This is a genomic window from Streptomyces sp. NPDC060049 (assembly GCF_042736715.1).
Classification (GTDB): Bacteria; Actinomycetota; Actinomycetes; order Streptomycetales; family Streptomycetaceae; genus Streptomyces.
Window position 1 is genome coordinate 180,255 of the sequence record NZ_JBHWVV010000014.1, and the last position, 48,664, is coordinate 228,918.

Genomic DNA, 48,664 nt, shown 5'->3' on the forward strand with positions numbered 1-48,664 from the left:
GTCTCCTGACCCTTTGTAGTAGCGCCGCGGCCCCCGCCTCCCCCACACCGGGCTTGCGACGGACGGGGCCGTGCGGGCCGGGGCGGAGTGTTTCACGTGAAACACTCCGCCCGGCCGGACCCATGTGGAGCCGCCGCTGAGGTGGAGTGCGCCGCCGAGTCTGGAAAGATGGCCACGACGGCAACGTCGCCCCCAGGTCAGGGCCCGCAATAAGCACACTCCCCGCACATCCAAGGAGCGGACAGATGCCCATCGCAACCCCCGAGGTCTACAACGAGATGCTCGACCGGGCGAAGGCAGGCAAGTTCGCCTACCCGGCGATCAACGTGACCTCGACCCAGACCCTGCACGCTGCGCTGCGCGGCTTCGCGGAGGCCGAGAGCGACGGCATCATCCAGATTTCCACGGGTGGCGCGGAGTTCCTGGGCGGCCAGTACAACAAGGACATGGTCACCGGCGCCGCCGCCCTGGCCGAGTTCGCGCACATCGTGGCCGCGAAGTACGACATCACCGTCGCGCTGCACACGGACCACTGCCCCAAGGACAAGCTGGACGGCTACGTCCGCCCGCTGCTGGAGATCTCCGCCGAGCGCGTGGCCCGCGGCCTGAACCCGCTCTTCCAGTCGCACATGTGGGACGGCTCCGCCGAGACCCTGGCCGACAACCTGGCCATCGGCCAGGAGCTGCTGGCCAAGGCCGCGGCCGCGAAGATCATCCTCGAGGTCGAGATCACCCCGACCGGCGGCGAGGAGGACGGCGTCAGCCACGAGATCAACGACGAGCTGTACACCACCGTCGAGGACGCGCTGCGCACCGCCGAGGCCCTGGGCCTGGGCGAGAAGGGCCGCTACCTGCTGGCCGCCTCCTTCGGCAACGTCCACGGCGTCTACAAGCCGGGCAACGTCGTCCTGCGCCCCGAGCTCCTCAAGGACCTCCAGGCCGGCGTCGGCGAGAAGTACGGCAAGTCCTCGCCGTTCGACTTCGTCTTCCACGGCGGGTCGGGCTCCACGGCCGAGGAGATCGCCACCGCGCTGGAGAACGGCGTCGTGAAGATGAACCTCGACACCGACACCCAGTACGCCTTCACCCGCCCGGTCGTGGACCACATGTTCCGCAACTACGACGCGGTCCTGAAGGTCGACGGCGAGGTCGGCACCAAGTCGAAGTACGACCCCCGCACGTGGGGCAAGGCCGCCGAGGCCGGCATGGCCGCGCGCGTCACCGAGGCCTGTGCGAACCTGCGTTCCACCGGCACCAAGCTCAAGTAGTCGCCAGGAGCTCCGAGAAGGGCCCGGTCCCGCCGTCCACGGACGGCGAGGCCGGGCCCTTCGCGCGTCCCGCGATACCCCAGACTGGGGTCATGTCCATTCACCAGAACCTGCTCGGGGGCCCCGCCCCCACCCACCTCCCCGACGAGCCGGGCCGCGAGGCCATCGCGGCCGGCACCCCCGCCGTCGAGGTGGCGGCCGCGCACCCGACGTCCTCCCTGGCCTGGGCCGTCCTCGCCGACGAGGCCTTCGCTGCCGGCCGCACGGTCGAGTCGTACGCGTACGCCCGCACGGGCTACCACCGCGGCCTCGACGCGCTGCGCCGCGCGGGCTGGAAGGGCCACGGCCCGGTGCCGTGGGAGCACGAGCCGAACCGCGGCTTCCTGCGCGCCCTGAACGCCCTGGCCCGCGCGGCCGGCGCGATCGAGGAGAAGGAGGAGCACGAGCGCTGCTCGACCTTCCTGCGCGACTCCTCGGAGACGGCGGCGGACGTCCTCGGCGCCTGACGCCCTCCGCGGCCGGGCGGGGGCCCGCTCACGCCCCGCCCGGCTCCGGCCGGCCCCGGCCGCGCCCACGGCTCAGCCGCCCCCTCCGACCCGCCCGTCCCGCCCGGCCCAGCCGGGGTCGCCGGACGTGACGTACGCCACTCACTATTGAAGCCCTGCGGCACGACGGTCTTATGATGCGGACAGGGGACCGGAGCTCCACTCACCTCACGGAAGGAGCGGACCGCTACCCGGAAGCACGTATCGAGGAGACAGCGATGTCGCACGCCCTTGATGCCTCCGGAGACGGCGGTTCGGACACCCCGAACCTCGACTTCGCCGGCACGACCCCCTACGAGGACTACGTCCAGGCGGACGTCCTCACCCACCTCCAGCACCTGCGCTCGGACGACCCGGGCGAGATGGTCTTCCTGGTCACCACCCAGGTCATGGAGCTGTGGTTCACGGTCATCGTCCACGAGTGGGAGACCGCCGCGCAGGCGCTCCGCGAGGACGACATCCCCGTCGCGATGGACGCGCTGAAACGATCCCTCCGCGAGCTGGAGGCCCTCAACGCCTCCTGGCGCCCCCTCGCCCAGCTGACCCCGGGCCAGTTCAACGCGTACCGCTCCGCCCTCGGCGAGGGCTCCGGCTTCCAGTCGGCGATGTACCGCCGGATGGAGTTCCTGCTCGGCGAGAAGTCCGCCTCCATGCTGGTCCCGCACCGCGGCGCGCCGCGCGTCCACGCGGAGCTGGAGAAGGCCCTCCACGAGCCCAGCCTCTACGACGAGGTCCTGCGCCTCCTCGCCCGTCGCGGCCTGCCGGTCCCGGCGTCCGTCCTCGACCGCGATCCGTCCCGGCGCTACGAGTCCTCGCCGGAGGTGGAGGCCGTCTGGACCTCCCTGTACGCGACCCCGGACGCCCACCTGGACCTCCACCGCCTCGGCGAGGTCCTGACGGACGTCGCGGAGCTCGTCTGGCGCTGGCGCAACGACCACCTGGTCGCCACCCGCCGCGCGATGGGCGCCAAGACGGGCACGGGCGGCTCGGCGGGTGTGACCTGGCTGGAGAAGCGCGCGACGAAGAACGTCTTCCCGGAGCTCTGGACGGCGCGCAGCCATGTCTGAGCCGATCGCGCAGGTGAACCCCGACGCGGGCCCGGTCCCCGTCCCGGAACCGGCCTCGACGCCGGACACGGCCCCGCTCGCGCGGCGTGCGGCTCAGCTCGACGCCGACGACGTCCTCGGCAAGCTCCGGGAGCGCTTCACCCTCCCCGACGGCGTCGTCTACCTCGACGGCAACAGCCTGGGCGCGCTCCCGGCCGGAGTCGCGGCCCGGCTCGCGGAGGTCGTCACGGAGCAGTGGGGCGCCCGCCTCATCCGCTCCTGGACCGAGGGCGAAGCCAACTGGTGGAACGCCCCCGAGCGCATAGGCGACCGGATAGCCCCCCTGGTCGGCGCGGCCTCCGGCCAGGTGGTCGTCGGCGACTCCACCAGCGTCAACCTCTTCAAGGCCCTGGTCGGCGCCGCCCGCCTCGCGGCGCCCGGCCGCGGCGAGATGCTCGTGGACGCCGCCACCTTCCCCACCGACGGCTACATCGCCGAGTCGGCGGCCCGCATGACGGGCCTGCGGGTGGTTCCCGTGGACCCGGCGCGCGCGGCGGAGGCGATGACGGCCGACACCGCCGTCGTGCTCCTCAACCACGCCGACTACCGCACCGGCCGGCTGCACGACCTCCCCGCCCTGACCGCCGCCGCCCACGCGGCGGGCGCGGTCATCGTCTGGGACCTGTGCCACACGGCCGGCGCCCTGCCCGTCGACCTCGACGCGCACGGTGTCGACCTCGCGGTCGGATGCTCGTACAAGTACCTCAACGGCGGCCCCGGCGCCCCCGCGTACCTGTACATCGCCGCCCGCCACCAGGCCGCCTTCGACTCCCCGCTGCCGGGCTGGAACGGCCACGCGGAGCCCTTCGCGATGACCCCGTCCTACGAGGCCGCGCCCGGCGTGGTCCGCGGCCGGGTCGGGACGCCCGACATCCTGTCCATGCTCGCCCTGGAGGCCGCGCTCGACGCCTGGGACGGCGTCGCGGTCGAGGACGTCCGCGCCAAGTCCCTCGCACTGACCGACTTCTTCCTCGAGTGCGTGGCGGCGTACGTCCCCGAAGGCATGGTCGAGGTGGTCACCCCGGCCGGGCACGGGCAGCGCGCCAGCCAGGTCTCGCTGCGGACGCGCGACGCGGCCGGGGTCATGCGCGAGCTCATCTCCCGGGGGGTGATCGGGGACTTCCGGGCCCCCGACATCCTGCGCTTCGGCTTCACGCCGCTGTACGTCGGTTTCGCCGACGCGGAGCGCGCGGCCCGCACACTGGGTCACATTTTCGGGTGACCCGGTAGCACCGGGTAGCGAAACGTCACATCACCGCGCGGGCGGGGCTACGGCCCCGCCCGCGCCTGTGGGGACGCCGCCCGCCACGGAAGGGCCCGTTCCAGCCTGATACGGTCCCGCTCTGCCGGGTACACCGGAACATCAGTCCCCCCTGTCCCATGCGTTACCGGAGGTTGAGCCGATGACGGACCCCGCAGTCGAACGGGACGCCGCCGAGGCCGCCTCGGCCTTCTCTCATCCGCCGGTCGCCCCCGACACGACGGCGGCCTACGGTGAACACCCCGACCAGATCGTCGATTTCTACGCCCCCCGCGGTGGGGGCGCGCGGGATCCCGGGCGCCGCGCCCCGCTGGTGGTCGTCCTGCACGGCGGCGCCTGGCGTGCCCCGTACGACCGCCGGCACATCACCCCCTTCGTCGACTTCCTCGCCCGCCGGGGTTTCGCCGTCGCCAACGTCGAGTACCGGCGCGGTAGTTCCCTGCCCCACCAGGACTCCGAGGGCCCCGTCGCCGGCCGCTGGCCCGAGACCTTCGACGACGTGGCCGCGGCGATGGACGCCCTGCCCGCGCTGGCCGCCGCCTCCCTGCCGCAAGCCGACCCCCGGCGCATCGTCCTGACCGGCCACTCCGCGGGCGGCCACCTCGCGCTGTGGGCAGCGGCCCGGCACGTGCTCCCGTGCGACGCGCCCGCCGGCTGGAGGCTGCCGTCCCCGCCGCTGCTGCGGGGCGTGGTCGCACTGGCCCCGATCGCGGACTTCACGGTGGCGCAGGAGCTCGGGGTGTGCGGGGGCGCTTCGGCGCAACTGCTCGGCGGCGAGGTCCCCTTCGGTGAACGGCGCCCGTACGCCGACCCGGCCGCGCTGCTCCCGACGGGCATCGCGACGGCGGTGGTCCAGGGGCGGAGCGACATCGTGGTCCCCGAGGCGGTGTCCGAGGCGTACGTGGCGGCGGCCGCGCAGGCCGGGGAGATGGTGGGTCTGACCCTGCTGGACGGGGTCGGTCACTTCCCGCTGATCGACCCGGCGGCGGACGCGTGCGCGGTGGTGTCGGAGGAGATCGCGCAGCTCGCCTGGTAGGGCGCGGCGGTGCGGGTGCGGTGCGCGGACGAAGCGGTCCGCCGCCCCGCTGAACCGGCCAGGTTGGGACGTATCCGCGCCAACTCCCCCGCACCCGGGGATACCCGGGTGATCACGCCCCGGCGGGTCTGTACGCTGAGCGGGATTTCATCCTGAGCATGTTCAAAAAATGGGGGGCCGGTGCGCAATCGCCGTCTCGTAATGTCCGCTGCCGCCATCGTCGCGGCCGGAGCAGTACTCATACCGGTGACGGCCCACGCGGCCGACCCGGTCAAGCCGGGCGTCCAGGGGGTGGATACGCCCGGCGTCGAACTCGACGAGGCCTCGGCCGGTTTCCAGACCTTCTCCAGCCCTGCCGACCGTACGGTCCGCAAGGCGCTCTCCGCGGGCAAGGGCGCCGCGGTGGCGTCGCAGGCCGAGGAGGGCAACCCGGAGCTCGGCATCGTGATGGAAGCCAAGGCCGTGTCCGCGCACGGCTTCGAGCTCAAGACCACGGTCAACAGCGCGAACACCCAGCTCAACGTCGTCATCGACTGGGGCGACGGGAACGTCGACCAGGCCGACCCGTACGGCGCCGCCGTGCTCACGCACAGGCATTCCTACGCGAAGCTCGGCGAGTACGACATCAAGATCACGGTGACCGACCCGGCGAACGACGTCTCGGTCTCCAACGTGCTCCCGCTGCAGACCGCGGGTTCGGACTTCACCCCGTACGGGCCCACCCGCCTCCTGGACACCCGTAACGGCACGGGCGCCGCGAAGGCGGCCAAGGTCGCCCCGTACACCACGTCCCGCGTGAAGATCGCCGGGAACGGCAAGATCCCGGACGGGGTCACCGCCGTGGTCCTGAACGTCACCGTCACCAACGCCACCAGCGCGGGCCACGTGACGGCCTTCGCCTCGGGCCGCGAGCGGCCGACGACCTCGAACGTCAACTTCGAGGCGGGCCAGACCGTGCCGAACCTGGTGATCGTGCCGGTCGGCAAGGACGGCTACGTCGAGCTGTACAACGGCGGCTGGGAGTCGGTCGACCTGATCGCGGACGTCACCGGCTACTTCGGCCGCAAGGCGGCCGGCGGCTACACGCCGCGGACGCCGGCCCGCATCGTCGACACCCGCGTCGGCGACGGCGTCAAGCGGGGCCAGGTGCCCGGGCAGGGGTCGTTCAAGATCCAGATGCCCGCCGGGCTGCACACGGCCCTCGCGCTCAACGTGACCGTCACCAACCCGCGGCAGGACGGCCACCTGACCGCCTACCCGAGCGACCAGCCGGTGCCCACGACGTCGAACGTGAACTTCTCCGCCGGGCAGACCGTCGCCAACTCCGTGATCGTGCCGGTCGCGGCCGACGGGTCGGTCACCATCCGCAACGGCAGCTGGCAGCCCACCGACGTCGTCGTCGACCTCGTCGGCTACTACGGCACCGACGGCTCGGGCTCCTTCGTGCCGCTGGAGAAGCCGGTGCGCAGGCTCGACACCCGCGCCTGGACGAAGGGTGCGACGCCTGCCCGCGGCTACACCTACATCACGTTCTCCCCGGACCCGGAGGAGGACGGCGTCACGGGCTACGTGCTGAACACCACGGTCACCAACACCCGCGGCGACGGCTTCCTGTCCGTCGCACCGGACCCGAACACGCTGGAGCAGTACCAGAACAAGACGAACGGCTGGCCCGAGCGTCCGGAGTCCTCCGCGCTGAACTGGACGGCGGGCAAGACCGTCCCGAACCTGGTCCAGGCGAGCTCCGGGTACAACGGGATCGTCGACTTCTGGAACCAGGGCTGGCAGCCCGCCGACCTGATCGTCGACATCTTCGGCTACTACGAGACCAACTAGCAGGGTTCCGGCCCCCTCTGTGTACGCTGAGCATGCTTTCGAACATGTTCAAGTGTTCAGTCGAGCAAGGGGGCCGGTGCGCAATCGCCGACTCGTGTTTTCAGCCGCTCTCATCGCGGCGGGTGTGGTCTTCGTTCCGGGCCCGGCCCAGGCCGATCCCGGCAGGGCCGACGGCGGCCGCTCCGCCGCCGAGGGCGCGGCGGCGGCGCGGGCCGGGGCGTCGGGCAACCCGGACCTGCAGGTCGGCCTCGGCTACACGACCAACAGCGCGCACGAGATCACTCTCGGGACGGACGTCGTCAGCGCAGACGCGCCGCTCACGGTCACCATCGCGTGGGGCGACGGGACCGAGACGGCAACGGAGGGCGGCAGCCGGTCGACCTGATCGCGGACGTCACCGGCCACTTCTCCCGCACCACGTCCAGCGGCTACGGCTCGCTCTCCCCGACCCGCTTCGTCGACACCCGCACCGGCCTCGGCACGCGTGCCGCTGGGCGCCGACGGAAAGATCAGCGTCCGCAACGGCAGCTGGATGGGCGCCGGCTTCCTCTCGGTCGCCCCGGACCCCAACGCGTGGGAGGACTACGACAACGGCACCGCGGTGCAGCCGGAGCGGCCCGTCTCCTCCGCGCTGAACTGGACGGCGGGCAAGACCGTCCGCAACCTGGTCCAGACGAGCGCCGGCAAGAACGGTGTCGTCGACTTCTGGAACCAGAGCTTCAGCGACATCGACCTCCTCGTCGACTACTTCGGGTACTACGAGTCCAAGTAGCCGTACGACGATCGCGCCGGGCCGGAGGCCCATCACCGCTGGCCGGCGCGGGAGTTCGCGAGACATTGGCTTATGTACGCTGACCAGGATCAAGCATGATCGACCGTTGGACGAAAATGTCCGCCTGGTGGCAGCGGGTGTAGGGCTCATACCGGGGATCGCACAGGCGGCGGGACCCGTCGCTCCGGCGGCGCCCGCCGCGCAGGGTGCGACCCTGGCACAGGGGGCGACCGGCGCCGGGCCGGACGCGGTACGGAAGTTCCAGGGCAAGACCTTCAGCAGCCCGGCGGACCGTACGGTCGTGACGCCGCAGTCCGGGGCCGGGACCGGGGGGACCGCAGGGGCGCAGGGCGCCCGGGACAGCGCGCCCACGGTCGACCTGCGGGCCACGGGCAACACCGCGCACTCGATCGATCTGCGGACCATCATCCCCAACATCGACGACGGCGCCGTCGATGTCGTCGTCTCCTGGGGCGACGGGGCCACGGACAAGTTCACCGTCACCTTCGACGGCCTCGGCTCCGACCTGAGGTACACGAAGCACAAGTACGCCGCGGTCGGCTCGTACGACGTCAAGGTCACGGTGAAGAACACCGTGACCGGCGCCGAAGCCGTGAACGGGCTCAAGTTCGCCACCGAGGGCAACGAGTTCACCTCGCACGCGCCCACCCGGCTGCTGGACACCCGCGTGGGCCTCGGCGCCGCGCAGGCCAAGGTCGCAGGGCGGAGCTCGGTGGCGCTGAAGGTCGCGGGCGTCGCCAAGGTCCCCGCCGCGGTCCGCGCGGTGGTCCTCAACGTCACCGTCACCAACACCACGGCGGCGGGCCACATCTCGGTCGGCCAGGACAAGGCCCTGACCGAGGGCGCCGAGACCTCCAACGTGAACTACGTCGCGGGCCAGAGCGTCCCGAACCTGGTGATCGCGCCGGTCGGCGAGGACGGGTACGTGCACCTGTACAACGCGGGCTGGCAGTCGGTCGACCTGCTCGCGGACGTCACCGGCTCCTTCACGCCGGCGCCCGCCGCCGGCTACGGCGCGGTGACCCCGACCCGCGCCGTCGACACCCGCGAGGGCGTCGGTACGACGAAGGGCCAGGTCGCCGGCTACGGCACCTTCGGCGTCGAGATCGCCGGGCGCGGGGGCGTCCCGGCGGGTGCCACCGCCGTGGCGCTCAACCTGACCGCCACCAACCCGGGGGCGGACGGCCACCTGACCGCCTACCCCAGCGGGCAGGCGGCTCCGACCACGTCGAACGTGAACTTCAGCGCCGGTCAGACCGTCGCCAACTCGGTGATCGTGCCGATCGGCCCCGACGGGAAGATCACCGTTCGCAACGGCAGCTGGAAGCCGGCCGACGTGCTGGTCGACGTCGTCGGCTACTACACCCCCGACAGCCGGTCCGCCTTCGTGTCCGCCTGGGCGCCCCTGCGGCTGCTGGACACGCGCGAGGACCTCAGCTGGGGCCTCAGGAAGGCCGGACCGGTGCCGGCCCGTACGGTCGAAGTCATGCCGCTCGAGGGCGATACGACGACCCCCGACGTCGACGGCTGGGCGCTGAACACCACGGTCACCAACACCACCGGGACGGGCTTCCTCTCGGTCGCACCCGACCCGAACTTCCGGTACCAGTACCGGGAGGGCACCGCGGTCACGCCGCAGCGGCCCGTCACCTCGGCCCTGAACTGGACGGCGGGCGCGACCGTCCCGAACCTGGTCCAGACGCCCGGGGGCAAGGGGGGCATCGTCGACTTCTGGAACCAGGGCTGGGCGAACATCGACCTGCTCGTCGACCTGACCGGCTACTACCAGACGAACTGATCCACCGGCGGGTACGCGGAAGGGGCGGTGCGCCGTACGGCGCACCGCCCCTTCGTGTTCGCGTCGTGTTCGCGTCGTGCCCGGTCCTGCCGGTCGTGCCTAGAGGAACGAGTTGATCTCGATGGTCTCGGTGCGGCCGGGGCCGACGCCGATCGCGGAGATCGGGGCGCCCGACATCTCCTCGAGGGCCTTCACGTACGACTGGGCGTTCTTCGGGAGGTCCGCGAAGGTCTTGGCCTTGGTGATGTCCTCGGACCAGCCCGGCAGGGTCTCGTAGATCGGCTTCGCGTGGTGGAAGTCCGACTGCGAGTAGGGGAGTTCCTCGACGCGCTTGCCGTCGATCTCGTACGCCACGCAGACGGGGATCTCCTCCCAGCCGGTGAGCACGTCCAGCTTGGTGAGGAAGAAGTCCGTCAGACCGTTGACGCGGGTCGCGTAGCGCGCGATCGGGGCGTCGAACCAGCCGCAGCGGCGGTCGCGGCCGGTCGTCACGCCGCGCTCGCCGCCGATGCGGCGCAGCGCCTCGCCGTCCGCGTCGAACAGCTCGGTCGGGAACGGGCCGGCGCCTACGCGGGTCGTGTACGCCTTCAGGATGCCGATGACGCGGCTGATCTTCGTCGGTCCGACGCCCGCACCGGTGCAGGCACCGCCGGCCGTCGGGTTGGACGAGGTGACGAAGGGGTACGTGCCGTGGTCGACGTCGAGCAGCGTGCCCTGGCCGCCCTCGAAGAGCACGACCTTGTCCTCGTCGAGCGCATTGTTGATGATGAGGGTGGTGTCGGCGACGTACGGCTTGATCTGCTCCGCGTACTGAAGCATCTCTTCGACGATCTGCGCCGGGTCGATGGCGCGGCGGTTGTACAGCTTCGCGAGGAGCTGGTTCTTGCCCTCCAGCGCCGCTTCGACCTTCTGGGTGAGGATCGACTCGTCGTAGAGGTCCTGGACGCGGATGCCGATGCGGTTGATCTTGTCCGCGTAGGTGGGTCCGATGCCGCGGCCCGTCGTACCGATCTTGCGCTTGCCGAGGAAGCGCTCGCCGACCTTGTCGAGGGTGACGTTGTACGGCGTGATCAGGTGCGCGTTGCCGCTGAGCAGCAACTTGGAGGTGTCGATGCCGCGCTCGTTGAGGCCGCGCAGCTCGGAGAGCAGGACGGCGGGGTCGACCACGACACCGTTGCCGATGACCGGGGTGCATCCGGGGGAGAGGATGCCGGAGGGGAGAAGGTGCAGCGCGTACTTCTGGTCGCCCACGACGACCGTGTGGCCGGCGTTGTTGCCGCCCTGATAACGCACTACATAGTCAACGGATCCACCGAGCAGGTCGGTGGCCTTTCCCTTGCCCTCGTCACCCCACTGAGCTCCGAGCAGCACAAGAGCGGGCACAGGCGTACACCTCTTCCGGATGGGGCATGTCCAAGGTCAGGGGGCGTACGACGATGTACACCGCAGGCTGAGCCGTCGGACCGGTGCCCCGGAATAGACGAAGGCCCTGGCGCAATAGCGCAAGGGCCTCTTGCACAAAGATGCTACCCGAGGAAGGACCGAGGTGTCGGCTCCAGAGCCCACCATGAGCCATGCGGGCGCGCCGGTAGGCGGCCTGCTCGTGCTCGTCGACCCGGTCGCCCGCCGTCTTGACGGCGAGTCGGTGCGAATCGCGAAAGATGTTCTGTCAGCGGGAGCCGCGGCGAAAATCTGCCTCCCGGACTCGCAGGAGGAGTTTGCGCGGGCTCTAGCCCGCCGGGGTCATCGCCGACCGGTGATCGTGGGAGACGACCGCGCGCTCGTACGGGCCGTCGGGCTGCTGTACCGGGAGCGGGCCCTGTCCGACGGGGCCATATCGCTGATTCCCGTGGGGCTCGCGGGGTCACTGGGGCTGGCACGGCGACTGGGCGTGCCGCTGTCGGCCGTGTCGGCCGCCCGGGCGGTCCTGGACGGGGCCGTCGGGACGCGGGACCTGCTGGTCGACGACAGCGACGGAGTGGTGCTGGACGGGGTCGCCATCCCGCCCGTACGGCCCGTGCCGCGGCCGGCCGGGCCGTCGGTGTGGAGCGCGTACCGCTCGCTCGTGCGTACGTTCGTCCGCCCGCCGGTGGCGGCGTCCGGGGCCTCGGGCGGCGGTCACCGGCTCCGTGTGGAGGCCGACGGGGTGGTCCTGGCGGACGTGGACCGGCTGGTGGAGGACGTCTGCGTGTCGGCCCGGGAGGGTGACGGGCTGGCGGACGTGCTGGTGAGGCTGGGCTCGGGCGAGGCTCTGGACGGGGGGTCCGTGGTGCGTGTGCGGGCGTCCGCCGTGACCGTGTCCGGGGCGGACTTCCGCTACCGGGCCGACGCCGCCGTCACCGGGCCGGTCCGCAGGCGCACCTGGACCTTGTGCCCGGCGGCGTGGGGCCTGACACTGCCGCTCCAGAGGTGACGCCGCGGGGGTGACGCCGTAAGGGTGACGCCGCCGGGGTGGCGCCGTAAGGATGACGCACGGGAGGGCTCGATGGGACGACTGAACGAGGTCGTGCCGGACGGGGATGGGCCGGATGGGGGCCTGCCGGGTGGGGGCGTGCCGGGTCGAGATGGGCCGGATGGGGGCCTGCCGGGTGGGGGCGTGCCGGGTCGAGATGGGCCGGATGGGGGCCTGCCGGGTGGGGGCCTGCCGGGTGGGGGCGTGCCGGGTCGGGGCGTGCCGGATCGGGGCGCGCCGGATGGGCGCCTGCCTGGTCGGGATGGGCCGGGTGGGGGCCTGCCGGATGGGGGCGTGCCGGATGGGGTCGCGCCGGATGGGGGCCTGCCTGGTGGGGGCGTGCCGGGTCGGGGCGGGCCGGGTCGGGGTGGGCGCACGTTCGGCGCGGAAGCAGGCCCGCCGGGTTCCGGCCCACCCGGTGAGATGGCCGTCAGGGACGCGCTCAGAGACTGGCGGCAGGACGCCACGCTGGTCTGCGTCCTGCCCCTGCTGTGCTGGCCCGCCCTGATCGGGGCACTGGTCACCCGACCAGCCCCGCTCCGGGCGGTGCTGCTGGGGCTGCTGTGCCTTCCCGTGATCTTCGGGCTCCGAGAGCTCTACGCCGCCCGGCGCGCGCGCCGGATCCTGCGGGAGCCGGGGTCGCGCTGGACCCCGTACGTGGCGCGGTCGCTGCGCCGGAGCGGGCTGCCGCCGCTGCTCGTCCTCGACGGCGGACGCCACGTGCTGACCTTGGGACCGCTGGGCCGCAGGGTGCTGCCACCGCGGGCCTGGCCGCGCGGCGGCCCGGCCCTGCCGCCCCCTCCGGCGCCGGCGGACGCCCCCGACCCGCCGGTGGAGCGCCTCGTATGGCTCGCCGGGGACCCGGGCCCGGGAGCCGTCGTGTGGGACCCGGCCCCGATGGCCCGGCAGCTGGGCCTGACGCGCCGAATGTGGCGCAGGGGCGCGGTCGGTCCGGGGCGGCCGACGCCCTGAGGCGGCGGACGTGCCGGGTGGCGGATGTGCCGGTGCGGCGGACGTGCCCGGGTGCCGACGTAGCCCGACGTGCCGGGGTGGCCGGCGTGCCGGTGTGGCGGACGCGCCGGGGCGGCCCGACGCGCCGGGGTGGCCCGACAGTCTCGCGGGGCGCCGCACGGATGGTCTGACGGGTGGTCAGGTGGGTTTCCGTGCGGGCGGCGTCGAGCGGGGCGACGCGGTGCGCGTGCAGCCGCGGCCTGCCGACCTGAAGCCCCGGAATTCCCCCGTCCGAAAAGTTGTCCACAGCTGTGGACAACTTTTCGGATCCGCTAAGCCGGGGTCACCAGACGGGTCTCGTACGCGAACACCGCTGCCTGCGTGCGGTCCCGCAGGCCCAGCTTCACCAGGACCCGGCTGACGTGCGTCTTGATGGTGGACTCGGCGATGATCAGACGGTCCGCTATCTCCGCGTTGGACAGCCCCTGAGCGATCAACACCAGCACCTCCGTCTCCCGATCCGTCAGCTCCGCGACCGCCGCCGAGCTCGGATGCGGCCGGAACTCCGACAGTTTCGAGAACTCGGTGATCAGCCGCTTGGTCACCGAGGGGGCGAGCAATGCCTCCCCGGCGGCCACCACCCTTACTCCGTCGGCCAGTTGGCGGGCGGAGGCGTCCTTGAGGAGGAAGCCGGAGGCCCCGGCCCGCAGCGCCTGGTACACGTACTCGTCGAGGTCGAAGGTCGTCAGGACCAGCACTTTCGCGTTCGTGTCGGCGGCCACGATCTCCCGCGTCGCCTCCAGGCCGTTCATCTCCGGCATCCGGATGTCCATCAGCACCACGTCCGGCCTCAGCGCCGCCACCTGCGCTATGGCCTCCCGCCCGTTAACCGCCTCCCCGGCCACCTCGATGCCGTCCATCGCGTTCAGCAGGACGGAGAAACCCTCCCGGACCATCATCTGGTCGTCGACGATGAGCACCCTGATCGTCATGCCGGGTCCTTCGCAGGCTCCGGGTGACCGGTCGCCACCGGTATGAACACCGCCACCTCGTACCCTCCGCCGGCCGTCTCGCCGGCTGTCATCTCTCCCTCCAGCATGGCGACCCGCTCACGCATCCCCGTGATCCCCTGCCCGGCTCCCGGCGAGGGCCGGGCGTCCCCGGTCGCGGCCTCATTGACGATCCGTATGCCCAGACCGCCCAGTACGTAGGAGACCTCGACACCCGTCGCCGCGCCCGGCGCGTGCCGCAAGGTGTTGCTCAGGGCCTCCTGGATGATCCGGTAGGCCGACAGCTCCACACCCGGAGGCAGCTCGCGCACGGCGCCCGTCACCGTCTTCTCCACGCTCAGTCCGGCCTCCCGCACATTGGCCAGCAGCCCGTCCAGCGAGGCCAGCGTCGGCTGCGGGGCGTCCGGCGCCTCGTAGTCCGCGGAGCGGACCACGCCCAGCACCCGGCGCAGCTCGGTCAGGGCCGCCACCGCGTTCTCCCGGATGGTGACGAACGCCGCCTCCAGCTCCGGCGGCGGATTCTTCACCCGGTAGGGCGCTGCCTCCGCCTGGATGGCCACCACCGACATGTGGTGGGCGACCACGTCGTGCAGCTCCCGCGCGATCGTGGTCCGCTCCTCCAGCAGCGTCCGCCGGTCCCGCTCGACGGCCGTGACCTCCTGCTGCGCGGTCACCTCCTGCTCCGCCTGCTTGCGGATGTTGCGGACGCTGACCGTCAGCAGGGCGATCGCCGAGATGAAGGTCATCGGGCCGAGGGTGATGGCGTTGCCGTGGCCCAGCACGACGGACATCCCGACGCCGATCGCCACTGTGGTCAACCACATCCAACCGGCGGTCCGGGGCCTGGTCCGCATCGCCACCACGGTCACCGTCACGAGGTACATGACGAACGAGCTCGGTGACCAGGGCCAGTTGGGATCCGAGCTGTTGACGACCGAGAAGACCAAGGTGACCGCCACAGCGGCCCAGAACGCCCCCACCGGCCGCACCAGGGTCATCGCGATCGGGGCGGCCGCTATCAGCCCCATCACCAGGCCGCCGGCCGGAGACAGTCCGCTGGTGACCGAGGTGAAGGTCACCACGAGGAACGCCGTCAGACACACGGCCGCATGCGGCAGGTATACGGCCTCCCGCCGTATCCGCCGGGGGAGGCGCCGGGTCAGCGGCCCGTCCGTGCGCATCAGGGGCAGCGGACGGTAGGCGAAGGCATCGGTGATCAGATCCTGGCGCAGGCTCTGGATGAAGCCCGAAGCCAGCCGCAACTCGGGTGTCCGGGGGGTGGCCCCGGGGGTCGTCTTGCTCATGGTCCCCACGGTAGGTCGGCCGCGACCTCGTCCGCGTCGCCGCTGAAGGGGATTTCCCGGGGTCCCCCTCAAGTACTACCCGGGCCGGCTCAGTAGCCCGCCGGGCGGATCAGACCCGTCTCGTAGGCGAAGACCGCGGCCTGCGTGCGGTCCCGGAGGCCCAACTTCACCAGGATCCGCCCCACGTGCGTCTTGACCGTCTGCTCGGCCAGGACCAGGTGCTCGGCGATCTCCGCATTCGACATGCCCTGGGCGACCAGCGACAGCACCTCGGTCTCCCGCTCGGTCAGCTCGTCGATCCGCGCCCTCGAAGGCGCCCGGGGAGCCCCCAGCCGGGAGAACTCCGTGATCAGGCGCTTGGTGATGTTCGGCGCGAGGAGGGCCTCCCCGGCGGCGATCACCCGGACGGCCTCCGCCAGCTGATCGGCCGAAGCGTCCTTGAGGAGGAAGCCCGAGGCGCCGGCGCGCAGCGCCTCATAGACGTACTCGTCGAGGTCGAAGGTGGTCAGCACCAGCACCTTCACCGTGGAGCCCGGGGCGGCGGTGATGAGGGAGGTGGCCTCGATGCCGCCCATGCCTGGCATGCGGATGTCCATCAGGACCACGTCGGGCACCAGCTCGGCGACCTTCGCCACGGCCTCGGTGCCGTCGACTGCCTGGCCGACCACCTCGATGTCAGGCTGGGCGTCGAGGAGCACGGTGAAGCCCTGCCGGACCATCATCTGGTCGTCGGCGATCATCACCTTGATCGGCGCGGTCATGAGTCCTCCTTCTTCATCCCGGGGGCGGGGGAGAAGCCTCCGCCCGGTGGCCCGGGGTCCACGGGGAGCACGGCGCTCACCTCGTACCCCCCGCTGGGGCGGTGACCGGCGGCCAGCTCGCCCCCCAGCATGCCCGCTCGCTCCCGCATCCCCAGCAGCCCGTGCCCCGCTCCGGGCGACGGCGGGACGGGCCGCGTGGGCGCGGAGTTGGCGACGCACACGTGCAGCTCGCGCGGCCCGTAGGCGAGGCCGACCTCCACACGGGAGCCGGGCGCGTAGCGGAGGCAGTTGCTCAGCGCCTCCTGCACGATCCGGTAGGCGGTCAGCTCCACGCCCGGGGACAGCGGTCGGCGCACGCCCGCGATCTCGGTGGTGACGTCCAGTCCGGCGGCCCGCACGTTGTCCACGAGGCCGCCCAACTCGGCCAGCGTGGGCTGCGGCTGATGGGAATCGGAGGAGTCGTCCGCATGCTCGGAGCGCAGGACGCCCAGCACGCGGCGCAACTCCGTCAGCGCCTCCACCGCGTTCGCCCGGATGCCGGCCAGGTTCTCCTTGAGCTCCTCCGAAGGGTTCTCCACGAGGTACGGGGCCACCTGCGCCTGGATGGAGATGACCGACATGTGGTGGGCCACGACGTCGTGCAGCTCGCGGGCGATCCGGCTGCGCTCCTCCAGCAGGGTGCGCCGGGCACGCTCCTCCTCCGTGAGGGTCTCCTGCTCGACCAGCTTGGTGCGGGCCAGGCGCGTCGAGCGCAGGGCGTAGCCGAGGAGGCCGGTGAACGCGAAGAGCAGGGTTGTTCCGGGGGTGCTGCTCCCGCTGTGCTCGGGTTTGAGGAGGGCCTCGGCCAGTCCGGTGCAGGCGACGGCGACGGCGACCGCGCCCACGGTCACCCGGGGCGGTACCCGCAGGGACACCAGCAACAGCACGGGGGCGAAGGCGAATATCCCGGCGGGCAGCCAGGGCCAGCTCTGGCCCTGACCGACGTGGCCGTGGATCGCCCAGGCGATCAGCGCCGCCGCGGTCAGGCCGAGCCAGTACCCGGCCAGCGGCCGCCGTACCGCGACCGCGATGGACACGCCGACCAGGAGGGACAGCAGCAGCTCGGACGCGCCGGTCACCTTGTAGTGGTCGGCGACCTGGTCCAGCGTGACGGAGACGAAGAACACCGCCAGATAGCCGAGCGCCACATGGGGGAGCCAGGCCAGCCAGCGCGGCCGCGACATCTTCGGAAGCGGATCGGACTTCAGGTCGAGCAGGTCGCGGGCCACGCTCCGCACCACGGCCGCAGTCCTGGCACGCCTGCTGCCGGAACCCGCGCCCGGGCCCACGCCGGACGCCGACGCGGACGCAGACGCGGACGCCGAAGCGGCCACGGACCCGGACACGGCCGGGGCCGTGGCGGTCGGTCGTGCCGGGGCCGAGATCGGGGGCTCGCTCTGCTCGTTCACGCCGCCAAGCCTAGGCACGGAGCGCCTCCTTGTTCGGGGCCTCCGGTCCGCCGACCACGCCGGGCAGGTTGTTCCTCTCGGCCTGGACGGACGAGGCGACGATCCGCGAGGCGGTCGCCGGCGCCCGTGACGCTCCGCGCGGGGCACGGCGCTTGGGGCGCCGGCCGCCTTGCTCGTAGGTGCGGAACGCGGCCCAGCAGACGGTCAGGGCGGCCGCGAACACCGGCAGCCAGAGCAGCCGTACGACTATCCACCCGACGGAGTCGGGCACGGTGTGGAGTCCGGGCAGGTCCGTGGAGACCAGCAGCCCCAGGGCGGTGACGGCCATCATGGCGGTCTGGTGCCACAGGAAGACGGTCATGGCGGAGAGGTTCACCAGGGCCACCTTCGCCCAGGCGCGCGGCCGGCTCATCGCCCGGGCCAGCGGTTCCCGCAGCAGGAGCGCGAGCCCGCACTGCGCCAGGCCGAACGCGACGGCGGCCAGCGTCGGCGGGTTCAAGTTCGATACCGCGGCTCCGGGGACGCCGACCATGGACGCCGGATACCCGCCCCAGAGGATCAGCGCGGCCGTTGCGGTGATCCCGCCACCCAGCAGCAGCAGGGCCGCCCGGCCGCGCCGGGAGAACGCGCCCCGCGACCAGGCCGCGCCCAGGGTGTAGGGGACCAGCCAGCCGGCTGCCACATTGACCCAGCCGATCCATTGCGGCCCGCCGAGGGCGAAACGCGAGACGTCGACGACGGCCACCACGGCCACCGGCCACAGAGGGCTGAGCCGGGACACGAGCGGGGTCACGGCGGTGAGCGCGGCGAAGACGAGGAGGAACCACAGCGGGGAGAGGACGAGCTTCAGCAGCGTGTGGACGGTGGACGTCCCGACCCCGCCGACCAGCATTCCGCCGGCGGTGACGGTCCAGAGGACGAGGACCGCGGCGACCGGCCGGAACAGCCTGCCCAGTCGCTGCCCGACCCACTGGCCGTAGGAGACTCCGCGTCCGCGCGCCGACTGGTACCCCTGCGCGGCGACATGGCCGCCGACGAGGAAGAACACGGCCAGGGTCTGGAACACCCAGGACACCGGGGCCAGTCCGCTCATGTGGGCCAGCGGGCTGGTGGTCCGCAGGTCTCCGTCGACGCTGGTGAGGGCGGTGACCAGCCAGTGGCCCAGCACCACACCGAGGATGGCGAAGGCCCGTAGCGCGTCCACGGACCGGTCCCGGTGGGCGGGGGTGGCGGCGGCGATGCGGTCCGCGAGAACGGACCAGCGGGCGTGCGGCTCAAGCGACGGCACGGGAGGCCTCCGGAGCGGTGACAGCCGACGGGACGACGTGCGCCACGAGGGACGGCGCGAGGGCGGTGACGCCGGCGGGCCGGGCCGCCGGAGAGGTGCCGAGCACGATCCCCGCCAGACTGTTCAGGGACTCGGTGCCCGGCTTGAGGTAGTCGCTGTGCCCGCCGGAGCCGGCCGCGAAGAGGCGGGCTCCGAAGGCCGGGTCCACCGGATCGGTGCCGAAGCCCATCCCGGCGACGCGGACGTGCGGGACGTGGCCGATCCAGTCGCCGGTGCCCCGGCCGGCCCACACCCGGGCACCGGTCGGCAGGTCCGAGGCGGTACCGGCCCCCGTACCCGGGCTGCCGAACAGCGCGACCTCGGTGACCTTGGGGCCCGTAGGGGTGCGGGCGCAGACGACGGATCCGTAGGAGTGACAGAGCAGCGAGAGCCGGGCGTCGGGAACCGTCGCCCGCTCCAAGCGGGTGAGGAACGGCTCCAGTTCGGCGGCGGCCGCGTCCGCCCGGCCGGTGGTCAGCACCGTCGCACTGACCGTGCCGGGGGTGTCGTACCCGAGCCAGGCGACCACGGCGGAGCGCGGATGCTCGGCCTGGAGGCGCTGCTGCAGGGAGACCGCCCCGGCACGGAACCTCTGGTAGGTGTCCAGCGTCGTGTCCGAACCGGGTACCAGCACGCTGACCCGGTCCGCGCTCTCAAGATCGCCGAACACCTCTATCGCACGGCCCCTGCCGCGCCCGTCGAAGACGAGGAACCGGGCGTCCCCGGCCGCCTCCATGGCCCGGAGCTTCGCGGCCCGGCCGGTGCGGCCCGCGTCCTGGGCCATCCCTGCGGCCTCGGTGAGGTTCGCGAGGTTGGCGGCATACCGGGAGGGGAGGTTGGCGCCGTCGGTGAGGACCGCCGGTGCGGGGGCGGGCACTTGGGGGGAGGCGGCGGCGGAGACGGGGACCACGACGGCCGCGGAGACGAGCCCGGCCAGCAGCGTGCGGCGCAGACGGCCGCGGTGGCGGCCGTCGGGACGTGCGGTGGGGCGGCGGCTCATGGGTCGGTTCCTTCGCTCGTGCCAGAGGGGCGGTGCTGCGTTCTTCTCTGATCACGAAGTTAGGAACCGGAGGCCATGGTCGGCGTCCCACTGGAGAGCCGTTGTGCCAAGTAGCTCTCAGGTATGACAGGGGCTACTCAGGGGGGTCGTAAGCCGGTTCAGGGCAAGGCGAGCGGATCGGCGAGCGGATCGGCCAGCGGGTCGGCGAGCGGGTCGAGGAGGGGTTCGACGTAGCCCGAGCGCCAGCGCGGGGCCGGGTCCTGGCCGGGGCTGGTCCAGTATTCCCGCGCTCCCACGACCTCCCCGTCCCGCACGGTCCACAGGGAGACGGCGCGGTAGACGACGTGGTCCTCAGGTATCTCCACCTCGGTGACGACGAGGTCGCCGTCCGCGAGGATCCGCAGGACTTCGACGGATCTCTCGTCCGCGTGGTCGTCGTCGCTGATGACGGAGATGAAGTTGGCGCGCCCGACGATCCTTTCACTGCTGACGGGCCATTCGATCACCGCGTCCTCGGCGATCAGCGGGGCCAGCCCGTCCCAGTCGCGTGCCTCGATCCGCTCCCACACTCGTGCCACTACCTTCAACGGCTCCATGTGCCGCAGTGTGCGGTGGGGCTGTCGGAAGCAACAAGCTCTGCTCGCAGGCTTATTGACATCGAAATAATTACCGTCGACGGTACGTGAGCGGGGCGCTCGCACTGTTTTCGAGCTCCCGGACCAGGCTGCCGTCGGGAAGCAGCCGCAGCGTGCTGCGACCGCCCGGCGAACAGGTCGGCGGGACGCCGGAAGTGACGGCGGAGGGATCGAGCCCCACCGTTCCGGGGGCGGCGGAGCGCAGCGGCGCGCTCCAGGCGCAGGCCAGGCCGGGAGCCTGGACGGTCAGGGACATGACGGGGGCGCCGGCCGCGCCGGGAGTGAGGGTGAGCACCCAGGTCTGGCCGCTGGAAGTGGCGCGCCAAGAGCCGACGTAGGCCTCGGGAAGCGTCGCGGGAGTGACGGGAGTGGTGGAAGCGGCGGCCGTGGCCTCCGTGGTGGGCGGGGCGCTCGCGGTGGACGTCCGCCGGTCTTCGCCGTCGCCGCTCATGACGGTGTACACCGTGCCGCCCGCCGCGACGGCGACGACCGCCGAGACGGCGAGGAGCAAGGCCGTGGAAGCGGACCGGGCGCGGGGGTGCGTGCGGGACCGCGTCGCGGGCTCCGACGCTTCCGCTTCCCCGGCGTGCAGGGTAGGGGCCGAGGCCGCCTGCGGGACGGGAGCGGACGCCGGAGCCGGACCCGGAGCCGGAGCGGGAGCCCGGTCCGCGGGGCGGTCCGGGCCGGCCTGCTCGCGGTCCAGCAGGGCCAGGGCGTGTTGGTCGAGCCGCGCGATGAGCGGCTCGGGCAGCCACGGACCCTGCTCGCTCCCGTCCTTCGCGGCGACCCTCGCGAGCACCTCGTCGGGGGTCGGCCGCGCGGCCGGATCCTTGCTCAGGCAGTCGCGTACGACGTCACGCAGTTCGGGCGGCACGCCCGCCAGGTCGGGTTCCGCTTCGGTGACCCGCATCAGGAGCGCGGCGATGCCTCCGGACTGCTCCGGGTCCCCGAACGGCAGTCGGCCGGTGGCGGCGTAGGCGAGCACCGCGCCGAGACCGAAGACGTCGCAGGCCGGGGTCACGGGCGTGCCGTGGACCTGCTCGGGGGCGAGGAACCCGGGGGAGCCCAGGAGTTCGCCCGTCTGCGTGAGCGCGGGGTCGCCGGTGGCCTCCAGGGTCCGGGCGATGCCGAAGTCGATGACGCGGGGGCCGTCGACGGTGAGCAGGATGTTGCCCGGCTTCAGGTCCCGGTGGACGAGGCCGGCGCGGTGGATGTCCCGGAGGGCGTACGAGAGCCCCTCGGCCAGGACCCGCAGGGACTCGACGGGCAGCGGGCCGAAGTCGCGGCCGACGGCTTGGCGCAGGCTCGGCCCGGCGATGTAGGCGGTGGCCAGCCAGGGGATCTCCGCGTCGGGATCGGCGTCCAGGACGGGCGCGGTCCAGGCTCCGCCGACGAGACGGGCGGCGGCGGCCTCGCGGCGGAAACGGGCGCGGAAGCCGGGGTGGGCGGCGAGGTGGGGGTGGATCAGCTTCACGGCGGCGGTGTGGGCGGCGGTGCCGGTGCCTGTGCCTGTGCCGATGACGGTGTCGCGGTCGGGGTCGGCGGCGGGGCCGAGGTCGGTGCCGCGGTCGGTGGCGGTGCTGTCGTGGTCGGACCGGCCGAGGAAGACCTGGCCCATGCCACCCGTGCCGAGGCGTGCGAGCAGACGGTACGGACCGATGTGCTGCGGGTCCCGCGGATGCAGTTGTTCCATGACAGGTTGGTCCTCCCCCTGGGACTCGCCGGAGCACGACAATAGTGCGGACGTGCGCGGCACCGGGTCTGGGGGTGCGCTTGCCTGCGGCGACGCGACCGGGCCGCGGTCCGTGGGGACGCCCGGGGCGCCGCGCGCGGGGCGCTGGTCGCGGGCGTAGGCGCGCAGGCTGGGCGGAAGAGCGTCCTCGCATGGGGTGCATCCGGGCGGCGTACACGGGGGTTCGGGCAACGCCGCGTGGTGTCGTAGCTGTCGTCGTGCGGCCACCGGGGATGACGGGGCGGCCCCTAAAGGGCTGGGGCAGTGGCAGCGCCGGCCGTGTCGGGCGGCAAGGTGTCCATGACGGCCGAGAGGCGTTCGAGGACACGGACCGTCTCGGCGAAGCCGTCCTCGCCCAGGGCCTCCGCGAGGCGGGTGGCCAGGGAGGCGTGGCCCGGGCCGATCAGCGCGACGGCGTCGCGGCCGGCTTCCGTGGGGCGCAGCAGCTTCGCGCGGCGGTGGGCGGGATTCGGTACGTACTCGGCGAGCTCCTTGGCGGCCAGCAGGTCGGCGATGCGTTGCACGCTCTGCCGGGTGATGCCCATGGCCCGGGCGATACCGGCGACGGAGAGGGGTTCGCGGAGCACGGCCCCCAGCACCTGCCACCAGGCCGCGGTCAGGCCGGCGGGGCGGGCCAGCTCCTCCGATACGGAGAGGAACTGGCCGTTCAGGCGGAACACGCCGAGGGCGGTCCGGCTCAGCAGGTCCTGCAAGGCGCGGACGGACTCCTCCCCGCCCCCGCTCCCGGCTGCGCCGCTTTCCTCGGCTGCGCCGGTTCCTGCGGCTGCGCCGCTTTCCCCGGCTGCGCCGGTTCCTGCGGCTGCGCCGCTTTCCCCGGCTGCGCCGCTTTCCCCGGCTGCGCCGCTTTCCCCGGCTGCGCCGCTTTCCCCGGCTGCGCCGCTTTCCTCGGCTGCGCGGGTTCCTGCGGCTGCGCCGCTTTCCCCGGCTGCGCCCGCTGCTCCGGCCCCGCCCGGCCCTGCGGCCCCGCCCGGCCCTGCGGCCCCGCCCGGCCCTGCGGCCCCGCCCGGCCCTGCGGCCCCGCCCGAGCCCGCGGCCCCGCCCGAGCCACTGTCTCCGCCCGGCCCTGCGGCCCCGCCCGAGCCACTGTCTCCGCCCGACCCCGCGGCCCCACCCGGCCCTGCGGCCCCGCCCGAGCCCGCGGCCCCGCCCGAGCCACCGTCTCCGCCCGGCCCTGCGGCCCCGCCCGAGCCACTGTCTCCGCCCGACCCCGCGGCCCCACCCGACCCCGCGGGCCCGCTCGGCCCTCCGGGCCCGTCCGGCAGGCCCGCCGGAACCGAAGCCTCGCCCGGACCGCCGCACCCGGCCGGGTCGGCAGCTTCGGGGTGCGTCGTGGGGTCAGGCATCGTTCGGCTCCGTCGCCGCCATCAGGACCGGGTAGGCGCTCGCGTCGGAGTCGTGGAAGAGGCGGTACCACGCGTCGAGGACGGGAGGCTCGTACACGCCCAGGCGGGCGAAGACCTCGCGGGCGAACGCCACCGGCTCCGTCGGGCCCGCCGTGATCAGGTCGCCGTCCGTGACCGCGTCGGCCTCGACGTAGTGCGCGCCGCCCGAGTAGCCGGGCTGGCCGCCGAGGTAGAAGGGGGCCGCGCTGGTGTGCGTACGTCCGTCGAGGACACCGGCGCGGGCCAGGCCGGCCGTGGCTCCGCAGATCGCCGCGACCGGGACGCCCGCGGCCAGGAACTCCTCGGCCTTCGCCGCGAAGGGGGTCAGCTCGTCGCCGGTGTCCCACAGTCCGGCGCCGGTCAGGATGAGGAGGGCGGAGTCCTCGGGGCGCAGGTCGGACAGGGCCAGATCGGGCTGGACGCGCAGTCCGCCCATGGTGGTGACGGTCTCCTCGGCGGTGAGGCCGACCGTGCGGACCTCGTAGCCGCGCTGGGTCAGGTGGGCGGTGGTGTGGCCCGTCTCCCAGTCGGCGTAGGTGTCGTAGACCGCGAGGTGGACCCGCCGGCCGCCGCTGCGCCCCCCGGCCTGCTCGCGCGCCTGCTCGGTCTCGCCGGTCTCCGCGGATCGCCGGGTTCCCGACCGTGTGCCCGACTGGGTTGCCGCTGTGGTCTCGCTCATCGTGCTCGCCTCCGGTGCCGTTGCCGTACCTCTTCTGGGCCAAGCTCTATGACAGCAGACTCACATAACGACAGCTTGCTGTCAATCATCCTCGCGACCCGCTCGCCTGGCACTCCCGCGCCGGCTGCGCCCCATACAGACTGCCGAGACCCGCCCCCCACCCCCATACAGTCCGCCGATATCCCTCCCCACCTGCGCACTTCTAGCGTGACCGCATGACCCCTCATGTCACCTCGGGCGCCACCGTCAAGGCCGCCGACCGCGCCCACGTCTTCCACTCCTGGTCCGCCCAGGCCCTGATCGACCCGCTCGCCGTGGCCAGAGCCGAGGGGTCGCACTTCTGGGACTACGACGGCAAGCGCTACCTCGACTTCTCCTCCCAGCTGGTCAACACCAACATCGGCCACCAGCACCCCAAGGTCGTCGCCGCCATCCAGGAGCAGGCGGCCAAGCTCTGCACCCTGGCCCCCGGTTTCGCCGTCGACGTCCGCTCCGAGGCCGCACGCCTCATCTCCCAGCGGACCCCCGGCGACCTCGACAAGATCTTCTTCACCAACGGCGGCGCCGAGGCCGTCGAGAACGCCGTCCGCATGGCCCGGCTGCACACCGGCCGGCAGAAGGTGCTCTCCACCTACCGCTCGTACCACGGCGCCACCGCCGCCGCGATCAACCTGACCGGCGACCCGCGCCGCTGGCCCTCGGACACGGCCGCCGCCGGCGTCGTGCACTTCTGGGGACCCTTCCTCTACCGCTCGGCCTTCCACGCGACGACCGAGGCCGAGGAGTGCGCGCGAGCCCTCCAGCACCTCGCCGACACCATCGCCTTCGAGGGGCCGGCGACGATCGCCGCGATCATCCTCGAGTCCGTCCCCGGCACGGCCGGGATCATGACGCCGCCGCCCGGTTACCTGGCCGGCGTGCGCGAGCTCTGCGACCGCCACGGGATCGTCTTCATCCTGGACGAGGTCATGTCGGGGTTCGGCCGGACCGGCAAGTGGTTCGCCGCCGAGCACTGGGACGTCACGCCCGACCTGATCACCTTCGCCAAGGGCGTCAACAGCGGCTACGTGCCCCTCGGCGGCGTCGCGATCTCCGCCGAGATCGCCGAGACCTTCGCCACTCGCCCCTACCCGGGCGGGCTGACCTACTCCGGCCACCCCCTGGCCTGCGCCGCGGCCGTCGCGACGATCACCGCAATGGACGAGGAGGGCATCGTCGAGCACTCCGCCCACCTCGGCGAGAACCTGATCGGTCCGGCCCTCGCCGAGCTCGCGGAGCGCCACCCCTCGGTCGGCGAGGTGCGGGGCCTGGGGACGTTCTGGGCGCTGGAACTCGTACGGGACAAGGAGACGCGCGAGCCGCTCGTTCCCTACAACGCCGCCGGCGCGGACAACGCGCCGATGGCCGAATTCGCCGCCGCCTGCAAGGCGTCCGGACTGTGGCCGTTCGTCAACATGAACCGGACCCACGTGGTTCCGCCGTGCAACATCACGGAGGCGGACGCCAAGGAGGGCCTGGCCCTGCTGGACGACGCCCTGACCGTCGCCGACCGGCACGCCCGCGCCTGACCGGCCCGCCCTCCGCAGCGGCCCCGCTCGTGTGACCCCGAAAGGGGCACGTGCGGGGCCGCTCGCGTACGTACGGGCTCGTAAACGGTCCGTACAACGCGCGCCGAATCCGCAAAGCGGCTACAGAACGATCAGTTTCAGCCGCGTCGACTGGCCTAAGGTGTCCGAAGCCCACAGATGGAGACGGACCCCTATGCCAGGCAGCGGCGCTGTCACTCGCAACACACTTCGCCGGCAGATCGCGGACGCGCTGCGGGACGAGGTGCTCGCGGGACGCCTGCCGCCCGGCACGGAGTTCACCGTCAAGCAGATCGCCGAGCAGTACGAGGTCTCCGCGACCCCCGTCCGCGAGGCCCTGGTGGACCTCGCGGGACAGGGCCTGCTCGACTCCGTCCAGCACCGCGGCTTCCGCGTCCGCGTCTTCACCGTGGATGATTTCCGGGGCATGATCGAGGCTCGAACGCTGATCGTGGAAGGAATCTTCCGCCGATTCGTGGAACACGGCACCGCTCCCGGCACGGGTGAGCGGCTGGTCTCGGTGCGCCGTCGGGCGGAGGAGGCGCGGCGGGCGTCGCTGACCGGCTCGCTCGACGTGCTGATCGGCTACGACCTGCGCTTCTGGAGGGAGCTGAGCGGGCTGGTCGGCAACACCTACATCTCCGAGTTCCTGCACCGGCTGCGCGTGCAGTGCTGGGTCTTCGCGGTCCCCTACCTGAAAGCGGAACCGCACCTGCGCGGCGGCCTGTGGTCCGGCCACGACGAACTGATCGACGCGGTGACCCGCGCGGACGCCGAGGAGGTACGCCGCCTCGTGCACGCGTACAACCAGCACAATCTGGACTGGGCCGCGGGCCTGGGACCGAAGGCGGCCGGTCGGTGACCGCGGAGAACGGCGTGAGCGCGGACAGCGCGAGCGGCGCGGACAGCGTGAGCGGTGCGGAGAACGTGAGGGGCTTGGACAACGTGAGCGGCGCGGACAGCGCGGACAGCGCGAGCAGCGCGGACAGCGCGGTCCGGGAGGCCCGGGAGGTCCGGGCGGACCCGGCGGCCCGGACGACCCGGGCCGGGACACCCTGGCTCGGCGCCGTCGGGCTCTCCGTCGTCATCCCCGCCCCGGCCGGCGACGACCGCATCCGCGAAACGCTCACCAACGCCCCCGGGCGGCTCGACGCCCTGCTCGGTGCGGGGCCGGGCGACTGGGAGCTCGTCGTCGTCGTCGACGACCCGGCCGGTGCCGTCCTGGCGGCAGCCGCCGTCGAGCCGCGGATCAGGCTGATCCGCCTCGACGAGCAGCCCGACGAGCAGCCCGACGGGAAGACCGGAGGCCACCGCCGGCGCCCCGGCAAGGGGGCCGCGCTGCGTGCCGGAGTGCTCGCGTCCGCCGGCCGGCGGGTCCTGATCACCGACGCCGGCCTCACGACTCCGCTCGACGAGCTCGCCCGCCTGGAGCGCGTCATGGACCAGACCGGGGAACGGGGACGGTCCCTCGACCCCGCCCCCGGCGCGAGCCCCGCCCCCGCCGCGGTGCTCGGCCGGTCCGGAAGCCGTCTGGTCCGCGCCGTCGGCATGCCCGGCATACCGGGATTCCGCGCCGACACCTGCGGCTTCGCCCTCTTCGACGGTGACCACGCCCGCGCCGCCTTCGGTGCCTCCACCCTCGACGGCCCCGCCATCGACGCCGAGGTCCTGCGCTGGATCCGCCGCCAGGGCGGGCACGTGGCCGAGGTCCGGCTGCCCCGTGCCGCCCGCACCGCAGCCACCGCCGACACCGCGGACCCCCGCACCGCAGGCCCCGTACGCCCGGAACGCACCGCGCGCCCCCGCCGCCGCGCCGGTGAGCGCCGCCTCGCGCTCCGCGAGCTGCTGCGCCTGAACGCCGGCGGCCTCGCCGTCGCCGCCGCCTTCCTCGTCCTGTCCCTCTACGTCTTCCAAGGCCTGTGGGCCGACCTCGACGGCAGCTACCTCGCGGACGCGCTCCAGGACCAGAACCAGTGGGAGTGGTTCGTCGGCGTCACCACCGACAACGTCACCCACCTGCGCAATCCGCTCTTCACCTTCGCCCAGGGCATGCCGGACGGCGTGAACCTCATGGCGAACGCCACGATGCTCGGCCTGAACGTCCCGCTCATCCCCGTCACCCTGCTCTTCGGCGAGACCGTCACCTTCGCGCTGGTCCTCACGCTCGGCATGGCCGCGAGCGCCTGGACCTGGTACTGGCTGATCCGCCGCTGGCTCGTGCGCGGCCGCTGGGCCGCCGCCGCCGGAGGGGCGCTCGCCGCCTTCGCGCCGCCGATGGTCTCGCACGCCAACGGCCACCCGAACTTCGTCGTCCTCTTCATGATCCCGCTGATCATCGACCGGGCCATGCGCCTGTGCGGGGGCCGGAACGTGACCCGTGACGGGGTCCTGCTCGGGCTGTTCGCGGCGTACCAGATCTTCATCGGCGAGGAGCCGCTGCTCATCGCCGCGCTCGGCATGCTGGTCTACTGCCTCGCCTGCCTGCTCGTCGACCGCCGCCGTGCCCTCGCGGCCGCGCGGCCGCTGGGCACCGGCCTGGCCATCGCCCTCGCCGTCTGCCTGCCACTGGTGGCCGTCCCGCTGTTCTGGCAGTTCTCCGGCCCGCAGAGCTACCACGCGATCCTGCACGGCGACAACGCCGGGAACAGCCCGCGCGCGCTCATCGAGTACGCCGGGCGCTCGCTCTTCGGCGACCCCGAGACGGCCGCCCGCCTCTCCCTGAACACGACCGAGCAGAACGCCTTCTACGGCTGGCCCCTGCTGGCCTTCGGCGTCGCCGTCTGCGTGTGGCAGTGGCGCAGCAGGACCGTGCGGGCCCTCGCGATCACCGGTTGCGTGGCCCTGCTGCTGTCGTTGGGCCCGTGGGTGCCCGTACCGCGCACGGAGACCGTGCTGCCCGGCCCCTGGCGGCTGATCGTGGAGCTGCCGCTCTTCGAGTCGGTGATCGAGGGGCGCGTCGCCATGGTCTGCGCCCCCGTCCTCGGCATCCTGCTCGCGCTCGCGCTCGACCGGATCGTGCGGATGCGCACCCGCGAGCTGCGCACGATCGGCCTGCTCGGGGCGGCGGCCGCGCTGATCCCTGTGCTGCCGCTGCCGCTGACCGTCCGGGACCGCGCGCCGGTCCCCGCCTTCATCACCTCCGGGTCCTGGAAGGACTACGTCAAGGACGGCGAGGCACTCGTTCCGGTACCGCTGCCGGACCCGGGCCAGGCGGACGCGCTGCACTGGCAGGTGGAGGCGGACTTCGGCTTCCGGCTGGCCGGCGGCTACTTCAACGGTCCGTGGGGACCCGACCGGATCGGCATCTACGGGGCCACCCCCAGGCACCTCTCGAACCTCCTGCGCGACGTCCGCTACGGCGCGCAGCCGCCCGAGGTCACCCCGTCCTGGCAGGCCCAGGCCCGCCAGGACCTGGAGTACTGGAAGGCGGGCGCGGTCGTCCTGCCCGTCCAGGAGCGGGACACCCAACTGCGGGACCTGATCAGCGCTCTGCTGGGCAGGACGCCCGAGAAGGTGCTGGACGCGTGGGTCTGGAGGGTGGGACCGGGGACACCCTGACCCCCGCCGCGGCCGCGCCAGGCCCCGCCGGACGGCACGTGGTAGCCCGCGGGGCGGTACCGGCTCCGGTGCGGGGTTGCGCTCCCCCCTTCGCGGAGCGTGTCCGGCGCACTACGCTGTCCCGATCGGCGAAATCGACTGATCGGAGGCCGAGTGGCCTGTGACCTGTGGCTGGTCCCCCTTGTCGACGTGCTGTGCCACAGCCCCGACAACCCGTTCGCGGAAGAGATCGCCTCGTACGACAAGGCGCTGGGCGAGGCCGGACTGCCGTCCGTGCCGGTGTTCGCGTACATGCCGGGGCTCTCCGGGGACGTCGCCCCGGTGGCCGGTTTCGACTACGACGCCCTGCACTTCCTGCGGCGGGCGTACCTGCTCCAGATCTGCGGACTGCCGGTGACGCCGGTGGACGAGCTGGGCGGGGACTACGAGCAGCTGCTGGAGATGTTCGAGTCGACGGCCCAGCAGTCGCACCTGGTCTGGCACTACGACCACGCGGGAGCCTACGTCCCGGTGGACTTCGCGGTTCCCCTGGCCAACGAGGAGCTCCTGGCCGGTGGAGGCCCGCTGGGGTCGGCCCAGGGCCTGCTGCGGGAGCTGGCCGTGGTGGCTCCCGCGATCGGGATAGACCCCGGGAATCCGCCGGTGGCGCCGGCGCCACCGGGGCGGCCGACGTCGCTGGAGGAGCCCGCGGGGCCGATTCCGTACGACGACAGCCCCTTCGCGCGGGAGCGGCACGTGTGGCTCGGGCTGCACGCGGCGGCGACCCGGAGCCTCGGACAGGGCTCGATGATCATCTTCAGTTGACGCGCCCGGTGTGCCGGGGCGGGTGCGGGGTCGCTGCGCGGAGCCCGCACCCGCCCCTTCGCTCCGCCTCCAGGCCCGCAAGATCCGAAAGGGACGGCCTAGCGCGGCTGTTCCGGCGGTCTCTGCCGGGGCATGTTCGGCCGGGTGCCCGGGGGGAGGGGGAAGCGGGCCGGCGGGACGTACGCGTCCGAGCGGGACCCACCTCCCAGGGACTGCATCACGAGCGGCGCGGGGCCCGAGCTGAACTCCACCATCCACTCCGCGGTCTCGGAGCGCACCAGCTCCGTGACGTCCTCGGAGAACCGCCGCAGCACGGTGAGACATCGTTCCGCCGCCTCGCTCGCGGTGCCCTCCGTAGGGCCCAGGACCTCCCGGACGTTCTCCGAGGCCCAGTCGAACTGCAGGGTCTGGAGGCGCCGCTGCACGGCTTGTGCCGTCGCCACGTCCCGCATCCAGCCCGAGGTCAGGCCGAAGAACCGGTCGCAGGCCAGGCAGGCCGCCGCCAGGAGGAGCGAGAGGTAGCCGTACGAGGCCGCACCGTGGGCCGAGCCGGTCAGTTCCAGCAGCGGCATCGCGGAGCCCACGACCGCCCCCACGGCCGCCCCGACCCGCAGGACGCGGGCGCCCCGGCGCTTCCACGCCCGGTCGGCGAGGTACCACTCGGCGGTGCGCAGCGCGTCGGCCTCGACCCGCCGGTAGAGCTCGTCGAGCCGCTCGGCGGGCTCGCCCCAGTCCCCGAGAGGGAACGGCCGGCCGGTAAGGTCGCCGTCCTCTGCGGGATCCCGGGGTGGCCCCTCGGGCTGCATCTCCGGCTGACTCACCGGCACTCCCTCTGCCTGCGCTGACGTGTGGTGGTGCGCGTGTGCGCAATGGTGCGCATGCTCTTCCTACCTTCGAATGAGACGCGGTGGGCGACGATTCCCGGGATTTCCGCCCGCAAGGAGGGCCCCAGCAGGTACGCGCACGCCTCATCTCTCACTCGAAAGAGTTGGTCCTCACGGCGTAGGGCGCGGCGCCCGGGGAGCACGTAGGCTCGGATTTGACCGAGTGGTCCGACGCCCGGGCCGACACGACGAAGTTACGGAGTGAGTGACCTGTGATTCCCGGTGGTGGTCTGCCCGACATGCAGCAGCTGCTCCAGCAGGCCCAGAAGATGCAGCAGGACCTCGCCGTGGCCCAGGAGGCGCTGGCGCGGACCGAGGTCGAGGGCCAGGCCGGCGGCGGACTGGTCAAGGCGACCGTGACCGGTTCCGGTGAACTGCGCGCACTGGTGATCGACCCCAGGGCCGTGGACCCCGAGGACACGGAAACGCTCGCGGACCTCGTGGTCGCGGCGGTCCAGGCGGCCACCGAGAACGCGCAGGAGCTCCAGCAGCAGAAGCTGGGGCCGCTGGCCCAGGGTCTGGGCGGCGGCAGCGGTATCCCCGGCCTCCCGTTCTAGATCGCGCGGGCCCGCACGTGCGAGCCCCGCACCCGCGAGCCCCGGCACCCCATATCGATATCGAAAGAAGGCAGTCCGTTGTACGAAGGCGTGGTCCAGGACCTGATCGACGAACTGGGCAGGCTGCCCGGCGTCGGGCCCAAGAGCGCGCAGCGGATCGCCTTCCACATCCTGCAGGCCGAGCCCACCGACGTCCGCCGCCTCGCGCACACGCTGCTGGAGGTCAAGGACAAGGTCCGGTTCTGCGCGGTGTGCGGGAACGTGGCGCAGGAGGAGCGGTGCAACATCTGCCGCGACCCGCGCCGCGACCTGTCGGTCATCTGCGTGGTCGAGGAGTCGAAGGACGTCGTCGCGATCGAGCGGACCCGCGAGTTCCGGGGCCGGTACCACGTCCTCGGCGGTGCGATCAGCCCGATCGAGGGCGTCGGCCCGGACGACCTGCGCATCCGTGAGCTGCTCGCGCGGCTGGCCGACGGAGCGGTCACCGAGCTGATCCTCGCGACCGACCCGAACCTGGAGGGCGAGGCGACCGCCACCTACCTCGCCCGCATGATCAAGCCCATGGGCCTGAAGGTCACCCGCCTGGCCAGCGGGCTCCCCGTCGGGGGAGATCTGGAGTACGCGGACGAGGTCACGCTCGGGCGTGCCTTTGAAGGAAGGCGACTTCTCGATGTCTGACGCAACGCTGCACGCCCTGGGGCAGGATCCGGACGACTTCGCCGTCCAGATTTCGGACCAGATCGAGTCCTTCATCGTCGCGGTCACGGAAGTGGCCAAGGGCGAGGACCCGGACAGCGCGGTGCCCTTCCTCCTCCTGGAGGTGTCCCAGCTGTTGCTGGCGGGCGGCAGGCTGGGCGCGTACCAGGACGTCCTGCCCGACGAGCGCTACGAGCCCGATCTGGGCCCCGAGCCGGATGTGGACGACCTGCGCGAGCGGTTCGCGCTGATGCTGGAGCCGGTCGACGTCTATTCCGAGGTCTTCGACCCCTACGAGCCGCGCAAGGCCCCCGTCGCGCACCGGATCTCCGACGACCTGGCCGACGTGGTGGCGGACCTGCGACACGGGCTCATCCACTACCAGGCGGGCCGGGTCACCGAAGCCCTGTGGTGGTGGCAGTTCTCGTACTTCACCAACTGGGGGCCCACCGCCTCGGCCACGCTGCGCGCCCTGCAGTCGCTCGTGGCGCACGTCCGGCTGGACCAGCCGCTGCAGGCCCTGGACGGGCTGGACACGGACGAGGACATCACCGAGGACGACCTCGCCGAGCAGGCCGGTCGGGTCATGGCCGAGGAGCTCGGCGGCATCGGCCGCAATTAGGGGCTGTCCCACCATCCCCGTCGGGGAACGTATGCTTTGATCTTTTCGTCTCATGATGTGGTACGAGGCGGTCGGATCGCGGCCTCTCGTTAGACTGCACCAGCAATGAGACGGACTGAGCGAGGAGCGCACGTGGGCCTTGTCGTGCAGAAGTACGGAGGCTCCTCCGTAGCCGATGCCGAAGGCATCAAGCGTGTTGCCAAGCGGATCGTGGATGCCAAGAAGAACGGCCACCAGGTGGTCGTCGTGGTTTCCGCGATGGGCGACACGACGGACGAGCTGATCGATCTCGCCGAGCAGGTGTCCCCGATGCCTGCCGGGCGAGAATTCGACATGCTGCTGACCGCCGGAGAGCGGATCTCCATGGCCCTGCTGGCCATGGCGATCAAAAACCTGGGCCACGAGGCCCAGTCGTTCACCGGTAGCCAGGCAGGCGTCATCACCGACTCGGTCCACAACAAAGCGCGCATCATCGATGTCACGCCGGGCCGTATCCGTACCGCGCTGGACGAGGGCAACATCGCCATCGTCGCGGGCTTCCAGGGCGTGTCCGCGGACAGCAAGGACATCACCACCCTCGGCCGCGGCGGCTCGGACACGACCGCCGTCGCGCTCGCCGCGGCGCTGGACGCCGAGGTCTGCGAGATCTACACCGACGTCGACGGCGTCTTCACCGCGGACCCCCGCGTCGTGAAGAAGGCCAAGAAGATCGACTGGATCTCCTCCGAGGACATGCTGGAGCTCGCGGCCTCCGGCTCCAAGGTGCTGCTGCACCGCTGCGTCGAGTACGCCCGCCGCTACAACATCCCGATCCACGTCCGCTCGTCCTTCTCCGGACTGCCGGGCACCTGGGTCAGCAACGAGAATCCGCAAGGGGACGCGCAGGTGGAGCACGCCATCATCTCCGGAGTCGCGCACGACGTCTCCGAAGCCAAGATCACGGTCGTCGGCGTCCCGGACAAGCCGGGCGAGGCCGCGGCGATCTTCCGCGCCATCGCGGACGCCGAGATCAACATCGACATGATCGTGCAGAACGTGTCCGCCGCCTCCACGGGCCTGACGGACATCTCCTTCACCCTGCCCAAGGCCGAGGGCCACAAGGCCATCGACGCCCTGGAGAAGGCGAAGGCCACGATCGGCTTCGAGTCCCTGCGCTACGACGACCAGATCGGCAAGATCTCCCTGGTCGGCGCCGGCATGAAGACGAACCCGGGCGTCACCGCCTCGTTCTTCCAGGCGCTGTCCGACGCGGGCGTCAACATCGAGCTGATCTCCACCTCCGAGATCCGCATCTCGGTCGTGACCCGCCAGGACGACGTCAACGAGGCCGTCCGTGCCGTGCACACGGCCTTCGGCCTCGACTCCGACAGCGACGAGGCGGTCGTCTACGGAGGCACCGGACGATGACCGGCGCCCGGTCGTCCCGGCCGACGGCACTGGCCGTGGTCGGGGCGACCGGAGCGGTCGGTTCCGTCCTGCTCCAGATCCTGTCCCAGCGGGCGGACGTCTGGGGCGACGTACGCCTGATCGCCTCGTCGCGCTCGGCAGGCCGCCGGCTGACCGTGCGCGGCGTGGAGACCGAGGTGCTCGCCCTCACCGAAGACGCCTTCGACGGCCTCGGGCCGGGCGACATCGCGCTCTTCCTGACCCCGGCCGAGGTCTCGGCCCGGTGGGCTCCCGTCGTCACCACCCGCGGCGCCGTCGTCGTGGACCAGTCCGCGGCGTTCCGCGAGGACCCCGAGGTGCCGCTCGTGGTGCCCGAGGTGAACGGGCGCGCGGCCCGGATCCGGCCGCGCGGCATCGTCGCCGGCCCCGACTGCGTGACCGCCGCGATGATCGCGGCACTGGGCGCTCTGCACGCCGAGTACGCGCTGGCCGAGCTGGCCGTCTCCTCCTACCAGGCGGCGAGCGCGTCCGGTCGGTCCGGCTCCCAGGCGCTGCGCCGCCAGCTGTCCCAGGTCGCCGGAACGTCCTTGGGGGAGCATCCCGGGGACGTACGCCGCGCCGTGGGCGAGGACACCGGCCCCTTCGCGGCTCCGCTCGCACTCAACGTCGTGCCGTGGTCCGGTGAGCTGCGCGCGGACGGCTGGTCCTCGCACGAGCTGGCCGTGCGGGCGCAGACCCGCCGGATCCTGGACCTGGCCCGGCTGCCGGTCTCGGTGACCTGCGTGCAGGTTCCCGTGCTGACCGGGCACTCACTGACCGTACGGGCCCGCTTCGAGGCCGCGGTCGACGCCGGGCGCGCCCGGGAGATCCTGGACGCGGCACCCGGCGTGGTCCTCGTGGACGACCCGGCGGCGGGGGAGTTCCCGACGCCTTCGGACGCCGCGGGGACGGACCCGGCCTGGGTGGGACGGGTACGGGGCTCGCTCGACGACCCGGCCTCCCTGGAGTTCTTCGTGTGCGCGGACAACCTGCGCCAGGGCGCGGCGCTGAACGCCACGCAGACCGCGGAGCTCATCGCGGGTGAGTTTGGGTATTTCACTTTGTAGGATCATCAGTGATCCCCTGACCAAGGTGATGGCCCGACGGCCGCCGTCGTACGACGGGACCGGCGGGGAGAGCGGCTACGCATGAGGGCAATGGGAACCACGCCGATGAGCCTGCCCCACGCGTACAACCCTGACGGGGGGACGCGTGTCCAACTGGCGTGGCAGAAGCATTGCTGGACTTCCCCGTCATACCGGTGCGCACCGGGACGATCCCCTCGCGCCTGCGCTCCCGCGGCCCCGGTGGCTTCCCGGTGATCGTTCCCGCCCCGTCGGCCACGACGACTCCCGCGGCTCCCGCCCTTCCCGCCGGACTGCCGAAACTGAGCGGCCGCGTGCCCGGGCCCCGCGATAGAGCGGAGGCCACCGGGAGCACGGAGACGGCCGAAGTGGTCGCGGGTAGCCCCGAGGTGGTCGCGGGGACCACCGTCGACCACCTCACCGAGACCTACCAGGCCCACTACCGCTCCCTCCTCGGCCTCGCCGCGCTCCTCCTCGACGACACCGCCTCCTGCGAGGACGTGGTCCAGGAGGCCTTCATCCGCGTCCATTCGGCCCGGAGCCGGGTCCGCGACCGGGACAAGACCCTGGCCTACCTGCGCCAGACCGTCGTCAACCTCTCGCGCTCCGCCCTGCGCCGCCGCATCCTCGGCCTCAAGCTGCTGTCGAAGCCGATGCCGGACATGGCGAGCGCCGAGGAAGGCGCCTACGACCTGCTGGAACGGGACGATCTCATCAAGTCGATGCGTGGTCTGCAGCGCCGCCAGCGCGAGGTACTGGTACTGCGCTACTTCGCGGACATGACGGAAGTCCAGGTCGCCGAGACGCTCGGCATATCGCTCGGTTCGGTCAAGGCGTACGGATCGCGGGGCATTGCCGCGCTGCGTGTGGCGATGGAGGCGGCGCAGTCATGAACGAGGACCGCAAGGTGAGCGAGGAAAAGGCGCTGCGGAGCCTGCGGGGAGGCGGAGCCTTCGGCGAGGACCGCGACCTGCACGGACTGACGCGCGGATCCGCCGGCGAGGGACAGGCGGCGCTCCGGGAGCTGATGCGCGCAGCGGCGGGCGGCAGCCCGGAGCCCGCGGATCCTCAGCCGGCCGACGCGCAGTCCGCGGGCTGCGCGCCCGGTGGCGAGGAGCAGGCGCTGCGTGACCTGCTGCGCGGCGCGGTCGGGCGACTCGAACCCTCCGGCGACGCGCTGGAGCGGCTGCGGCACGCCGTCCCCCGGCGCCGGGCCCGCAAGCGGCAGGCCCTCGTCGCCGCCGCGGCGGCCGCGCTGCTGGTGGGCACCGCGGTGCCGGCCGCGCTGCGGATGACCGGGGCACGGGGCGAGGCCACCGACCACTCCGCCATGGCGGGCCACGGCCGGCAGGAGGGCAACAAGGGCAACGGGGTCTCCGACCCGCACCAGAACGGCACAGGCTCCGCCCCGAAGCCCACCAGGCCCGCCCCCGGTACGGGGCAGGGCGCGGGCGGTGCCACCGGCGCCGCGCCGACCCCGGCCGCCGACAACCTGCCCCCGGTCGCGCCGAACGCGCAGCCGACGGGCGGTACCGGCGTCCTGCCCGGCGGCTCCGCGGCGGCCGGAACGGTCCTGCTGCCGCCGCCGGCGGCTCCGGGCGTGCCCGGCTGCAACGCGGACCAGCTCGGCGTGTCGGGCAGCGCCCGGTCCCCGGAGGCCGACGGCAAGGTCTACGGCAGTTTCAAAGTCACCAACGTCTCGGGGCGCGGCTGCACCGTCCTCGGCCCGGACACGGTGACCGCGGCCCCGGCGAGCGGCCCCGCGCCCGGCCAGGGCGGCGCGGAGGTGGCCGTCGTCGGCCACACCGCGGGCGACCCGGCGACCGGACTGCCCGACCCGTCCGCCGAGGTCCCGCTGATGGTGCTCGCGCCGAACGCCGCGTACGAGGTGCGCTTCGCGTGGGTGCCGCCGGCGCAGAACTGTCCCGCCACGGGCAACTCAGAGGGCTCCGAGGCCCCGCGCGGCTCCACGAACTCGGGCCCGGGCGTCTACACGGGCCCGGGCGCGGCCACGGATCAGCTCACGGTTCCCCCGGCACCGGACGCGACGGGCGTGGCGGTGTCCCACACGCCGAACACGCCTCTGAAGGCCGCCCCGACCACGCAGACGACGATCCCCGACGCCTGCGGCGGGACGGTCTACCGGACGGGTGCCATCCCGCTGGCGGAGAAGCCGAAGCCGTAGGGGGCCGACGGCCGGTTGCTCGGCTCAGGCCGGGCCGGCGGGGACCGCCGGGACCGCGGCGGGCTCCGGCTCGGCCAGGAGACCCGCCTCCTCGTCGCGCAGGGTCTCCACCTCGCGCCGGTAGAGCCGGAACCACATGAACAGCACGAAGGCGGCGAAGACGAACCACTCGCCGGTGTAGCCGAGGTTCTGGAAGGCCTTGAGGTCGAGCCCGGTGTTGACGGGAGCCCGCGCGGGGACGGGAGTCATCCCGTCCGCCGGGGTCTGCACGGTCAGCCAGGCGTCGTACAGGCCGTACGGCACGATGTTGACGAGCGAGGCCGCTCCGATGACGCCGAGCTGCCCGGTCGGCAGTCCGCCCGAGGAGTAGACGCCCTTGCTGCTGGAACTCTCCGAGGCCTGCAGCGCGCCCGTCACCTCGACCCGCCCCGTCGGCGGGACAGGAGCCCGGCCCGCGTCCGCGTCGCCCGGCAGCCAGCCCCGGACCACGGGGACCGCCTTGCCGGTGTCGGTCTTGAGCAGGGTCAGGACGTAGAAGCCCGTCTCGCCGTCGAGGCGCCGCTGCGGGACGAGCAGTTGGTCGGCGTACTCCCCGGAGACGGAGGCGAGCCGTCCGGAGGTGTTCCTGTCCACGGGGAGCAGCGAGTCCAGCGGCGTGGCCGACCGGTCGGCGGGAGCGCTGGTGGCCTCCCTGTGGCTGTCGACCCGGTCCTCGAACCGGCCGAGCTGCCAGGTCCCCATGAACAGGCAGAAGGGAACGCCGAGCGCGACGAAGACGTTGATCCCCCACCAGCGCGGGGTCAGGAGAAACCGGTGCACCCCACCACCGTACGGGGGGTGCACCGCTTCCCGGCCGCCGGGGCGGGCCCGACGGCTCCGGGCCGGGCGTCGCTAGGCGCGCGGCGGCAGGTGCTTCAGCGCGAAGTCCAGCTCCATCCGGACCTGCTTGATCCGCTCCTCCACGACGAGCGAGCCGTGCCCGGCGTCGTACCGGTACACCTCGTGCTCCGCGCCGCGCGCCGCCAGCCGGTCCACGTAGTTCTCGATCTGCCGGATCGGGCAGCGCGGGTCGTTGACGCCCGCCGCGATGTGCACGGGCGCCCGCACCGAGTCGACGTACGTCAGCGGGGAGGAGGCCTCGAAGCGGTCCGGGACCTCCTGCGGGGTACCGCCGAAGAGGGTGCGGTCCAGGGACTTCAGGGCCTCCATCTCGTCGTCGTACGCCGTCACGTAGTCGGCGACCGGCACGGCGGCCAGGCCTACGGCCCAGGCGTCCGGCTGCGTGCCGAGGCCAAGCAGCGTCAGGTAGCCGCCCCAGGAGCCGCCCGACAGGACCAGGCGGGCCGGGTCGGCGAGGCCGCCGGCCACCGCCCACTCGCGCACGGCGTCGATGTCCTCCAGCTCGATCAGGCCGACCCGGTGCTTGAGGGCGTCGGTCCACTCGCGGCCGTAGCCGGTCGAGCCGCGGTAGTTGACCCGTACGACCGCGAAACCGTGGTCGAGCCAGGCCGCCGGGGTCGCCGCGAAGGCGTCGCTGTCGTGCCAGGTGGGCCCGCCGTGGATCTCGAAGACGGTCGGGAAGGGGCCCTCCCCGTGGCCCGTCGGGCGCTGCGCGAGGGCGTGGATCCGCCCGCCGGGGCCCTCGACCCACACGTCTTCGACCGGCACGGAGCCCGGCGGCCTGAAACCGGGAGGGTCGAGGACGACGCCGCCCGCCGTGGACCGGATGGCCGCGGGCTCGGCTGCCGAGGACCACTGGTACTCCACCGACCCGTCGGGCCGTGCCGTCGCGCCCGACACCGTCCCCGGCGGCGTGTCCAGCCGCAGCAGTTCCCGCGCGGCCAGGTCGTAGCGCAGCAGCTCGCTGCGTGCCTCGTGGCTGTGCTCGATCAGCAGCGCGGACCCGTCCGGGTACCACTCGGCGCCGACGTCGCCCGGCAGGTCGATGTCCAGCTCCTCCTCGGTGCCCGCGGCCACGTCCCACACCATCGGCTCCCACCGGCCACGCCGCTGGTGGCCGATCAGAAGCCGGGTGTCGCCCGCGACGGGAGCGAAACCGAGGACCGTGAGGCCGAGCTCCAGCGTCCCGCCCTTGGAGTCGTCCAGCTCGGCGACGCTCTGCCCGTCGAGGGTGATCACGCGCAGCGAGGAGTGCATCGCGTCGCCGTGCTCGGTGTGCTCGACGGCCACGAGGGTCCCGTCGCGGGACAGGTCGCCGACCCCGGCCGACTCGCGGTGGCGGTAGACGACGGACGGCTCCGAGCCGTCGGCCCGTACGACGTGGATCGTGCTCCCGTCCTCGTCGGTGGAGCGCCCGACGACGCTCGTCCCGTCGCGCCCGATGGCCAGCCCGGCGGGGTACGAGGGCTCCAGCCCGGGGGTGGCCGGCTCGTCGGGGCCGCCCGCGAAGGGCTGGCGGACCCAGGTTCCGAACTCGTCGCCGTCGGTGTCGGAGAACCACCAGATCCACTCGCCGTCGGGGGAGAGGGTGCCGTCGGTGGTCCCGTTGGGCCGGTCGGTCGCCTGCCGCTGCGTGCCCGTGGCGCGGTCCCAGGCGTAGAGCTCGTAGGTACCGGTCGCGTTGGAGACGAAGAGCGAGCGGTCCGGCGCGTCCTCGGCCCATTCGGGCAGCCCCACCCGCGGGGCCCGGAAGCGCTTCTCCCAGTCGGGCATGGCGGCGAGGGCGTCGGCGTCGGTGCGGGGTCGGGAGTCGGCGCCGGCATCGGCGGTGGCGTCAGTCATGCCTCCATGAAACCCGATGGCGGGTGGTGCCGGCTGGGCCGAACGGACGCGAGGTCGTGTCCGCGCACCAGGTTCCGTCCCGTTCCCGCGCTGCGGCGTGCGTAGGCTGGCGCCATGCGGATGATCGTCCGGGGTGCCCGGCTGCTCCACAGCGAAGGCCTGCACGACGTCGAGGTCGCGGAGGACGGCCGGATCGCGCGCGTGGTCCCGTACGACGACCAGAAGGAACCACCCGCGACGGGGGTGCTGATCGAGGCCCGCGGCGGCCTCCTCAGCGCGCCCTTCGTCGAACCGCACATCCACCTCGACACCGCCCTGACGGCCGGCGAGCCGCGCCCGAACGCCTCCGGCACCCTCTGGGAGGGCATCGCCTGCTGGAGCGAGCGCAAGCGGACCCTGACCCGCGAGGACGTCGTCGCGCGGGCCACCGAGGTGCTGCGCTGGCAGGCGGCGCAGGGCGTGCTGCACGTCCGCACCCACTGCGACGTCACCGACCCGGCCCTGACCGCACTCGACGCGCTGCTGGAGGTCCGGGACCGGGTCCGGGACGTGATGACCCTGCAGATCGTCGCCTTTCCGCAGGAGGGCATCGTCTCCTTCCCCGACGGCGGGGCGCTGCTGCGCGAGGCGGTGCGGCGCGGGGCCGACGTCGTCGGCGCGATCCCGCACTTCGAGGACACCCGGGAGGACGGGGTGGCCTCGCTGTCGATCGCCTTCGCGCTGGCCGAGGAGCACGGGCTGCGGATCGACGCGCACTGCGACGAGATCGACGACGAGCAGTCGCGCTTCGTGGAGGTGCTGGCCGCGCTCGCGCTGCGTTCGGGGCTGCGCGAGCGCGCGACGGCCTCGCACACGACGGCGATGGGCTCCTACGGCGGCGCGTACAGCTTCAAACTCCAGCGGCTGCTGTCGCGTTCCGGGATCAACCTGGTGTCGAACCCCTTCGCCAACCTCGGCCTCCAGGGCCGCTTCGACGCCTACCCCAAGCGGCGCGGCCTCACCCAGGTCAAGGAGATGCTGGCGGCCGGCGTGAACGTGGCCTTCGGCCACGACGACGTGATGGACCCGTGGAACGCGCTCGGGACCGGCAACCCGCTGCAGACCGCCCTCGTCGGGATCTACGCCGCCCAGCTCACCGGAGCGGACGAGGTCCCGGTGGCCTTCGAGATGGTGACCGAGCGGGCGGCACGCGTCCTCGGCCTGTCCGCGGCGGAGTACGGCATCACCGAGGGTGCGGCGGCCTCCTTCGTCCTGCTGCCGGCCGAGACGCCCGCCGAGGCGGTCCGCCGCCAGGTCCGCCCCCGCTACGTCGTCTCGCGCGGCACCGTCCTCGCGGAAACCCCGGCGGCTCCGGCCCGGCTGCTGGCCTGGCCGGGAGAGACGGGCCCGTCGGAGGTGGACTTCACCCGCCGCCTACGCTGCCCGTCATGACCTCTGTGACACGGACTCCTGACACGCCGTCGGCGCGGGCAGCGCTGGAGATCGCCGCCGAGTACGCGGACGCGGCGCTGCTGAACCACTCCGTCCGCTCGTACGCCTTCGCGGCCGAGTACGCGGACCGGCACGGGCTCTCGTACGACCGTGAACTCCTCTACGTCAGCGCGCTGGTGCACGATCTCGGACTGACCGCGCCCTTCGACAGCCACACCCTGCCCTTCGAGGAGGCGGGCGGGCACGTCGCCCGGGTCCTGACGGCGGGCCTGGGCTGGCCGGCGGAGCGGCGGGCGCGCGCCGAGCGGGTCATCGTGCTGCACATGCGCGACGACGTCACGGCGGCCGAGGACGTGGAGAGCCACCTGCTGCAGGTGGGTACGACCGCGGACGTCTCCGGGGTCGGCGTCGGCGACGCCGACCCGGTCTTCACGGCCGCGCTCCTCGCGGAGCACCCGCGGCTCGGCTTCGGCGAAGCCTTCTTCGCGCTCGTCTCGGACCAGGCCGCCCGCAAGCCGCAGTGCGCGGCGGCGGCCTACGTGGCGGGCGGCGCGCAGGCCCGCATCGCGGCGAACCCGCTGGACCGCCGGGGCTGACGCGGCGGGGGCGGTGCCGCTCGCGCGGGCACCGCCGCCCGGTGCGGGGGACGGGTCAGAACAGCCCCAGCAGGTTGTCCAGGGACCAGACCTGCCACCCCATCGCGAAGAAGGCGACCCCGGAGATCAGGGCCATCATCAGGTTCTGGCCCTGCTCGCCCCAGTCGTGGATCATCAGCACCAGGTAGACGAGGTTGAGCAGCAGCCCGGCGATCAGGGCTATCGGGGTCAGGAAACCGACGACGAGACCGAGCCCGAGGGCCAGTTCCGCGTAGGCGACGAGGTAGGCCATGGCCCGCGGACGGGGCTTGACGACGAGGTCGAAGCCGCGCGTGACGAATCCCCATCGGTGCTCGGCGGCCACCCCGGCCGCCCAGCGGATGCCGCCTCCGCCGAACCAGTCCTTCTTGTCCTTGTGCCGCCAGCTCTCCAGCCACCACAGCCCGAGCCCGATCCGCAGAACGGCGACCCATTCCGGTCCGCCGAGCCAGATGGTCTGCATCCTCGGTTCCTTCCCTCGCAATGATCTGACGATGTGTCAGTTTCGAGGGAAGGGCACCGGCGTGGCAAGGGGTCGGCCGGGAGCGGGAGGGCGGGGAAAAGGCCGGGGCCGGGACGGAACGAGGCTCAGCAGCACTCGACGGGGACCGCCTGGACGAGGTTGTTGCCGAAGCCGCCCCGGTTCCACGGCTGTTCGAGCGGCTGCGTGCGGCCCGACGCATCGGTGGCGCGGACCAGGAGGGTGTGGCTGCCCGGCGACGCCGTCCAATCGGCGTGCCAGCCCTGCCAAGCGTACGGGTGCTCCCCGCGGGGCCGCACCTCGGCGTCGGCCCAGCCGCCGCCCCCGTCGGCGCTGAACTCCACCCGCACGACCGCCCCGTAGCCCGACCACGCCCGCCCGGCCAGCCGCACCGGGCCCGGACGCACGACACGGGTGCGCGACATGAAGTCGGGGAAGCCCGGCGGAATCAGCAGGGCGCGCGGCGCGATACGGGTGACGGGCTCGCCGGACTCCTCCTCGCTCTGCCGGTACCAGTAGGCGACGGCCTGCTGGAACCCGCCGAAGAACGCGTCGACGAGCTCGATGTCCCGCAGCCACTTCACGTGGGCCATCCCGTACCAGCCGGGTACGACCAGCCGCAGCGGATGCCCGTGCTGCGGGGGCAGCGGCCCGCCGTTCATCGTGTGGGCGATCAGCACGTCCGCGTCGACGGGCAGCGGCAGGCTGCGCCGGTAGTCCTGCTCGACGCCCCGCTCCACCCCGTGGTCCGCGCCGGTGAACACCGCCTCGACGGCGTCCGGTGCCGCCCCCGCCTCGGCGAGCACCGTGCGCAGCGGCACGCCCGTCCAGTCGGCGGTCCCCACCGCCTCCAGCAGCCACGGCTGGCTGACCGGCCGGGGGGACAGCCGGGCGCGCCCGTTGCCCGCGCACTCCATGGTGACCCGGCGGGTGACGGCGGGCAGTGCACGCAGGTCCCGCAGGGTCAGCTCCAGGGGGTGTTCCAGCCGCCCCCGGACGGTGAGCCGCCAGCCGTCGGCGTCACCCTCGGGGATGTCGTAGTGGGTCAGCACGTAGTGCAGGCCCGGGGGTGTGACCTCGTAGCGCATGGCCTCGAGGGGCAGTCCGTGGTTGCGCGCGGCGAGCGCCAGCTCGTCCTGGCCGATGCCCTCCCCGGCGCCGGCGACCCGCCCCGGCGCGCTGATCCCGCCGGGGAAGCGCTCCTCCATGCGTCCATGCTCCATCGCCGCCGCCGCTCGGGCTACTCGGCGTGCGGATCACGCGAGCGGGCGGTATGACTTGATGTGTCCCTTATGCGATCGGAGTGCCACGTGGACGACTATCCGTTGCTCAACCTGTTCTGGACGATGCTCCTCATCTTCCTGTGGGTGATGTGGTTCTTCCTGCTGTTCAAGGTGATCACGGACATCTTCCGCGACCACGAACTGAACGGCTGGGCCAAGGCGGGATGGCTGGTCCTGGTGCTCCTGCTGCCCTTCCTCGGAGTCTTCATCTACCTGATCGTGCGCGGCCGCAGCATGGGGGAGAGGGACATGAAGCAGGCCGAGGCGAGCGAGAAGGCCTTCCAGGAATACGTCCGCAAGTCGGCCGGCGGCGCGGGCCCCGGCCACAGCCCGGCCGAGGAGCTCGCGAAGCTTTCCTCCCTCAAAGACAAGGGCGACATCACTCCGGAGGAGTTCGCCAAGGCCAAGGAGAGGCTCCTCGCCTGACCCGCCCGCGCAAAGGGGCCGGACCGCGTGCGGTCCGGCCCCTTTGCGCGCGCTCCGGCCGGTCAGGCGGCCAGCGGGGCCTCGGCATCCGCCAGCAGGTCGATCAGGGACGAGCGCGCGCGGGCCACGCGGGACCGGACCGTGCCGATCGGGCAGCCGAGCATGAGGGCCGCCTCGGCGTACGGGAGCCCGAGGAGCTGGGTGAGGACGAAGACCTCGCGCCGCTCGGCGGGGATCTCCGCCAGGAGTTCCGCGAGGGCGACCCCGTCCTCGAAGCCCGGCAGACCGCGCGGCTGGCTCTGCTCGGCGGCGGCCTGCCAGTCGTCTCTGTCGGCGATCCTGGGGCGGGCCGCCTTGTGGCGGAGGCTGTCCACGACCGTGCGCCGGGCGATGGAGAGCAGCCAGGTACGGGCGGAGGAACGGCCCTCGAAGCGGTGCAGGCTGCCCAGGGCGCGCAGGAAGGTCTCCTGGGTGAGGTCCTCGGCGGCCTGCGGGTCGGCGCTGAGGTAGGCGACGTAACGGCGCACGTCGCGCTGCACGGCGCGTACGAACCGGTCCACGGCGGCGGGGTCGCCGTCGCGCGCGGCCAGCGCGAGCAGGGTGACCGCCTCGTCGGGACCGGCGCCCTGGCGGGCGGGGGACGCGGTGGCGGTCGCGGTGGCGGTGCCGGTCACGGTCGCGGTCGCGGCGGTCGGGCGGGTGAGCAGGGCAGGGGTCATCGCCTGATGTCCTTCTGGGAATCCGGGATCCGGTGCCGCGGGAAGGGCACGGCGGAGCCCGTGAACGGGTACGGCCCGCCGGACGGCAGGGCCGATGCCCGAGGCGCGGGGCGGTGGCCCGTCGCGCGTCGGGGAGCCGGCTGTCAGATGACAGCGGTCCCCTGAGGCGGACCCCGTGAGGTGAGGGCGTCGGCGAGCAGAAGGCTGCGCAGCGGCCGGGCCCGGTGGTTCCGGCGGCAGCGGACGCGGGGCCGGTGGGCGGGCGCGGGGAGGCGGAAGGACAGGCGCAGCGGTACGAGGAGCCACCCGGCGAAGGCGCGCACGACGCGGAAGGCGCCCCGCTCCCCGTACGCGAGCCAGAGGCCGCAGACCAGGGCGGCGAGGAGGTGGCCGGCGAGCATGCCGAGCGGGGACATCGATCCGGCGCCGTGCCCGGCGGCCATCGGCATCGACACCGGCATCGGCATCGACACGGGCATCGACGCCCCGCCGTCGGTCAGCGCGTGCACCGCGTGCATGGCGTGCTGGGCGTGGCCGCCCCCGGCGCTGCCGACCCCCGCCGACGGCGACTGCGGGGGCAGCACGGGCGGGGAGCAGATCAGGTACTGGACCCACCGGTGGGCGAGCGCACCCAGGGACTCCGGGGCCCCTGACGAGCCCGGGGCCCCTAAGGAACGGGAGGCCGACGGCGCACCGCCGGGCGTCGTCGCGGCCGGAAGGCGGTCGGCCACCGCCTGCGCCAGCGAGAACCCGCTGTGCAGCACGGCCTGGACGGCGACGGTCGCGGCGGTGACGGCCGCGAGGCCGCGCTCCCGGCCGGCGAGGAACCAGCCCGCCCCGGCGGTGACGGCGGTCGCCGCCACCATCGCCCGCCACGGGACGGAGGCCCCCGACATCAGGACGTGCCCGAGGGCCGAGAGCAGCACGCAGGTGGCCGCGAACATCGCAGCCCGTACCGCGCGACAACATCGACCCGGAGTCATGGCGGGCTCATCGTTGCACCGACCCGGGGGCGGCGACAGTGGGTATCAGGCTTTCTCATGCAGCGCTCGAGCGTCATGTGTCGCACACCACAACGGGCCCTGGGAACCAGGCCGTTCGCCCGTCCGACCCCTGAGTCGGACCGGAGATCCGGCGGCGGGAACGGAGTGATCGGTGGCGGAGCGGGTGACGTCGGCGAGGCCGGCCGGGGGTCCCGGGGCGGCCGGGACACCGGAGCCGCCCGGGACTCCCGCGGCGGCGGGTGCGCCCGGGCCGCGGGGTGTGGCCGGGGCGGCTGCCGTGCCGGGTGTGCCCGCGGTGCCCGGTGCTCGTGGAGGACCCGGCGGGGCCGGGACCGCTGCGGTGGCCGGCAAGCCCGGCGGGTCACCGGGGCGGGCGGGCGGCATGCTGACGGCGCTGCTCACCAGCGCCATGGCCTTCTCGATGCTGCAGCTGTTCCTCTTCGGCGCGCTCGGTCCGCGACTGGTGGCCGAGCTGGGCGTCTCGCCGGCCGTACTGGGGCTGACGACGACGGTCGGATTCGGCACGGCGGCCGTGCTGTCGCCGTTCGGCGGCCGACTGGTGGACCGGATCGGACCGCGGCGCGCCCTCGTCCTCCTCCTGTCGGTGTCCGCCGCGACACTCGCGCTGATCGCGGCCGCGCCCGGTCCCGGCTTCCTCCTCGCCGCGGTCGCGCTGGGCGGAGTACCCCAGGCCCTGGCCAACCCGGCGACCAACAAGGCGGTCCTCGCCTCCGTCCCGCCCGCCCGGCGCGGACCGGTGACCGGCGTGAAGCAGTCCGGCGTCCAGCTCGGGGCCTTCGCGGCCGGGCTCCCGCTCACGGCGCTGGCCGCCGCGGCCGGCTGGCGCGGGGCGGTGTGGACGGCGGCGGCCGCCGCCGTGGTGGCGGCGCTGTGGGCGCTGCGCGCCCTGCCCGCCGACCCGGCGGCGAGGCCCGTGCCGCGCTCCTCGCTCGTACCCCGTGGGGACATCGCCTGGCTGGCGGTGTTCTCGCTGTTCCTCGGCTGCGGGATCGCCTCCGTCAACACGTACGTGGCCCTGTTCGGCGCACAGCGGCTCGGCATGGGCCCCACCGCGGCCGGCGCCCTGGTCGCGGTGCTCGGCGTCGCGGGCATCGGCGGCCGGGTGGGCTGGTCGAAGGCGGCGCGGCCGGGTCGCGCGCAGTGGCTGCCGGGCGGGCTGGCGGCCGGCGCGGTGGGGGCTGCCGCGCTGCTGGCGGCGGCGCTCGTCACGGGGCCGCTGGTCTGGGTGGGCGCGGTGGCCGTCGGGGTCTTCGCCGTGTCGGCGAACGCCGTCTCGATGGTGCTGGTGGTGCAGCGCTCGGCCCCCGGCCGGGCCGGGCAGGACTCCGCGCTCGTGGCCGCCGGGTTCTTCGCCGGATTCGCGGTCGGGCCACCGCTGTTCGGGCCGCTCGCGGATGCGGGACGGTACGGGCCGGGGTGGCTCCTGGTCGCCGCCGAGTTCGCGCTGGCCTGCGCCGTCGCCACGGCGTGGGCGGTGCGGGAGCGGCGGGCGCGGCGCGCACGGGCCGAGGCCGCGGCATGAGCGGGCCGCGCGGGCCGCAGTGGGCGCGGCGGGCCCTGGCGGACGTGCTCGACCGGGTCGCCGCCGGCGCGGCCGAGGCAGGCGACCGCTTCCCCCTGTACGCAGACCCGGAGACGGGCCACTGGACGACCACCGGCCGGGGTTCGTGGGCCGGCGGCTTCTGGGCGGGCCTGCTGTGGCTGCGGGCCCGGCACTCCGGGGACCCGGCTGACCGGGCCGCCGCCCGCGCGTGCACCGCGCGGCTGGCCGACTGGGTGGACGCGGACACGTCCACGCGCGGCTTGATCCTTTGGTACGGCACCGTCCTGGCCGCCGGCGACACCGCCGCGCACCGGCTCCGTACGCGGGCGGCCGAAGCCTGCCTGGCGGCCGTCGACGCCGAACGGGGCCTGGTCCCCTGGGGCTCGGCCTTCGGCGGCCCCCGGCTGCTGGCCCGCGTGGACGGCGTCCCGGGCACGATTGCGCTCCTGGCCGCCGCGGGGCCCCCGGGCGCGGCGGCGGCCGCCGCCCACCTGACCGCCCACCTCGCCCTGTGCCTCCCCGCGCCCCATTCGACCCCCGCCCCCGGCCCGGCCCTCGCCGCCGGCCCCGGCCCGGCCCTCGCGCCCGGCCCCGGCCCGGCCCCCGCGCCCGGCCCCGGCCCGGCCCCCGCC

At 73.2% G+C, this 48,664-nt stretch carries 44 protein-coding genes and 1 pseudogene; 27 read left to right on the forward strand and 18 right to left on the reverse strand.

Annotated features, from left to right (window positions below):
* Positions 1 to 245 precede the first annotated feature (245 nt).
* The 9 genes from fbaA to ACFWBY_RS25770 all read left to right on the forward strand — a co-directional run bounded on the left by fbaA (position 246) and on the right by ACFWBY_RS25770 (position 9,643).
* Entirely contained in the window at positions 246 to 1,268 is a 1,023-nt protein-coding gene (gene fbaA / locus ACFWBY_RS25730; protein ID WP_254382380.1) for a class II fructose-bisphosphate aldolase, read from the forward strand.
* Between the two features lie 92 nt (positions 1,269 to 1,360).
* Complete coding sequence (locus ACFWBY_RS25735; protein ID WP_385343440.1) at positions 1,361 to 1,774, forward strand: DUF3151 domain-containing protein; 414 nt, start codon at positions 1,361 to 1,363, stop codon at positions 1,772 to 1,774.
* Between the two features lie 257 nt (positions 1,775 to 2,031).
* Entirely contained in the window at positions 2,032 to 2,880 is an 849-nt protein-coding gene (locus ACFWBY_RS25740; RefSeq protein ID WP_385343437.1) for a tryptophan 2,3-dioxygenase family protein, read from the forward strand.
* Positions 2,873 to 4,141: a kynureninase gene (gene kynU / locus ACFWBY_RS25745; protein WP_385343434.1), complete on the forward strand. Its 1,269-nt coding sequence runs from the start codon at positions 2,873 to 2,875 to the stop codon at positions 4,139 to 4,141. The genes ACFWBY_RS25740 and kynU overlap by 8 nt, the downstream gene beginning before the upstream one ends.
* A 181-nt stretch (positions 4,142 to 4,322) precedes the next feature.
* A complete protein-coding gene (locus ACFWBY_RS25750; protein ID WP_385343431.1) occupies positions 4,323 to 5,216 on the forward strand; it encodes an alpha/beta hydrolase in 894 nt (297 codons plus the stop codon).
* Positions 5,217 to 5,417: 201 nt separating this feature from the next.
* A complete protein-coding gene (locus ACFWBY_RS25755) occupies positions 5,418 to 7,052 on the forward strand; it encodes a hypothetical protein (protein WP_385343429.1) in 1,635 nt (544 codons plus the stop codon).
* Positions 7,053 to 7,146: 94 nt separating this feature from the next.
* Positions 7,147 to 7,437 carry a hypothetical protein gene (locus tag ACFWBY_RS25760; protein ID WP_385343425.1) on the forward strand — a complete coding sequence of 97 codons (291 nt, stop codon included), beginning with the start codon at positions 7,147 to 7,149 and terminating at the stop codon, positions 7,435 to 7,437.
* A 99-nt stretch (positions 7,438 to 7,536) separates the two neighbouring features.
* On the forward strand, positions 7,537 to 7,824 hold the full coding sequence (locus tag ACFWBY_RS25765; protein WP_385343422.1) for a hypothetical protein: 288 nt from the start codon (positions 7,537 to 7,539) through the stop codon (positions 7,822 to 7,824).
* A 106-nt stretch (positions 7,825 to 7,930) separates the two neighbouring features.
* Entirely contained in the window at positions 7,931 to 9,643 is a 1,713-nt protein-coding gene (locus ACFWBY_RS25770) for a hypothetical protein (RefSeq protein ID WP_385343419.1), read from the forward strand.
* A gap of 99 nt (positions 9,644 to 9,742) precedes the next feature.
* On the opposite strand, the gene ACFWBY_RS25775 is transcribed toward ACFWBY_RS25770, so the two are convergent.
* A complete protein-coding gene (locus tag ACFWBY_RS25775) occupies positions 9,743 to 11,026 on the reverse strand; it encodes an adenylosuccinate synthase (RefSeq protein ID WP_385343417.1) in 1,284 nt (427 codons plus the stop codon).
* Between the two features lie 184 nt (positions 11,027 to 11,210).
* Here ACFWBY_RS25775 and ACFWBY_RS25780 point away from each other — a divergent pair, with 184 nt between their 5' ends.
* The gene (locus ACFWBY_RS25780) at positions 11,211 to 12,056 is read left to right on the forward strand and encodes a diacylglycerol kinase (RefSeq protein WP_385343443.1); all 846 of its coding nucleotides are present in this window, start codon (positions 11,211 to 11,213) and stop codon (positions 12,054 to 12,056) included.
* A 462-nt stretch (positions 12,057 to 12,518) separates the two neighbouring features.
* Entirely contained in the window at positions 12,519 to 13,067 is a 549-nt protein-coding gene (locus tag ACFWBY_RS25785; protein ID WP_385343416.1) for a hypothetical protein, read from the forward strand.
* Positions 13,068 to 13,378: 311 nt separating this feature from the next.
* On the opposite strand, the gene ACFWBY_RS25790 is transcribed toward ACFWBY_RS25785, so the two are convergent.
* The 10 genes from ACFWBY_RS25790 to ACFWBY_RS25835 all read right to left on the reverse strand — a co-directional run bounded on the left by ACFWBY_RS25790 (position 13,379) and on the right by ACFWBY_RS25835 (position 24,345).
* Positions 13,379 to 14,038: a response regulator gene (locus tag ACFWBY_RS25790; protein WP_385343413.1), complete on the reverse strand. Its 660-nt coding sequence runs from the start codon at positions 14,036 to 14,038 to the stop codon at positions 13,379 to 13,381.
* Positions 14,035 to 15,360 carry a sensor histidine kinase gene (locus ACFWBY_RS25795; RefSeq protein ID WP_385343411.1) on the reverse strand — a complete coding sequence of 442 codons (1,326 nt, stop codon included), beginning with the start codon at positions 15,358 to 15,360 and terminating at the stop codon, positions 14,035 to 14,037. The genes ACFWBY_RS25790 and ACFWBY_RS25795 overlap by 4 nt, the downstream gene beginning before the upstream one ends.
* Before the next feature lie 89 nt (positions 15,361 to 15,449).
* Positions 15,450 to 16,121, reverse strand: coding sequence for a response regulator (locus tag ACFWBY_RS25800; protein ID WP_385343408.1), 672 nt, complete (start codon positions 16,119 to 16,121; stop codon positions 15,450 to 15,452).
* The gene (locus ACFWBY_RS25805; RefSeq protein WP_385343406.1) at positions 16,118 to 17,569 is read right to left on the reverse strand and encodes a sensor histidine kinase; all 1,452 of its coding nucleotides are present in this window, start codon (positions 17,567 to 17,569) and stop codon (positions 16,118 to 16,120) included. Before ACFWBY_RS25805 ends, ACFWBY_RS25800 begins: the two co-directional genes overlap by 4 nt.
* A gap of 10 nt (positions 17,570 to 17,579) precedes the next feature.
* The gene (locus ACFWBY_RS25810) at positions 17,580 to 18,857 is read right to left on the reverse strand and encodes an acyltransferase (RefSeq protein ID WP_385343403.1); all 1,278 of its coding nucleotides are present in this window, start codon (positions 18,855 to 18,857) and stop codon (positions 17,580 to 17,582) included.
* Entirely contained in the window at positions 18,844 to 19,896 is a 1,053-nt protein-coding gene (locus ACFWBY_RS25815; protein WP_385343400.1) for an alpha/beta hydrolase, read from the reverse strand. Before ACFWBY_RS25815 ends, ACFWBY_RS25810 begins: the two co-directional genes overlap by 14 nt.
* Before the next feature lie 158 nt (positions 19,897 to 20,054).
* The gene (locus ACFWBY_RS25820) at positions 20,055 to 20,492 is read right to left on the reverse strand and encodes a nuclear transport factor 2 family protein (RefSeq protein ID WP_385343397.1); all 438 of its coding nucleotides are present in this window, start codon (positions 20,490 to 20,492) and stop codon (positions 20,055 to 20,057) included.
* A 70-nt stretch (positions 20,493 to 20,562) separates the two neighbouring features.
* Positions 20,563 to 22,224, reverse strand: a complete 1,662-nt coding sequence (locus tag ACFWBY_RS25825) for a serine/threonine-protein kinase (protein WP_385343394.1) — start codon at positions 22,222 to 22,224, stop codon at positions 20,563 to 20,565.
* Positions 22,225 to 22,511: 287 nt separating this feature from the next.
* Complete coding sequence (locus ACFWBY_RS25830) at positions 22,512 to 22,976, reverse strand: MarR family winged helix-turn-helix transcriptional regulator (RefSeq protein ID WP_385343391.1); 465 nt, start codon at positions 22,974 to 22,976, stop codon at positions 22,512 to 22,514.
* A gap of 643 nt (positions 22,977 to 23,619) precedes the next feature.
* Positions 23,620 to 24,345 (reverse strand): type 1 glutamine amidotransferase family protein, encoded by a 726-nt coding sequence (locus ACFWBY_RS25835; RefSeq protein ID WP_385330887.1) that lies wholly within the window; start codon positions 24,343 to 24,345, stop codon positions 23,620 to 23,622.
* A gap of 215 nt (positions 24,346 to 24,560) precedes the next feature.
* Here ACFWBY_RS25835 and ACFWBY_RS25840 point away from each other — a divergent pair, with 215 nt between their 5' ends.
* The 4 genes from ACFWBY_RS25840 (at position 24,561) to ACFWBY_RS25855 (ending at position 30,293) form a co-directional block, all read left to right on the forward strand.
* Positions 24,561 to 25,913, forward strand: a complete 1,353-nt coding sequence (locus ACFWBY_RS25840) for an aspartate aminotransferase family protein (RefSeq protein WP_385330890.1) — start codon at positions 24,561 to 24,563, stop codon at positions 25,911 to 25,913.
* A gap of 193 nt (positions 25,914 to 26,106) precedes the next feature.
* The gene (locus ACFWBY_RS25845) at positions 26,107 to 26,793 is read left to right on the forward strand and encodes a GntR family transcriptional regulator (protein WP_385330893.1); all 687 of its coding nucleotides are present in this window, start codon (positions 26,107 to 26,109) and stop codon (positions 26,791 to 26,793) included.
* A gap of 14 nt (positions 26,794 to 26,807) precedes the next feature.
* Complete coding sequence (locus ACFWBY_RS25850) at positions 26,808 to 29,489, forward strand: glycosyltransferase family 2 protein (RefSeq protein WP_385409711.1); 2,682 nt, start codon at positions 26,808 to 26,810, stop codon at positions 29,487 to 29,489.
* 153 nt (positions 29,490 to 29,642) lie between these two features.
* The gene (locus ACFWBY_RS25855; RefSeq protein ID WP_385330898.1) at positions 29,643 to 30,293 is read left to right on the forward strand and encodes a hypothetical protein; all 651 of its coding nucleotides are present in this window, start codon (positions 29,643 to 29,645) and stop codon (positions 30,291 to 30,293) included.
* Positions 30,294 to 30,391: 98 nt separating this feature from the next.
* Here ACFWBY_RS25855 and ACFWBY_RS25860 read toward each other — a convergent pair whose 3' ends face one another.
* Positions 30,392 to 31,114 (reverse strand): SLATT domain-containing protein, encoded by a 723-nt coding sequence (locus ACFWBY_RS25860; RefSeq protein ID WP_385330901.1) that lies wholly within the window; start codon positions 31,112 to 31,114, stop codon positions 30,392 to 30,394.
* Between the two features lie 275 nt (positions 31,115 to 31,389).
* Between ACFWBY_RS25860 and ACFWBY_RS25865 the strand changes: the two genes are divergently transcribed.
* From ACFWBY_RS25865 to ACFWBY_RS25895, 7 genes are all read left to right on the forward strand, one after another.
* The gene (locus tag ACFWBY_RS25865; RefSeq protein WP_385330903.1) at positions 31,390 to 31,734 is read left to right on the forward strand and encodes a YbaB/EbfC family nucleoid-associated protein; all 345 of its coding nucleotides are present in this window, start codon (positions 31,390 to 31,392) and stop codon (positions 31,732 to 31,734) included.
* A gap of 78 nt (positions 31,735 to 31,812) precedes the next feature.
* Complete coding sequence (gene recR, locus ACFWBY_RS25870) at positions 31,813 to 32,412, forward strand: recombination mediator RecR (RefSeq protein ID WP_215034995.1); 600 nt, start codon at positions 31,813 to 31,815, stop codon at positions 32,410 to 32,412.
* On the forward strand, positions 32,405 to 33,052 hold the full coding sequence (locus ACFWBY_RS25875) for a DUF5063 domain-containing protein (protein ID WP_385330907.1): 648 nt from the start codon (positions 32,405 to 32,407) through the stop codon (positions 33,050 to 33,052). The genes recR and ACFWBY_RS25875 overlap by 8 nt, the downstream gene beginning before the upstream one ends.
* 132 nt (positions 33,053 to 33,184) lie before the next feature.
* Positions 33,185 to 34,459, forward strand: coding sequence for an aspartate kinase (locus ACFWBY_RS25880; protein WP_385330909.1), 1,275 nt, complete (start codon positions 33,185 to 33,187; stop codon positions 34,457 to 34,459).
* A complete protein-coding gene (locus ACFWBY_RS25885) occupies positions 34,456 to 35,544 on the forward strand; it encodes an aspartate-semialdehyde dehydrogenase (protein WP_385330912.1) in 1,089 nt (362 codons plus the stop codon). The genes ACFWBY_RS25880 and ACFWBY_RS25885 overlap by 4 nt, the downstream gene beginning before the upstream one ends.
* Before the next feature lie 188 nt (positions 35,545 to 35,732).
* Positions 35,733 to 36,455, forward strand: coding sequence for a SigE family RNA polymerase sigma factor (locus tag ACFWBY_RS25890; protein ID WP_385331314.1), 723 nt, complete (start codon positions 35,733 to 35,735; stop codon positions 36,453 to 36,455).
* Entirely contained in the window at positions 36,452 to 37,747 is a 1,296-nt protein-coding gene (locus tag ACFWBY_RS25895) for a hypothetical protein (protein ID WP_385330914.1), read from the forward strand. The genes ACFWBY_RS25890 and ACFWBY_RS25895 overlap by 4 nt, the downstream gene beginning before the upstream one ends.
* Positions 37,748 to 37,771: 24 nt before the next feature.
* On the opposite strand, the gene ACFWBY_RS25900 is transcribed toward ACFWBY_RS25895, so the two are convergent.
* Both ACFWBY_RS25900 and ACFWBY_RS25905 read right to left on the reverse strand, forming a co-directional pair.
* Complete coding sequence (locus ACFWBY_RS25900; RefSeq protein ID WP_385330916.1) at positions 37,772 to 38,566, reverse strand: SURF1 family protein; 795 nt, start codon at positions 38,564 to 38,566, stop codon at positions 37,772 to 37,774.
* 72 nt (positions 38,567 to 38,638) lie between these two features.
* A complete protein-coding gene (locus tag ACFWBY_RS25905) occupies positions 38,639 to 40,420 on the reverse strand; it encodes a S9 family peptidase (protein ID WP_385331318.1) in 1,782 nt (593 codons plus the stop codon).
* A 183-nt stretch (positions 40,421 to 40,603) separates the two neighbouring features.
* Here ACFWBY_RS25905 and codA point away from each other — a divergent pair, with 183 nt between their 5' ends.
* Together codA and ACFWBY_RS25915 are read left to right on the forward strand one after the other, a co-directional pair.
* On the forward strand, positions 40,604 to 41,920 hold the full coding sequence (codA, locus tag ACFWBY_RS25910; RefSeq protein ID WP_385330918.1) for a cytosine deaminase: 1,317 nt from the start codon (positions 40,604 to 40,606) through the stop codon (positions 41,918 to 41,920).
* Positions 41,917 to 42,516 carry an HD domain-containing protein gene (locus ACFWBY_RS25915; RefSeq protein WP_385330920.1) on the forward strand — a complete coding sequence of 200 codons (600 nt, stop codon included), beginning with the start codon at positions 41,917 to 41,919 and terminating at the stop codon, positions 42,514 to 42,516. Before codA ends, ACFWBY_RS25915 begins: the two co-directional genes overlap by 4 nt.
* Before the next feature lie 55 nt (positions 42,517 to 42,571).
* On the opposite strand, the gene ACFWBY_RS25920 is transcribed toward ACFWBY_RS25915, so the two are convergent.
* Both ACFWBY_RS25920 and ACFWBY_RS25925 read right to left on the reverse strand, forming a co-directional pair.
* A complete protein-coding gene (locus ACFWBY_RS25920) occupies positions 42,572 to 43,018 on the reverse strand; it encodes a DoxX family protein (RefSeq protein ID WP_385330923.1) in 447 nt (148 codons plus the stop codon).
* Between the two features lie 125 nt (positions 43,019 to 43,143).
* The gene (locus tag ACFWBY_RS25925) at positions 43,144 to 44,244 is read right to left on the reverse strand and encodes a sulfite oxidase (protein WP_385330926.1); all 1,101 of its coding nucleotides are present in this window, start codon (positions 44,242 to 44,244) and stop codon (positions 43,144 to 43,146) included.
* 102 nt (positions 44,245 to 44,346) lie between these two features.
* Between ACFWBY_RS25925 and ACFWBY_RS25930 the strand changes: the two genes are divergently transcribed.
* On the forward strand, positions 44,347 to 44,745 hold the full coding sequence (locus ACFWBY_RS25930) for an SHOCT domain-containing protein (RefSeq protein ID WP_385330928.1): 399 nt from the start codon (positions 44,347 to 44,349) through the stop codon (positions 44,743 to 44,745).
* A 62-nt stretch (positions 44,746 to 44,807) separates the two neighbouring features.
* Here the strand turns inward: ACFWBY_RS25930 and ACFWBY_RS25935 are convergent, their stop codons facing one another.
* Both ACFWBY_RS25935 and ACFWBY_RS25940 read right to left on the reverse strand, forming a co-directional pair.
* Positions 44,808 to 45,464, reverse strand: a complete 657-nt coding sequence (locus ACFWBY_RS25935; RefSeq protein WP_385330930.1) for a sigma-70 family RNA polymerase sigma factor — start codon at positions 45,462 to 45,464, stop codon at positions 44,808 to 44,810.
* Positions 45,465 to 45,607: 143 nt separating this feature from the next.
* Positions 45,608 to 46,408, reverse strand: coding sequence for a hypothetical protein (locus ACFWBY_RS25940; protein ID WP_385330933.1), 801 nt, complete (start codon positions 46,406 to 46,408; stop codon positions 45,608 to 45,610).
* A gap of 442 nt (positions 46,409 to 46,850) precedes the next feature.
* On the opposite strand from ACFWBY_RS25940, the gene ACFWBY_RS25945 reads away from it, so the two are divergent.
* Together ACFWBY_RS25945 and ACFWBY_RS25950 are read left to right on the forward strand one after the other, a co-directional pair.
* Complete coding sequence (locus ACFWBY_RS25945; protein ID WP_385331321.1) at positions 46,851 to 48,011, forward strand: MFS transporter; 1,161 nt, start codon at positions 46,851 to 46,853, stop codon at positions 48,009 to 48,011.
* Positions 48,008 to 48,664: pseudogene (locus tag ACFWBY_RS25950) on the forward strand (sugar ABC transporter permease); the annotation flags it as partial. The gene ACFWBY_RS25945 and the pseudogene ACFWBY_RS25950, both read left to right, overlap by 4 nt.

Bases quoted from the DNA above. Each gene is read 5' to 3' on its own strand.
- fbaA (WP_254382380.1), top strand. From the start codon at position 246: ATGCCCATCGCAACCCCCGAGGTCTACAACGAGATGCTCGACCGGGCG.
- ACFWBY_RS25735 (WP_385343440.1), top strand. From the start codon at position 1,361: ATGTCCATTCACCAGAACCTGCTCGGGGGCCCCGCCCCCACCCACCTC.
- ACFWBY_RS25740 (WP_385343437.1), top strand. From the start codon at position 2,032: ATGTCGCACGCCCTTGATGCCTCCGGAGACGGCGGTTCGGACACCCCG.
- kynU (WP_385343434.1), top strand. From the start codon at position 2,873: ATGTCTGAGCCGATCGCGCAGGTGAACCCCGACGCGGGCCCGGTCCCC.
- ACFWBY_RS25750 (WP_385343431.1), top strand. From the start codon at position 4,323: ATGACGGACCCCGCAGTCGAACGGGACGCCGCCGAGGCCGCCTCGGCC.
- ACFWBY_RS25755 (WP_385343429.1), top strand. From the start codon at position 5,418: ATGTCCGCTGCCGCCATCGTCGCGGCCGGAGCAGTACTCATACCGGTG.
- ACFWBY_RS25780 (WP_385343443.1), top strand. From the start codon at position 11,211: ATGAGCCATGCGGGCGCGCCGGTAGGCGGCCTGCTCGTGCTCGTCGAC.
- ACFWBY_RS25785 (WP_385343416.1), top strand. From the start codon at position 12,519: ATGGCCGTCAGGGACGCGCTCAGAGACTGGCGGCAGGACGCCACGCTG.
- ACFWBY_RS25790 (WP_385343413.1), bottom strand. From the start codon at position 14,038: ATGACGATCAGGGTGCTCATCGTCGACGACCAGATGATGGTCCGGGAG.
- ACFWBY_RS25795 (WP_385343411.1), bottom strand. From the start codon at position 15,360: ATGAGCAAGACGACCCCCGGGGCCACCCCCCGGACACCCGAGTTGCGG.
- ACFWBY_RS25800 (WP_385343408.1), bottom strand. From the start codon at position 16,121: ATGACCGCGCCGATCAAGGTGATGATCGCCGACGACCAGATGATGGTC.
- ACFWBY_RS25815 (WP_385343400.1), bottom strand. From the start codon at position 19,896: ATGAGCCGCCGCCCCACCGCACGTCCCGACGGCCGCCACCGCGGCCGT.
- ACFWBY_RS25820 (WP_385343397.1), bottom strand. From the start codon at position 20,492: ATGGAGCCGTTGAAGGTAGTGGCACGAGTGTGGGAGCGGATCGAGGCA.
- ACFWBY_RS25825 (WP_385343394.1), bottom strand. From the start codon at position 22,224: ATGGAACAACTGCATCCGCGGGACCCGCAGCACATCGGTCCGTACCGT.
- ACFWBY_RS25835 (WP_385330887.1), bottom strand. From the start codon at position 24,345: ATGAGCGAGACCACAGCGGCAACCCAGTCGGGCACACGGTCGGGAACC.
- ACFWBY_RS25840 (WP_385330890.1), top strand. From the start codon at position 24,561: ATGACCCCTCATGTCACCTCGGGCGCCACCGTCAAGGCCGCCGACCGC.
- ACFWBY_RS25845 (WP_385330893.1), top strand. From the start codon at position 26,107: ATGCCAGGCAGCGGCGCTGTCACTCGCAACACACTTCGCCGGCAGATC.
- ACFWBY_RS25875 (WP_385330907.1), top strand. From the start codon at position 32,405: ATGTCTGACGCAACGCTGCACGCCCTGGGGCAGGATCCGGACGACTTC.
- ACFWBY_RS25885 (WP_385330912.1), top strand. From the start codon at position 34,456: ATGACCGGCGCCCGGTCGTCCCGGCCGACGGCACTGGCCGTGGTCGGG.
- ACFWBY_RS25895 (WP_385330914.1), top strand. From the start codon at position 36,452: ATGAACGAGGACCGCAAGGTGAGCGAGGAAAAGGCGCTGCGGAGCCTG.
- ACFWBY_RS25905 (WP_385331318.1), bottom strand. From the start codon at position 40,420: ATGCCCGACTGGGAGAAGCGCTTCCGGGCCCCGCGGGTGGGGCTGCCC.
- codA (WP_385330918.1), top strand. From the start codon at position 40,604: ATGCGGATGATCGTCCGGGGTGCCCGGCTGCTCCACAGCGAAGGCCTG.
- ACFWBY_RS25915 (WP_385330920.1), top strand. From the start codon at position 41,917: ATGACCTCTGTGACACGGACTCCTGACACGCCGTCGGCGCGGGCAGCG.
- ACFWBY_RS25920 (WP_385330923.1), bottom strand. From the start codon at position 43,018: ATGCAGACCATCTGGCTCGGCGGACCGGAATGGGTCGCCGTTCTGCGG.
- ACFWBY_RS25925 (WP_385330926.1), bottom strand. From the start codon at position 44,244: ATGGAGGAGCGCTTCCCCGGCGGGATCAGCGCGCCGGGGCGGGTCGCC.
- ACFWBY_RS25935 (WP_385330930.1), bottom strand. From the start codon at position 45,464: ATGACCCCTGCCCTGCTCACCCGCCCGACCGCCGCGACCGCGACCGTG.
- ACFWBY_RS25940 (WP_385330933.1), bottom strand. From the start codon at position 46,408: ATGTTCGCGGCCACCTGCGTGCTGCTCTCGGCCCTCGGGCACGTCCTG.
- ACFWBY_RS25945 (WP_385331321.1), top strand. From the start codon at position 46,851: ATGCTGACGGCGCTGCTCACCAGCGCCATGGCCTTCTCGATGCTGCAG.